This window comes from Mesorhizobium sp. WSM4844, assembly GCF_055811775.1.
Genome location: NZ_JBVVQB010000051.1, coordinates 1 through 49,000, shown reverse-complemented (window position 1 = coordinate 49,000; position 49,000 = coordinate 1). Strand labels below are relative to the sequence as shown.

At 62.4% G+C, this 49,000-nt stretch carries 44 protein-coding genes and 1 tRNA gene; 33 read left to right on the top strand and 12 right to left on the bottom strand.

Annotated elements, in window-relative coordinates:
• The first annotated feature begins 272 nt into the window (after window positions 1–272).
• The 5 genes from ligD (at window position 273) to AC0L2A_RS28555 (ending at window position 6,473) form a co-directional block, all read left to right on the top strand.
• On the top strand, window positions 273–2,759 hold the full coding sequence (ligD, locus tag AC0L2A_RS28575) for a DNA ligase D (RefSeq protein ID WP_473611633.1): 2,487 nt from the start codon (window positions 273–275) through the stop codon (window positions 2,757–2,759).
• 90 nt (window positions 2,760–2,849) lie between these two features.
• Entirely contained in the window at window positions 2,850–3,764 is a 915-nt protein-coding gene (gene ku, locus AC0L2A_RS28570; RefSeq protein WP_473611632.1) for a non-homologous end joining protein Ku, read from the top strand.
• A gap of 14 nt (window positions 3,765–3,778) precedes the next feature.
• Entirely contained in the window at window positions 3,779–4,864 is a 1,086-nt protein-coding gene (locus tag AC0L2A_RS28565; protein ID WP_473611636.1) for a tetratricopeptide repeat protein, read from the top strand.
• Window positions 4,865–5,048: 184 nt separating this feature from the next.
• A complete protein-coding gene (locus AC0L2A_RS28560; protein WP_473611630.1) occupies window positions 5,049–5,693 on the top strand; it encodes an alpha/beta hydrolase family protein in 645 nt (214 codons plus the stop codon).
• Window positions 5,694–5,702: 9 nt separating this feature from the next.
• Window positions 5,703–6,473 (top strand): exodeoxyribonuclease III, encoded by a 771-nt coding sequence (locus tag AC0L2A_RS28555; RefSeq protein WP_473611629.1) that lies wholly within the window; start codon window positions 5,703–5,705, stop codon window positions 6,471–6,473.
• A 228-nt stretch (window positions 6,474–6,701) separates the two neighbouring features.
• Here the strand turns inward: AC0L2A_RS28555 and AC0L2A_RS28550 are convergent, their stop codons facing one another.
• On the bottom strand, window positions 6,702–7,166 hold the full coding sequence (locus AC0L2A_RS28550) for a GFA family protein (RefSeq protein ID WP_473611628.1): 465 nt from the start codon (window positions 7,164–7,166) through the stop codon (window positions 6,702–6,704).
• Between the two features lie 218 nt (window positions 7,167–7,384).
• On the opposite strand from AC0L2A_RS28550, the gene AC0L2A_RS28545 reads away from it, so the two are divergent.
• The 3 genes from AC0L2A_RS28545 (at window position 7,385) to AC0L2A_RS28535 (ending at window position 12,291) form a co-directional block, all read left to right on the top strand.
• The gene (locus AC0L2A_RS28545) at window positions 7,385–8,866 is read left to right on the top strand and encodes a WD40 repeat domain-containing protein (RefSeq protein ID WP_473611626.1); all 1,482 of its coding nucleotides are present in this window, start codon (window positions 7,385–7,387) and stop codon (window positions 8,864–8,866) included.
• Window positions 8,867–8,947: 81 nt separating this feature from the next.
• Window positions 8,948–10,222 carry a tetratricopeptide repeat protein gene (locus AC0L2A_RS28540; protein WP_473611625.1) on the top strand — a complete coding sequence of 425 codons (1,275 nt, stop codon included), beginning with the start codon at window positions 8,948–8,950 and terminating at the stop codon, window positions 10,220–10,222.
• A gap of 53 nt (window positions 10,223–10,275) precedes the next feature.
• Entirely contained in the window at window positions 10,276–12,291 is a 2,016-nt protein-coding gene (locus AC0L2A_RS28535; protein ID WP_473611624.1) for an amidase, read from the top strand.
• Window positions 12,292–12,350: 59 nt separating this feature from the next.
• Here the strand turns inward: AC0L2A_RS28535 and AC0L2A_RS28530 are convergent, their stop codons facing one another.
• Window positions 12,351–12,680, bottom strand: coding sequence for a hypothetical protein (locus tag AC0L2A_RS28530; RefSeq protein WP_023799016.1), 330 nt, complete (start codon window positions 12,678–12,680; stop codon window positions 12,351–12,353).
• A gap of 175 nt (window positions 12,681–12,855) precedes the next feature.
• Between AC0L2A_RS28530 and AC0L2A_RS28525 the strand changes: the two genes are divergently transcribed.
• Complete coding sequence (locus AC0L2A_RS28525) at window positions 12,856–14,478, top strand: ABC-F family ATP-binding cassette domain-containing protein (protein WP_473611634.1); 1,623 nt, start codon at window positions 12,856–12,858, stop codon at window positions 14,476–14,478.
• Window positions 14,479–14,544: 66 nt separating this feature from the next.
• On the opposite strand, the gene AC0L2A_RS28520 is transcribed toward AC0L2A_RS28525, so the two are convergent.
• Window positions 14,545–14,976 carry an SAM-dependent methyltransferase gene (locus tag AC0L2A_RS28520; protein WP_473611622.1) on the bottom strand — a complete coding sequence of 144 codons (432 nt, stop codon included), beginning with the start codon at window positions 14,974–14,976 and terminating at the stop codon, window positions 14,545–14,547.
• A gap of 574 nt (window positions 14,977–15,550) precedes the next feature.
• On the opposite strand from AC0L2A_RS28520, the gene AC0L2A_RS28515 reads away from it, so the two are divergent.
• From AC0L2A_RS28515 to AC0L2A_RS28485, 7 genes are all read left to right on the top strand, one after another.
• A complete protein-coding gene (locus tag AC0L2A_RS28515) occupies window positions 15,551–16,855 on the top strand; it encodes a mechanosensitive ion channel family protein (RefSeq protein ID WP_473611621.1) in 1,305 nt (434 codons plus the stop codon).
• Window positions 16,856–17,147: 292 nt separating this feature from the next.
• Window positions 17,148–18,266, top strand: coding sequence for a KamA family radical SAM protein (locus AC0L2A_RS28510; protein WP_473611620.1), 1,119 nt, complete (start codon window positions 17,148–17,150; stop codon window positions 18,264–18,266).
• 871 nt (window positions 18,267–19,137) lie between these two features.
• Window positions 19,138–19,473 (top strand): BA14K family protein, encoded by a 336-nt coding sequence (locus AC0L2A_RS28505; RefSeq protein ID WP_473611618.1) that lies wholly within the window; start codon window positions 19,138–19,140, stop codon window positions 19,471–19,473.
• A gap of 125 nt (window positions 19,474–19,598) precedes the next feature.
• Window positions 19,599–19,928, top strand: coding sequence for a DUF2934 domain-containing protein (locus AC0L2A_RS28500; RefSeq protein ID WP_473510665.1), 330 nt, complete (start codon window positions 19,599–19,601; stop codon window positions 19,926–19,928).
• 3 nt (window positions 19,929–19,931) lie between these two features.
• Window positions 19,932–20,081 (top strand): hypothetical protein, encoded by a 150-nt coding sequence (locus AC0L2A_RS28495; RefSeq protein WP_473611617.1) that lies wholly within the window; start codon window positions 19,932–19,934, stop codon window positions 20,079–20,081.
• A gap of 163 nt (window positions 20,082–20,244) precedes the next feature.
• Complete coding sequence (locus AC0L2A_RS28490) at window positions 20,245–22,017, top strand: adenylate/guanylate cyclase domain-containing protein (RefSeq protein WP_473611616.1); 1,773 nt, start codon at window positions 20,245–20,247, stop codon at window positions 22,015–22,017.
• A 363-nt stretch (window positions 22,018–22,380) separates the two neighbouring features.
• Window positions 22,381–23,859, top strand: coding sequence for a protein adenylyltransferase SelO (locus AC0L2A_RS28485; protein WP_473611614.1), 1,479 nt, complete (start codon window positions 22,381–22,383; stop codon window positions 23,857–23,859).
• 311 nt (window positions 23,860–24,170) lie between these two features.
• Here AC0L2A_RS28485 and AC0L2A_RS28480 read toward each other — a convergent pair whose 3' ends face one another.
• Entirely contained in the window at window positions 24,171–25,052 is an 882-nt protein-coding gene (locus tag AC0L2A_RS28480) for an AraC family transcriptional regulator (RefSeq protein ID WP_287222778.1), read from the bottom strand.
• A gap of 201 nt (window positions 25,053–25,253) precedes the next feature.
• Between AC0L2A_RS28480 and AC0L2A_RS28475 the strand changes: the two genes are divergently transcribed.
• Window positions 25,254–26,009 carry an SDR family NAD(P)-dependent oxidoreductase gene (locus AC0L2A_RS28475; protein ID WP_473611613.1) on the top strand — a complete coding sequence of 252 codons (756 nt, stop codon included), beginning with the start codon at window positions 25,254–25,256 and terminating at the stop codon, window positions 26,007–26,009.
• A gap of 277 nt (window positions 26,010–26,286) precedes the next feature.
• On the opposite strand, the gene AC0L2A_RS28470 is transcribed toward AC0L2A_RS28475, so the two are convergent.
• Entirely contained in the window at window positions 26,287–27,873 is a 1,587-nt protein-coding gene (locus AC0L2A_RS28470) for an adenylate/guanylate cyclase domain-containing protein (RefSeq protein WP_473611612.1), read from the bottom strand.
• 1,233 nt (window positions 27,874–29,106) lie between these two features.
• On the opposite strand from AC0L2A_RS28470, the gene AC0L2A_RS28465 reads away from it, so the two are divergent.
• Genes AC0L2A_RS28465 through AC0L2A_RS28450 form a run of 4 tightly spaced genes read left to right on the top strand, consistent with a single transcriptional unit; the run spans window position 29,107 to window position 34,606 of the window.
• Window positions 29,107–29,865, top strand: a complete 759-nt coding sequence (locus AC0L2A_RS28465; RefSeq protein WP_091598958.1) for a Tll0287-like domain-containing protein — start codon at window positions 29,107–29,109, stop codon at window positions 29,863–29,865.
• On the top strand, window positions 29,862–32,594 hold the full coding sequence (locus AC0L2A_RS28460; protein ID WP_473611610.1) for a hybrid sensor histidine kinase/response regulator: 2,733 nt from the start codon (window positions 29,862–29,864) through the stop codon (window positions 32,592–32,594). Before AC0L2A_RS28465 ends, AC0L2A_RS28460 begins: the two co-directional genes overlap by 4 nt.
• Before the next feature lie 49 nt (window positions 32,595–32,643).
• Window positions 32,644–33,015, top strand: coding sequence for a response regulator (locus tag AC0L2A_RS28455; protein WP_031255744.1), 372 nt, complete (start codon window positions 32,644–32,646; stop codon window positions 33,013–33,015).
• 25 nt (window positions 33,016–33,040) lie between these two features.
• Window positions 33,041–34,606: an adenylate/guanylate cyclase domain-containing protein gene (locus tag AC0L2A_RS28450; RefSeq protein ID WP_091598961.1), complete on the top strand. Its 1,566-nt coding sequence runs from the start codon at window positions 33,041–33,043 to the stop codon at window positions 34,604–34,606.
• Between the two features lie 530 nt (window positions 34,607–35,136).
• Here AC0L2A_RS28450 and AC0L2A_RS28445 read toward each other — a convergent pair.
• Window positions 35,137–35,316: a hypothetical protein gene (locus tag AC0L2A_RS28445; RefSeq protein ID WP_473611609.1), complete on the bottom strand. Its 180-nt coding sequence runs from the start codon at window positions 35,314–35,316 to the stop codon at window positions 35,137–35,139.
• Between the two features lie 143 nt (window positions 35,317–35,459).
• Here AC0L2A_RS28445 and AC0L2A_RS28440 point away from each other — a divergent pair, with 143 nt between their 5' ends.
• Together AC0L2A_RS28440 and AC0L2A_RS28435 are read left to right on the top strand one after the other, a co-directional pair.
• Window positions 35,460–35,720 (top strand): hypothetical protein, encoded by a 261-nt coding sequence (locus AC0L2A_RS28440; protein WP_287223933.1) that lies wholly within the window; start codon window positions 35,460–35,462, stop codon window positions 35,718–35,720.
• A gap of 3 nt (window positions 35,721–35,723) precedes the next feature.
• The gene (locus AC0L2A_RS28435; RefSeq protein WP_023803860.1) at window positions 35,724–35,984 is read left to right on the top strand and encodes a hypothetical protein; all 261 of its coding nucleotides are present in this window, start codon (window positions 35,724–35,726) and stop codon (window positions 35,982–35,984) included.
• Here AC0L2A_RS28435 and AC0L2A_RS28430 read toward each other — a convergent pair.
• Window positions 35,981–36,694, bottom strand: coding sequence for an SOS response-associated peptidase (locus tag AC0L2A_RS28430; protein ID WP_473611607.1), 714 nt, complete (start codon window positions 36,692–36,694; stop codon window positions 35,981–35,983). The two genes, AC0L2A_RS28435 and AC0L2A_RS28430, sit on opposite strands and share 4 nt — an antisense overlap.
• Window positions 36,695–36,969: 275 nt before the next feature.
• On the opposite strand from AC0L2A_RS28430, the gene AC0L2A_RS28425 reads away from it, so the two are divergent.
• From AC0L2A_RS28425 to AC0L2A_RS28405, 5 genes are all read left to right on the top strand, one after another.
• A complete protein-coding gene (locus AC0L2A_RS28425; RefSeq protein ID WP_023803858.1) occupies window positions 36,970–37,407 on the top strand; it encodes a hypothetical protein in 438 nt (145 codons plus the stop codon).
• A gap of 165 nt (window positions 37,408–37,572) precedes the next feature.
• Entirely contained in the window at window positions 37,573–38,358 is a 786-nt protein-coding gene (minC, locus tag AC0L2A_RS28420; protein ID WP_473611606.1) for a septum site-determining protein MinC, read from the top strand.
• 101 nt (window positions 38,359–38,459) lie between these two features.
• Window positions 38,460–39,275 carry a septum site-determining protein MinD gene (minD, locus tag AC0L2A_RS28415; RefSeq protein WP_023803856.1) on the top strand — a complete coding sequence of 272 codons (816 nt, stop codon included), beginning with the start codon at window positions 38,460–38,462 and terminating at the stop codon, window positions 39,273–39,275.
• Window positions 39,272–39,544 carry a cell division topological specificity factor MinE gene (gene minE / locus AC0L2A_RS28410; RefSeq protein ID WP_023803855.1) on the top strand — a complete coding sequence of 91 codons (273 nt, stop codon included), beginning with the start codon at window positions 39,272–39,274 and terminating at the stop codon, window positions 39,542–39,544. Before minD ends, minE begins: the two co-directional genes overlap by 4 nt.
• 263 nt (window positions 39,545–39,807) lie before the next feature.
• The gene (locus AC0L2A_RS28405) at window positions 39,808–40,071 is read left to right on the top strand and encodes an exopolysaccharide production repressor protein (RefSeq protein WP_473611605.1); all 264 of its coding nucleotides are present in this window, start codon (window positions 39,808–39,810) and stop codon (window positions 40,069–40,071) included.
• A gap of 182 nt (window positions 40,072–40,253) precedes the next feature.
• On the opposite strand, the gene yghU is transcribed toward AC0L2A_RS28405, so the two are convergent.
• A complete protein-coding gene (gene yghU / locus AC0L2A_RS28400; RefSeq protein WP_473517254.1) occupies window positions 40,254–41,120 on the bottom strand; it encodes a glutathione-dependent disulfide-bond oxidoreductase in 867 nt (288 codons plus the stop codon).
• Window positions 41,121–41,346: 226 nt separating this feature from the next.
• Here yghU and AC0L2A_RS28395 point away from each other — a divergent pair, with 226 nt between their 5' ends.
• The 3 genes from AC0L2A_RS28395 to AC0L2A_RS28385 all read left to right on the top strand — a co-directional run bounded on the left by AC0L2A_RS28395 (window position 41,347) and on the right by AC0L2A_RS28385 (window position 45,357).
• Window positions 41,347–42,249: a S1C family serine protease gene (locus AC0L2A_RS28395; RefSeq protein WP_091598989.1), complete on the top strand. Its 903-nt coding sequence runs from the start codon at window positions 41,347–41,349 to the stop codon at window positions 42,247–42,249.
• A gap of 197 nt (window positions 42,250–42,446) precedes the next feature.
• Window positions 42,447–43,046 carry a YdeI/OmpD-associated family protein gene (locus tag AC0L2A_RS28390; RefSeq protein ID WP_473611603.1) on the top strand — a complete coding sequence of 200 codons (600 nt, stop codon included), beginning with the start codon at window positions 42,447–42,449 and terminating at the stop codon, window positions 43,044–43,046.
• Between the two features lie 163 nt (window positions 43,047–43,209).
• Entirely contained in the window at window positions 43,210–45,357 is a 2,148-nt protein-coding gene (locus tag AC0L2A_RS28385; RefSeq protein ID WP_473611602.1) for an EAL domain-containing protein, read from the top strand.
• Between the two features lie 69 nt (window positions 45,358–45,426).
• On the opposite strand, the gene AC0L2A_RS28380 is transcribed toward AC0L2A_RS28385, so the two are convergent.
• From AC0L2A_RS28380 to AC0L2A_RS28370, 3 genes are all read right to left on the bottom strand, one after another.
• Window positions 45,427–45,756 carry a GYD domain-containing protein gene (locus AC0L2A_RS28380; RefSeq protein ID WP_027155386.1) on the bottom strand — a complete coding sequence of 110 codons (330 nt, stop codon included), beginning with the start codon at window positions 45,754–45,756 and terminating at the stop codon, window positions 45,427–45,429.
• A gap of 165 nt (window positions 45,757–45,921) precedes the next feature.
• Window positions 45,922–46,104: a DUF3606 domain-containing protein gene (locus AC0L2A_RS28375; protein ID WP_027155385.1), complete on the bottom strand. Its 183-nt coding sequence runs from the start codon at window positions 46,102–46,104 to the stop codon at window positions 45,922–45,924.
• A 116-nt stretch (window positions 46,105–46,220) separates the two neighbouring features.
• Window positions 46,221–46,294: transfer RNA gene (locus tag AC0L2A_RS28370), tRNA-Gln, on the bottom strand.
• Between the two features lie 191 nt (window positions 46,295–46,485).
• Here AC0L2A_RS28370 and AC0L2A_RS28365 point away from each other — a divergent pair.
• Window positions 46,486–46,872, top strand: a complete 387-nt coding sequence (locus AC0L2A_RS28365) for an ester cyclase (RefSeq protein WP_473611601.1) — start codon at window positions 46,486–46,488, stop codon at window positions 46,870–46,872.
• Window positions 46,873–47,369: 497 nt separating this feature from the next.
• On the opposite strand, the gene AC0L2A_RS28360 is transcribed toward AC0L2A_RS28365, so the two are convergent.
• Window positions 47,370–47,855 (bottom strand): Lrp/AsnC family transcriptional regulator, encoded by a 486-nt coding sequence (locus AC0L2A_RS28360; RefSeq protein WP_473611599.1) that lies wholly within the window; start codon window positions 47,853–47,855, stop codon window positions 47,370–47,372.
• Between the two features lie 154 nt (window positions 47,856–48,009).
• Here AC0L2A_RS28360 and AC0L2A_RS28355 point away from each other — a divergent pair, with 154 nt between their 5' ends.
• Window positions 48,010–48,762: a tryptophan 2,3-dioxygenase family protein gene (locus AC0L2A_RS28355; RefSeq protein ID WP_473611598.1), complete on the top strand. Its 753-nt coding sequence runs from the start codon at window positions 48,010–48,012 to the stop codon at window positions 48,760–48,762.
• Window positions 48,763–49,000: the final 238 nt, after the last annotated feature.

Genomic DNA, 49,000 nt, shown 5'->3' with positions numbered 1-49,000 from the left:
ATCGGATGTCACGAATGCTTTCGCCAACCTCCGACGTTGCCAAGAGGGCGGCCACAGTGACACTGCCAATCTCCCCCCTTGCGGGGGAGATGTCCGGCAGGACAGAGGGGGGTGTGAAGAAACTCGACGGAGGGTGATCGGTTCTGGACCGCTGCATTCTTCGGCAGATGTCACGGCATGGAACCCAGGGCCTGCACTTCGCTTCGCGTTCGCTCCGTCCTGGTATGACGAAGGCGCGAACGCTCGCTCGTTCGCCATCACCGCCTAGCCCCATGCCAGCTCCCTCCAAACTCAAGGCCTATCGCGCCAAGCGCGAATTCCGCAAAACGCCGGAGCCCGCCGGCGGGCCGGTTGCCGCAGAAGGCAATCGCTTCGTCGTGCACAAGCATCACGCTACTGCCGACCATTACGATCTTCGCCTGCAGGTCGGCGATGTGCTGAAGAGCTGGGCGGTGCCTCGCGGCCCGTCGCTCAATCCGGCCGACAAGCGGCTGGCGGTCGAGACCGAGGACCATCCGTTTGAATATATCGACTTCGAAGGCGTCATTCCCGAGGGCGAATATGGCGGCGGGCCGATGATCGTCTGGGACACCGGCGTCTGGGCGCCGATGGACGATGTCGAAAAGAGCCTGCGCACCGGCTCCTTCAAATTTCGTCTCGCCGGCGAGAAGCTGAATGGCGGCTGGATGCTGACCAGGCTGAAACCGAAGCCCGGCGAGGATGAAGGCAAAAAGAACTGGCTGCTGTTCAAGGAGCGCGACCTCGCCGCCGATGCCAGGCTCGACATACTGGAAGCCCGGCCGGAAAGCGTCAAATCCGGCCGCCGCATCGAGGAGCTGGTGGCAATCCCGAAGCCTGCCGCAAGGCTTGCGAAACCGGTGGCATTGAAACCCGGTGCGCTGCCGGGCGCGGTCAAGGCGCCGCTGCCTTCCCGGATCGAGCCGCAGCTGGCCACGCAGGTTCCGAAGCCGCCGGGCGGCGAAGGCCCTGGCGAAAAAACGCGCGAAATCTGGCTGCACGAAATAAAATTCGACGGCTATCGCACCATGGCGCATCTGGCCGACGGAGTGGTCAAATTGATCACCCGCGCCGGCCTCGACTGGACCAGGCGCTATGGCGACCTGCCGCTCGCCTTTGCCAGGCTGCCCTGCCGCGATGCAATCATCGACGGCGAGGTCGTCGTGCTCGACGCCAGGGGCATCAGCCGCTTTGCCCTTTTGCAGGAGGCGCTGGCCGAGGGCGCCGGCAACAAGCTCCACTTCTATGCCTTCGACCTGTTGTATCTCGACGGCTGGGACCTGAGAAAAGCGCCGCTCGGTCGGCGCAAGGCGCTGCTGTCGCAATTGCTGTTAGGCCTGGGCGCCAACTCCGCCATCCAGTTCTCGGACCATGTCGAAGGCGATGGCCAGGCGCTCTACGACCAGGCCTCCGAGATGGGGCTGGAAGGCATCGTCTCCAAGCGCGCCACGGCGATCTACCAGAGCGGCCGCACCAAGACGTGGACCAAGACCAAGGCGCTGAAGACCGGCGATTTCGTCATCGCCGGCTACACCACCTCCGCTGCAGCCGAGGGGCTGGCCGCACTCGGGCTCGGCGAATTCGAGGATGGCGAGCTGCACTATCGCGGCAAGGTCGGCACCGGCTTCGACGCCGCCACCGCGAACGCGTTGCTGGCCCGGCTGCAGCCGCTGCGCGCCGGCGCGTCTGCACCCGAAGGCGTTCCACGCGAGATCATGCGCGAGATGAACTGGGTGCGGCCGCTGCTTTCGGCCCATATCCACTATGCCAACCGGACCACCGATAATGCGCTGCGCCATGCCGTGTTCCGCGGGCTGCGCGATGTCGGCCTGTCGACGCCTGTATCGGCCAAGCGCAAGCGGCTGATCGCCGAGGCCGACCTCGCCACGATCTGGGTGACCAACCCGACGCGGCGGCTGTTCGGCAGAACCGGACCGACCAAGCTCGATATCGCCGTCTACTACGCGCTGGTCGGCGACTTCATGCTGCCGCACATTTTGGGCCGCCCGGTGTCGCTGGTGCGCTGCCCGACCGGCAAGCCGCAGGACTGCTTCTTCCAGCGCCATGCCTTCACCGGCATGCCGAAATCGGTGGCGACTTTTGAGGCGACCAATTCCGAGGGCGAGACCAAATCCTACCTGTCGGTCGAGGACGCCAAGGGCTATCTGGCGCTGGCGCAGTTCGGCGTCGTCGAGTTCCACACCTGGGGCACCCATCGCACGCGGCTCGACAAACCCGACCTGATCGTCTTCGACCTCGATCCGGGCGAGGGCGTTAGCTGGCGCGAGGTGGTCGAGGCGGCGGTGCATATCCGCGCCGAACTGGAGGCGATGGGGCTGGTGCCGTTTGCCAAAACCTCGGGCGGCAAGGGCATCCACATATCAGTGCCGGTGACGCAAAAACAGAACTGGAAGAAGCTGCACCAGGCGACCAGCGCCATCTCCTCGGCATTGGCCGCCACGGCGCCCGACACCTTCACCACCACCATGGGCAAGGACAACCGCAAGCGGCGCATCTTCATCGACTTTCATCGCAACGCGCGCGGCCACACTTCGGCGGCACCCTATTCGCTGCGTGCCCGCACAAACCTGCCGGCTTCGACGCCGGTGAGCTGGTCCGATCTGGAATCCATCGACGCTCCGGAAGATTTGAATTATTCTTCGCTGCCGGACCTTCTGGCCACCTCCGGCGATCCTTGGGCCGACATGGAAGATTTCGCTAGGGATTTGCCGGTATTGTGAGGGCGATGTAGGTTTTGCGCAGCGTCGTTCGTCCTTTGGACGAAGCGCTGCGAAATGTTCGACAGTGCACGGCCGCGTAGGGAGAATTTCATGGCGCCCAGGGCAAGTTGGAAAGGTTACCTCAAGCTCAGTCTCGTCAGCTGTCCGGTCCGGCTGTATCCGGCGACGAGTGCCAGTGAGCGCATCAGCTTCAACCAGCTGCACAAGGACACCCACAACCGCATCAACATGAAGCCGGTCGATCCCGAGCTCGGGCTGGTCGAGCGCTCGGATCTGGTCAAGGGTTACGAATACGAGGACAAGCAGTACATCATCATCGACGATGCCGACCTCGAGACGGTGCGCATCGAATCCAACCACACGATGAACATCGAAGCCTTTGTCGACGAGGGCGAGGTCGACGTCATCTATCAGGACGCCCCCTACTACCTGGCGCCGGATGGCGCGATGGCGGAGGAAACCTTCGCCGTGCTGCGCGAAGCGATGCGCAAGTCCGGTAAGCTGGCGATCGCGCGGCTGGTGCTGTCCAGCCGCGAGCGCGTGGTGACGATCGGCGCGCGCGAGAACGGCATGTTCGTCTGCACCTTGAGGAACCCGAACGAAGTGCGCGGCACGGCTGAATATTTCGGCAACATCCCGGCCGGCAAGCCCGACCCGGAAATGCTGCAGCTCGCCGAAGCGCTGATCAAGCAGAAGGAAACCACCTTCGATCCGAAGAACTACGAGGACCGCTATGAGATCGCGCTGATGGCGATGATCCGCGAGAAGCTCAAGGGCCACAAGCCGATCATTGCCGCCGCGCCCGAGCGCGGCAACGTGATCAATCTGATGGATGCGCTGAAGGCCAGCCTGTCGCAATCGGCCAAGCCGCCGGCCAAGAGCAAGAGCAAGGCCGATGAAGCGGCGAAACCGGCAACGAAATCCGCCAGGGGCGGCGCCGGCGCGGCCAAGGAAAATCCGCTCAAGGCCAATCTGCTCAAGGCCGTCGGCAAGAGCAAAGGGTGACAGCGCCCACCGGTATGATTTCCGGCAGCGTCTTCGGCGCCATCGGCGCGCTGGCGGCGTTCCCGCTGAGGCTGGCGGCGCGTGAAGTCGAGCGCCGGCAGGGCCAGTTGCGGCGCGGCGTCAACAGGCGCACCAGCCATGTCGTGTTCGGCCGCAAACTTCTGGCCAAGGCCGGGGATGCCGAGATCGAGCGCCGCGTCGCCGCCGAGCGCGCGACCGGCCGCAAGCTGATCAGCGAAAACGGTTTTTTGCGCTTGCTCGGGCTGATCAAGGCGCCGGAGGCTTCGGCGCTGCCCAGGCAGTCGCTCGTTGACCAGTCGCGGCTTGCCGCCGCCGACCTCGACCTGTTGTCGCTTTTCGATGCCTTCGAGCATGATTGCGAACCCTATTCGTTTCGCGACCTGATCCTGGCCCGCAAATATGCCGGGCTGATTGCCGGCGGCGCCTCGTGGGGGGCGATCGCGCGCTCGGTGCACCGCTGCGGTCCGATCGCCTCGCTGACTGCCAAGTCGCTGAATGTCGGCTCGCAGCATGGGCGCGCCGATCAGATCTACCTCGAAGGCGGCCAGAGCGAACTCGACGGCCAGTTGCTGTTCGATTTGGGCTCGCCGGATGACGACACGCTGGAAGAACTGTTCGCCGACGCTGAAGCGGCGGAACAGGCTGAAGATCACGAGCAGGCGGCGGCACTCTACCAGCGCTGCCTGGCCATCGACCCGGGCGATGCGATCGCCGCCTTCAACCGCGCCAACTGCCTGCGCGCCGCCGGACGCGCGGCCGAGGCGGCGCACGACTATGCCCGCGCCATCAAGTGCGACCCCGGCTTTGTCGAGGCCTGGTTCAATCTGGCCGGGCTGATGAGCGATGAGGGCCGCGAGGCCCCGGCGCGGCGGCACCTGCAGAAGGCGATAGCGCTCGACCAAAACTATGCCGACGCGGTGTTCAACCTGGCAAGGCTGGAGTTCGACGCCGGCAACCTCGCCGAGGCGCGGCGGAACTGGGCGCGCTATCTCGAGCTCGACGCCAGCTCCGAATGGGCGCGGATGGCGGCCAAGGGTATTCAGTTCATCGATTTGCAGCTGGCGCGGATGTCGGGGTGAGGCGATGGCGCTCCCTTCTCTCCTTGTGGGAGAAGGTGGATCGGCGCGTTTGCGCCGAGACGGATGAGGGGTGCTGGAAGAAATGAGGCGTTGGCGCTCCGTCCAACACCCCTCATCCGACCGAGCTTCGCTCGGCCACCTTCTCCCACAAGGGGAGAAGGGGTCGTCAACGTTGGAGTTCCCCATGACCACCTTCCTCATCGACGGCCCAGAAACCGCTCCCATCACCATCCTGCTCGCCCATGGCGCCGGCGCGCCGATGGATTCTGCCTCGATGACCGCCACGGCAAAAGCGCTGGCCGAAGCCGGGTTCCGCGTTGCGCGCTTTGAATTCCACTACATGGCGGCCCGCCGCTACGGCCACCGCAAGCCGCCGCCGCGCGCCGAGACGGTGAACCCGGAATACATCAAGGCGATCGCCGACCTCAGGGCGAAGGGCGTGAACGGGTCGCTCATCATCGGCGGCAAGTCGATGGGCGGCCGCGTCGCTTCGATGATCGCCGACGAGATGTTTTCGAAGGACGAGATTTCAGGGCTGCTTTGCCTCGGCTATCCCTTCCATCCGCCGGGGAAACCGACGCAGCTTCGGACAAAACACCTCGCCGGTCTCAAGACGCCGACATTGATTTTTCAGGGCACACGCGACGAATTCGGGACCAGGGACGAGGTCGCGACCTACGATCTTTCCGACGCCATCGAGATGCGGTGGCTGGAAGACGGCGACCACGATTTGAAGCCGCGCAAGAGCATCTCCGGTTTTTCGGCCGCCGATCATCTGAAGACACTCGCCGATGCGGTGAAGGCGTGGACCGAGCGCATCGTGCGCTGAAGCAGGCCGATGAAGATCGCCACCTTCAACGTCAACAACATCAACGGCCGGCTGCAGAACCTGCTCGCCTGGCTGACTGTCGCCAACCCCGACATCGTCTGCCTGCAGGAGCTGAAAGCCAGGCAGACGCAGTTTCCGCGCACAGCACTCGCCGCGGCCGGCTATGGTGCGGTTTGGGTGGGACAGCCGACCTGGAACGGCGTTGCCATACTGGCGCGGGGTTCAGAACCCGTTCTGACCCGCGAGGCGCTGCCCGGCGACGACAGCGACAACCAGGCCCGCTACATCGAGGCGGCGGTCAGCGGCATCGTCGTCGCCTGCCTCTATGCGCCGAACGGCAACCCGCAACCCGGCCCGAAATTCACCTACAAGCTGGCGTGGCACGAGCGCCTGAACGCGCATGCGGAAGAACTGTTCGACACCGGCCTGCCGGTGGTGCTGGCCGGCGACTACAACGTCGTGCCCGAGCCGCGCGACATCTATCCGACCCGCTCCTATGACGACAATGCGCTGGTGCAGCCGGAGAGCCGGGAATCCTTCGCAGCGCTGCTCGACCAGGGCTGGACCGACGCGCTGCGCAAAAAACACCCGAAGGAGACGCTCTACACATTCTGGGATTATCGCCGCAACCGCTGGCAGCGCGACGCCGGCCTGCGGCTCGACCATATCTTGCTGTCCAAGAAACTGACGCGCCGGCTGGCCGGGGCAGGCATCGACCGCGACGTCCGCGGCGAGCCCGGCGCCAGCGACCACGCGCCGGTTTGGGTGGAGTTGCGGTGAGGGGGAGAGCCAATCTCCCCCTTGTGGGCAAGGCAATCGCATTTGGATTCTTGCGAAGGTGGACCCCCACCCTAACCCTCCCCACAAGGGGGAGGGAACGCTGCCGCGCGCTTTTTAACTTCCCCTTTGGCGCCGAAAGGCAGGCAATTTGCCGAGTTCGGCGCCAACGAAGTCTCCCTCCCCCTTGTGGGGAGGGTTAGGGGTGGGGGTCCATCGTAGAGCGAAACCTTAGCCTGGTCGCGCGCCTTCGCGGGCGAAGGCCTCGATCAAAGGTGTGTACCCCTCAAGGTCGGGTTGGGTGGCGAAGCTGTGGCTGGCGGCGGTCGTGGCCCAGGGCAGCCTTTCCGACGTGAAGACCTCGACGAAGGGCACGTACCAATTGTGCTCGTCGAGCATGGTAGCGCGAACATTGACGAAGAAGTCCAGGCCGTGCGGATGGGTGAACATCCAGTTCTTGCAGTGCGGGCAGTAGAGCTGCCGGTGCGGGCCGTGCATGCCGCCGACCACCGGCTCGCCTTGCGTAACGGTGAAGCCGCTGCTTGGCACCGCCATAGTCAGGGAATAAGCACTCGCGCTCAGCTTCTGACAGCCGGTGCAATGACAGGCCATGGTCAGCAAGGGCGGCGCACTTATGCGAAAGCGTATCCCGCCGCACAGGCAGCCGCCGTCCCAGGGTAGTTTCCAATCATCCATCACTTGGCCTCGGTGCTGAGTTCCCTGGCAGGCGATTCTAGCGCGCGACCGGGCAACATTGCGGCGACCAAGAGTGTCGCCAGGCCATATCGAGCGCTTTGGCGCCGGCGCGCGTTTTGCGCTCGCTGTTTCGCTCTTCGGAATTGACCGGGCATCGACAAGCCCGGCGCCGACCTGCATCATTGCGGACGAAGCGACAGCGGCGCGAGGGGAGCCCGATGAACAGGTTTGTCGACAGGCTGCTGGCAATGCTGCTGCTGGCGATCGGCATGCTCTGCTTCACACGCGTGTATTTCGCGCTGGGCGGCGGGGGTGTCGGCGACGCTTTCGCGTCGGTGCGCCTGGCTTTCTTCGCGACAGCGGGTGTTGTCTCAGCTCTTGCAGCCCTGCTGTTCTGGTCCGGCCTGTTGCCGGGCCGATCGACGCTCGCTCCGAAGACGCCTCTGTTCGGCAGGGGCGCCGAACTGCAACCCGGCGGACGACCACGCCTGCGGCGGCTCCTTGCCGTCGTTCCGTTCCTCGCCGTGCTCGCTCTGGTGGCCGACCAACTCAGCCCGTGGTCGCGGCAGCCACAGGACGCCGGCAAAAGCCTGATCGCCGAGCAAACCGTGCCGAGCGCGCCGGAAGGCCAAGAGGTCACCAGCGCACCGGCCCCGGAACCGGAAGCGGCTCCTGCCTCGCCATCCGAGGTCGCGCTGGCCCCACCTGTCTCACCGCCGGAGCCTGCTCCAGCCCCGGCTGCGCCACCGCAGACCGTCGCGCCGCTGCCTCAGGCTCCGCCGCCGCAGCCGACGCAGCCCGATGGCCACCGCCAGCCCGTCATCTGGCTGGCGGTGGCGTCCGACGGTCACTCAATCATGAGCGCCAGTACCGACCGCACGATCAAGCTCTGGGATATCGACGGCAAGCGCCTGATCCGCACCCTTGGCATCCACAAGGACATGGCGCGTACCGCGCTTTTCCTGCCCGATGGGGCGCGGGCGCTGACGGCGGGCGACGATGGCGAGATCGTGCTGCGCCAGCTCTCCGATGGCGCGGTGCTGCACGTCTTCTCGTCAGGCCAGAACGGCGGCGTCAACAAGCTGGCGATCAGCCCCGATGGCAAACGTGCCGTCAGCGGGCACGACACCGGCAGGGTCATCGTCTGGGATATCGAGAAAGGCTCGGTGCTGCATGTGATGCCAGGGCACGACTGGTCGATCAGCGGGGTCGCCGTCTCGCCCGACGGCACACGCGCGATCAGCGGCAGTATCGAGGGCACGCTAAAACTATGGGACATCGGCGCTGGCAAGCAGCTGCGCAGCTGGCACGGGCATGAGCGCGGCCCCTATGGCGTGGTGTTCATGGCCGACGGGCGCCATCTTATCACCGGCAGCGGCGATTATACGATCAAGGTCTGGGATCTCGACACAGGCCGCGAAGTCCGCCGCCTCGAGGGCCATTCGGGCACGGTCTATGCGCTGGCGCTGTCGACCGACACCAAGCGGCTGCTGTCCGGCTCGCTCGACGGCACGGCACGGCTGTGGGATATGGAAACCGGCAGCGAGACCGCGCTGTTCGACAGCCGGTCCGGACCGGTCTACGCGGTGGCGTTCGCCGCCGACGGCACGGTGCTGACCGGCGGCTACGACCGCACCATCCGGGACTGGCCGGTCGATGGCGGTGAAGGCGTGGTGCTTTTCGCCGGTGCTCCGGATTGATTAGACTTTCAAGGTGCGGATATTTCGGGAAGAGGCGGCGTGCGCTAATGATTACCGCTATCGACAAATGGATTGGCGAACATGAGCAGTGAAGATTGGCCGCTTGAGGCGAACACAACTGTGTCCGTTTTGCCCGTGCCACATCGCCGAAGACTCTTTCCCATCGTCTTGCTTGTGTTGGCTGCTGTCGTGCTGTTTTGGCCAGCTCGCAATTATTACGCTCAGTGGTCGGCCATCCAGAAGGCGCAAGCGGCATTCCTCGCCAAGGACTACGCCGAGGCATTCCGCCAGTGGAAGATAGTGGCCGACGCCGGCAACCCCGTTGCGCAGAACAATATTGGCCTGATGTATTGGTCAGGCCAGGGCGTTGCGCAGAATGACGCACTGGCAGTGAACTTGTGGCGCCAGTCCGCAGAGGCAGGAAACCTAGATGGTGCGTCCGGCCTCAGCCAAGCTTATTATGATGGAAGAGGTGTCGGAAAGGACGATCGGTTGGCCTTAATGTGGGCGCGGAAGGCTGCAGACAATGGGCACGCAAATGGTCAACACTTCCTTGGCGTTCTCTATTCAGAAGGTCGAGCGGTGGCGAAGGACGACCGCCAGGCGTTCGAATGGTGGATGAAAGCCGCGGCCAGCGACCTCGCCGATGCGCAATATGCCGTCGGAACTGCATATGCGTTGGGAAAAGGCGTGGGCAAGGATGAAGCACAGGCATTTTCCTGGTTCAGTAAGGCGGCCGATCAGGGATATCCCAACGCTCAATTCGCTGTTGGCCAAGCCTATTCACAGGGTTGGGGGGTACAACATGATCATGGTCTGGCTGCGGTCTGGTGGCGTAAAGCGTCCGAACAGGCCAACCCCCAGGCACAAGCCGCGCTTGGCTATGCGTACTCAATCGGCAATGGTGTTCCCCAAAGCGATGCGGACGCGGCGTCCTGGTGGCTCAAGGCGGCCAATCAGGGAGACGTCAGTTCGCAACTGAACCTGGGGGGCGCCTATTCGAAAGGCGCCGGTGTTAGCCAAAGCAAGGCGGACGCGGTTTCGTGGTGGCTCAAGGCCGCAAAGCAGGGAGATACCCAGGCCCAGCTCCTCGTGGCATACGCCTATGCCAATGGTGAAGGCATCGCCAGAGACCACAAATCTGCTGAGTTCTGGTGGCTGGCTGCCGCGAAAACGGGAAATGTCGATGCCGAAGCCAGTCTTGGGATGCTGTATTATCGCGGTATCGATGGACAGCCGAATTACAAAGAAGCCGCTAAATGGTTGCTCAAGGCTTCTTCCCATCGCCATCCCGGTGTCCAGATTTATCTGGATATGATGAAGGAGGAAGGTCTGTTGGACACCAAGACATTGTAGGTAAAGATCATATTTGAAACTGTTGCGGATAACAGACGTTTGGCTTTCCCAAAGTGACCAGTCTCCACATCGTCGAAGCGTCGATCGCACAGCTGCGGCAGGCGCTGGAGGCCGGCACTGTCACCAGCGTCGAACTGGTCAGCGCCTGCCTGCGCCGGATTGCGCATTACGATCGCCATGGCATCGCCCTCAACGCCGTTCCGGTGCTCAATCCCAAAATGTTCGAGGAGGCGGCCGCGTCCGACTGGCGCCGCAGGAAAGGTGCTGCGCTCGGGCCGCTGGACGGCATCCCCTATACCGCCAAGGACAGCTACAAGGTATCAGGCCTCACAGTGGCCGCCGCCTCGCCGGCCTTCGAGCATCTCGTCGCCAACGAGGACGCCTTTACCATCGGGCGGCTGCGGGCCGGCGGCGCGGTGCTGATCGGGCTGACCAACATGCCGCCGATGGCCAATGGCGGCATGCAGCGCGGCGTCTACGGCCGGGCGGAAAGCCCCTACAATGCCGATTACCTGACCGCCGCCTTCGCGTCGGGCTCGTCGAATGGTTCCGGCACCGCGACCGCCGCCAGCTTCGCCGCCTTCGGGCTTGGCGAGGAGACATGGTCGTCGGGCCGCGCGCCGGCGTCGAACAACGCGCTGGTCGCCTACACGCCGTCGCGCGGCGTCATTTCGGTACGCGGCAACTGGCCGCTGGTGCCGACGATGGACGTGGTGGTGCCCCACACGCGCAGCGTGCCCGACATGCTCGAACTGCTCGACGTGATCGTCGCCGACGACCCGGACACAAGCGGCGATTTCTGGCGCGCGCAGCCCTGGGTGGCGCTGCCGAAGAGCTCGGACGTACGGCCGCCACGCTACACCGGCCTCGAGCTGGAGGGAGCGCTGCGAGGCATGCGGCTCGGCGTGCCCCGCATGTATATCGGCCGCGATACGGAGGCCGAAATTGCGATCCAGACCCGCGCCTCGGTGCTGGAACTGTGGCAGCAGGCGGCGGCCGATCTGCGGCGGCTCGGCGCTGATGTGGTCGAGGTCGATTTTCCTGTCGTCTCCAACTACGAGCGCGACCGGCCGGGCACAAAAAACATGGTCGATCGCGGGCTGATTCCCAAAGGATTCGCCGAGCGCGAGATCTGGGACCTGTGCGTCTTCGCCTGGGACGATTTCCTGCGCGCCAATGCCGACCCTACCATCCCCGATCTCGCGTCGGTCGACGGCGCAAAAATCTTTCCGCAGCCGCCGGGCACGCTGCCGGACCGTTATGAGGACAGTTTTGATGTGGCGGAATATGTCGAGCGGGCCAAGCGCGGCGTCACGCCATTCCTGGCCATTCCCGAGCTGCAGGCCGGCGTGAAAGGCCTGGAGGCGACGCGGCGCATCGATTTCGAGGATTGGCTCGACGCGCAACGGCTCGACGCAGTGGTGTTTCCCGCCGTCGCCGATGTCGGGCCGGCCGATGCGGATGTCAACGAGGCCTCCGCAGTGCTGGCCTGGCGCAACGGCACCTGGGTCGCCAACGGCAATCTGGTGCCGCGCCATCTCGGTATTCCGACCGTCACCGTGCCGATGGGCGCGATGGCCGATATCGGCATGCCGGTCGGCCTAACCTTCGCCGGCAAGGCCTATGACGACACCCGGCTGCTGCGGGTGGCCGGCGACTTCGAGCGTTTTGGCCAGCGCCGCAGCCGCCCGCCGCGCACGCCGGAACTTCCCGACGATGTTTTTTTCGCCCGGCCTTCCGCCCGCCGGCCCGGCGAGGCGCCGCCGCTCACCGTCGCGCTTGCCGCCGAGACGCGCCATGCCGGTGATCAGGATGAGATAACCATCATGCTCGACATCGATGGCGAGGCCGGGACCGAAACCCATGTGAAAGTGCATGTCAACGGCGAGCCTGTCACCATGCAGCAGACCGGGGCGCGCCTGACCCGGCGCGCGGTGGTGCCGGCCAACGAGCATGAGAGAATCCACAGCGTCTGGCGTGGCTCGTACGGCTCGATCGTCACCGCTATCGTGCGTCTTGAAGACGGACGCGCCGCAGGCGCCTACATGGTGACCGGCGGGATCGGCTGACCGTCGCGCTTCGCCTTGTGCTACGGCGCGCCGTCTGCAAACGGCATTTTCAATGCGCGTCAATCCGGCTTGCAGGGGTCGGCTTTTGCAGCTGCTGTCTTCTCGCCCTCCTGCTGCGCCTCGACATCCTGCTGCGAGGTGGCAAGGTTTTTATCGCCGCCGGCTTCCTGGTTGGCAAGCGGCATGGTGTTGCCGGTCTTGTTGGCCGGGCCGCCCTTTACCCTGTTACCGGTATTCGCGTCGGTTTCGAGGGGCGCGCGCGTTGCGTCTTTTGCGACGCCTGATTGAGCTTCGATCGATGCGGTCGTGTCGTGGCAGGTAGCGCTTGCCGTGCCGGCCGTCAGCCCGATCATTGAGGTGGCGAGCAAAATAGCGGTTAGGGTCTTCATCTCGTCCTCCTTCGCTGTTTGAGGTCATCTTTCTAAACTGCCGGCACAATCTGAGGTTCCGCCAATTCAGTTCGAACTTCGAATGTGGCGTCCTATTCCCGTGATTTGCGGGCTTCCGCAGGCGCCGCCTATCGCGTATTGGCGCGGGGAAATCCCTTGGGCGCGCGTGAAAAGCATGATTCGACTGGAAAGCATTAGCAAGCAGAACGGCCGGCAGATCGTCTTCATCGAGGCCTCCGCCTCCCTGCAGAAGGGCGAGAAGGTCGGGCTGGTCGGCCCCAACGGCGCCGGCAAGACGACGCTGTTTCGCATGATCAACGGCGAGGAGCAGCCCGACGAGGGCCAGGTCTCCGTCGATCGCGGCGTCACCATCGGCTATTTCAGCCAGGATGTCGGCGACATGGCGGGCCGCAGCGCGGTTGCCGAAGTGATGGACGGCGCCGGGCCGGTGAGCGAAGTGGCGGCCGAGATGGGCGAACTAGAAGCCGCCATGGGCGATCCCGATCGCGCCGACGAGATGGACGCCATCATCGTCCGCTACGGCGACCTGCAGGCGCGTTTCGAGGAACTCGACGGCTATGCGCTGGATGGCCGCGCCCGTGAGGTGCTGGACGGCCTCGGCTTCAGCCAGGAGATGATGGACGGCGACGTCGGAAAACTTTCCGGCGGCTGGAAGATGCGCGTGGCGCTGGCCAGGATCCTGCTGATGCGGCCCGACGCCATGCTGCTCGACGAGCCGAGCAACCATCTCGATCTGGAAAGCCTGATCTGGCTGGAACAGTTCCTGAAGAATTATGACGGCGCGCTGCTGATGACCTCGCACGACCGCGAGTTCATGAACCGCATCGTCGACAAGGTGGTGGAGATCGATGGCGGCTCGCTGACCGCTTACTCCGGCAACTATGAATTTTACCAGCAGCAGCGTGCTATCGCCGACCGGCAGCAGCAGGCGCAGTTCGAGCGCCAGCAGGCGATGCTGGCCAAGGAGACCGCCTTCATCGAGCGCTTCAAGGCACGGGCGTCACACGCCGCCCAGGTGCAGAGCCGGGTGAAGAAGCTGGAGAAGATCGACCGCGTCGAGCCGCCAAAACGCCGCCAGAAAGTGTCGTTCGACTTCCAGCCGGCGCCGCGCTGCGGTGAGGACGTGGTGACGCTGAAGAACGTCCACAAGGGCTATGGCAGCCGCTCGATCTATCAGGGGCTGGATTTCCAGGTGCGCCGCCGCGAGCGCTGGTGCGTGATGGGCATCAACGGCGCCGGCAAGTCGACGCTGCTGAAGCTGGTCGCCGGCACTTCCGCGCCGGACAATGGCACGGTGGCGCGCGGGCCCAGCGTCAAGATGGGCTATTTCGCCCAGCACGCCATGGAAGTGCTGGAGGGCGAACGCACCGTGTTCCAGACGCTGGAGGATGCCTTTCCGCAGGCAGGCCAGGCGCCGTTGCGCGCGCTGGCCGGCTGCTTCGGCTTTTCCGGCGACGAGATCGAAAAGAAATGCCGGGTGCTGTCGGGCGGCGAGAAGGCGCGGCTGGTGATGGCGCTGATGCTGTTCGACCCGCCCAACCTGCTGGTGCTGGACGAGCCGACCAACCACCTCGACATCGCCACCAAGGAAATGCTGATCACGGCACTTTCGCAATATGAGGGCACCATGCTGTTCGTCTCGCATGATCGGCATTTTCTGGCGGCGCTTTCGAACCGGGTGCTGGAACTGACGCCCGAGGGGATTCATACCTACGGCGGCGGCTATACCGAGTATGTCGAGCGAACGGGGCAGGAGGCGCCTGGGCTGCGGAGCTGAGGCGCAGACCGGCGTTGCCGCTCACCATGACCCAAACGCTCGATTCCGGAAGGAAGCACGGGCTGCTCAGCCGTGTATCACAATTTCGCGCAGCGGATCGCCGCCGTCGATGAACAGTCGGCCTTGCGCCGTCAACGCCGCCTTGAGCCGTTGCAGGGCGATTTTCCCTGCCTCGGGATGACGTCCGTCCAACGCGCCGACGCGCACCGCAACGGCAATGTCGAAATGCCTCTCGTCCGCCTCCAACTGGAAATCCTCGATGGCGACCTGACGCAGGCTCAGCCGGCCCGCTGCAATCTCGGCGCGCGAGGCGGCCCTGGCCTGCGTGATGGCCTTGGCCGAGCGGTCGATCGCCAGCACGTGGCCGTCGCCAATCCGGCGCGCGATCTCGCGCGCCGCAGCACCCGGTCCGCAGCCGATCTCCAGCACCCGCATGCCCTGCCGCAAAGGCAGCGCATCGACGATCGCCAAAAGCCGTGGCGACAAGTCGTTCGCCATTCCGCTTCTCCAGCCTTTCCGTGAGCCGAGATTAGCGACCATGGCTGGCGACGGGAAGGCCGACACCTGAGGGGATCGCGGACGTCGTCGATGTGTTCACCGCCGGTTATTGAGGAGGGGCGCCCCTTGATCGATATCGAAGAGGCCGACAATCGGTCGACTTCTCAACTGCGCGACAGGAACAGCAGGGATACTTAAAGAGAGAATAAGGGCCGAGCGGCCCGGCGTCGTTGGCCTGAGGGGGGCGGGACTGGCGCCGAGCCTAACCGGTTGGGGGGTAGATCACCGGCCACCTGCATACATACGCTAAATCTAATTTAAGAGCAAGCTAATGTAACAGTGATTCAATGTTGCGCGTTGGCGATTTTCCAGCGGTTGTTTCCAGTCAGTTGTTGTTTCTGGCGGCCGCTGCCTGGCCGCGTGCGTCACTCTTATGGCGGCGGCTATACCTGACATGTTGAGCCCACCGGCCAAGAGGCGCCGGGGGCGCGGGGTGAAGCGCAGAGCGCCGGCTTGACCCTGCACCAGGCCGGCGACATTGTGCTGGTCGCCAGTCCATAACGGTCGTGTGGGAATGGATTTTCGCAACGCCATCGATGAATCGCTGGCCTGGGCCAGCCGATGGTTCGACTACGCCGTCACGCCGTGGTTCTTCTATCAGGCTGCCATCATCGTCGTGCTCTTCCTCGTCGCGAAGCTCGCAGCGCAGCGCATCGAACCGCTCGTGGAGAACCGAGCACGCCAGATCAAGGGGCATCCCGGACTGTTGAGGGTCGTCGTTGCCCTGTTGCGGCGCACCGACTGGATCCTGTTCACGGTCTTCCTGCTTGCCGCGCTCGTTCTCATGCGCGCCGTCACCTGGCCGAGCCGGACCCATTTCATCTATATCGCGCTCTCGCTATCGCTTGCGTGGCTGTTTGCGTCGGTGCTGTCGCGCATCGTCCGCAATCGCTTTGTCGCGCGGGCTCTCGCCTGGCTGACCTGGATCTATGCGGCCCTCGTCATCCTGGGCATCGATGACGACGCCGCGACTTTCCTGGAAGGCCTCGCAATACCTTTGGGCGCGGTGCGCCTTTCGGCGCTCATGGTGCTGAAAGCGGCGCTGCTGCTGATCGCCACGGTTTGGCTTGCGGTGGTCGTCGGCAAGTATATCGACGAGCGCGTCCGCATCTCCGAAGAGCTGACGCCCTCGATCCGCGTCCTCGTCGGCAAGGTCGCAAAGGTCGGCCTTGTGCTGGTGGCGGGTGCCATCGCCCTGTCTTCCGTCGGTCTCGACCTGACGGCCCTGACGATATTTTCCGGCGCCGTCGGCGTCGGCCTGGCTTTCGGGCTGCAAAAGGTGGTTTCGAATTTCGTCTCCGGCATGATCATCCTGCTCGACAAGTCGATCAAGCCGGGCGACACCATTTCGCTCGAAGGCACTTTCGGCTGGGTGCGCGAATTGCGGGCGCGGTTTGTCTCGGTGGTGACGCGCGACGGCCGCGAATACCTGATCCCGAACGAGGACTTCATCACCCAAAGGGTCATCAACTGGTCGTTCAGCGACAACCTCGTGCGGCTCGACGTGAATTTCGGGGTCTCTTACGACGCCGACCCGCATAAGGTCAGTGAACTGGCGATCAAGGCCGCCATGAGCGTCGGCCGGGTCGAAGCGGACCGGCGGCCGGTTTGCTGGCTCACCGACTTCGGCGAATCCTCGCTCAATTTCGTCCTGCGCTTCTGGATCCACGACCCTCAGCAAGGCCTGACCAACGTGCGTGGCAGGGTGCTGCTGGCGCTGTGGGACACTTTTAGGGAAAACGGCATAGACATCCCATATCCGCATCGCGAGATCATCATGAAGCCGGATGGGCGTGCTGAGAAACCAGGCGGGCGCTGAAGCTGCCAATCTCCCCCCTTGTGGGGGAGATGTCCGGCAGGACAGAGGGGGGCGCTGTCCCGCCGACTTCTCTCACCGATCCGCTCTCACGCGCATTCGCTTAGAACGTCCTTTGCGCGTTCAGAACGAACAATGTTGGCGATCCTTCGCGCCCCCCTCTGCCCTGCCGGGCATCTCCCCCACGAGGGGGGAGATTGGCAGCTTCGGCGCCGCGCGCGTTCGCGAGTGCACCCGGCAAGGGTTCGCACCTCGGCTCCAATGCTGTATCCAGCCCGAATTCAAGGAGCTTTTGATGACCTCACACCTCGACACCCCCGACGCCGGCATGGCGGCCGACGACGACAACACGTGGCAGGGCGATGTTCGCGCCGGCGTGCGGCAGGTGCGCGATCTCGACTCCCTGCCGCTGTCGCCAGCCGAGCGCGCGGCGGCTCAAGCCGCGGCCACGCGCCACAAGGTTCGCATCCCAAAAGCCTATCTCGACCTGATCGACTGGAGCGACCCCGCCGATCCGATCCGGGCGCAGGTCATCCCGTCGCCCGAAGAACTGGCTGAGCAGGAAGGCGAGCTCGACGATCCAATCGCCGACCACGCCTTCAGCCCGGTGCCGCGATTGACGCATCGCCATGCCGACCGGGTTCTCTTGTTCCCGACCTATCAGTGCGCGGTCTATTGCCGGTTCTGCTTTCGCAAGGAGTCGCTGACCTCGATCGGCCGCGGTTTTTCGCGCGAGGCGCTGGAGCCGGCCTTCGCCTATATCGAGGCCCACCCCGAAATCCGCGAGGTGATCCTGACCGGCGGCGATCCGCTGTCGCTGCCGGACAAGGTGCTGGCAGAAATCCGCGCCCGCATCGAGGCGGTTGCTCATGTGCGGCTGTTGCGCATCCACACACGCGTGCCCGTAGCGCTGCCCTCGCGCGTCACGTCAGGGCTGGTTCGCTCGCTGCAGGGCCGGCTGATGGTCACAGTCGTCACCCATTTCAACCACGCGCGGGAGATCACCCCGGCCACCGAAGAAGCCTGCCGCGCGTTGCGGCAAGGCGGCTTCGTGCTGCTCAACCAGAGCGTCCTGCTGAAAGGCGTCAACGACACAGTCGAGGTGCTGGAGGAACTGTGCCGCGAGCTGATGTACCGCCTCGGCATAAAACCCTATTACCTGCACCACGGCGACCTCGCGCGCGGCATGGCGCACCGGCGCACCACGATTGCCGAGGGACGGGCGCTGGTCAGCGCCTTGCGGGCGCGCCTGTCGGGCATCTGCAACCCCGTCTACGTGCTGGACCTGCCCGACGGGGGCGGCAAAGTGCCGCTCGGCCCGTGCCATGTCGAGGCGCAGGACGGCGACAAGTGGCGGATTCGCGGGCAGGATGGCGAGCTGAGGACCTATACGGAGCTCGTCGGCGATCCTTGAAAGCTGGGTTCCTCGCCCCGCAAGCGGGGGAGAGGTGGCCGCCCACGGGTCTTGCCTTTGGCAAGCCCGAGGACAGGCTCCGCGGCCGGAGAGGGGGCCTTTCGAAACACGGAAACCCCTCCCTGGATGAAGGCCTTATGGCGCAAGCCTGCGCAAATTCCCCCTCTCCGTCTCGGCTTCGCCGAGCCACCTCTCCCGCACGTTCGTGGGGGCGAGGAACCCAGGTTCTGCGAGAGGAGCCAGCCTCGGCGACATCCGCAACATTCACCACAAAACCGTGTCCGCCCCGGGTCGACTGCGCCCCCGCACACGAGCCGCGCCTGTCCGAGTTGCCTGGCACGCCGCGCTTGGTTGGAACCGGATCCAATGCCTCGCATTTTAACAGATGACGGGGGCAAAGGAGCGCAAGGTGAAAGCTTTATCGGCGGTACTTGGCGGCTTCGTGCTGACGCTGGCGGTTTTCGCCAGCGGATTGGCCTTCGCCCTGTGGATTCTCTCCGCCGAACCGGTGCAGCCGGTCGCTCCGACTTCTAGCGTTGCCGAACTGTGGCCGAGGGAGCCGCGGAAGGTGAACCCCGCTTCGCAGCATTTTGAGCGCCTTCCCGCCCGCTCGGTCCCAGCGGTCGCAGCGGTCCCAGAGGTCGCAGCGGTCCCAGCGGTCCCAGAGGTCCCAGCGGTCCCAGCGGTCCCAGAGGTCCCAGCGGTCCCAGCGGTCCCAGAGGTAGCAGAGGCCCCATTTGATGAGGCCCCAGTTGATGAGGCCCCAGTTGATCGCGCCGCGAAACCTGCCGATGCCGCATCTTCGTCGCCCGACACCACCGCTACCGCCTCCATCAAGCCGACAACGCCGGCAACGGACGAGCAGCAGGCGATGCCCGCCGCCCATGTGGAATGGTGCGCCAGCCGCTACCGCTCCTACAGACCAAGCGACGACCACTACACATCCTACAGCGGCGAGCAGCGTCCCTGCATCTCGCCCTATCTCGATGCCGGTGCGGCCGACCGCGCCGCTCCCGACGATGGCGCCAGCTATGTCGAGGCGACCGACATGTCGCCAATGGATGACGACGTTGCGTCGGATGAAAGCGGCGGCGCCTGGCTTCCGCCCGACCACGTGGAATATTGCTTCAGCCGCTACCGCTCCTACCGGCCGGAAGACAACACCTACCAGCCCTATTCCGGCGGCCCGCGCCGGCAGTGCGAGTAGGTGGGTGCAGAGCGGCGAACTGGCGGCCGCAGTGCATGGCGCCTGTGCGACCGCCGATCACGCAGATTTCTTGGATCGTTCGTGTTGGCGCGGCGTTCATCCGAATACCCACAGGAGGAATCAGCATGAGCGACGACCGGGAAGACAAGATTCGTGAGCGCGCATACCAGATCTGGGAACGCGAAGGCGGGATCCACGGCGATCCCGAGCGGCACTGGCACCGGGCCGAGGCCGAGATCGACAGGGAGGCAGCCCTGCCGCTGACGGCAGGCGATGCCCTGCCGGAAACCCGCGAGGTCGCGAACTCCGACGTCTTGACGGTGGAGGCCCTGGCGGTGCGCACCGGCATATCGGGCGAACAGGCGCAGGAACTGATCGACAGGCTGGGCAACGACCGGGCGGCGATCGAACAAGCCGCGCGCAACCTCAAGGGGAAGCAGCGGCTCGGGGAGTGACAGATGATCAGAAAACTCAAAGACGGAAAATACCGCCTCTATTCGCGCAAGAAGGACGAAAAGACCGGCAGGCGCCGCAATCTCGGGACGTTTGACAGCCGCGAGGCTGCGCAGAAGCACGAACGCGAGGTGCAGTATTTCAAGAGGCATTGAGGGGGCGTTGATGGCCGTGCCTTGCCAGGCAGCCGCGCCGGATGACCCCTTACTTCGGCGTAGGGTGTAGAATTCTAGCGAGTGGAGGATACCGCTCTGGGGACAGCGAACTTTCATGTTTCCCTGCCTCTTCGTGTTATTGTGGATACGAGGAGATTGGCCCGTGAGCGAGAGCCGCAAGCTAGCCGCGATCCTTGCCGCTGATGTGGTCGGGTACAGCCGGCTGGCGAGCACGGATGAAGATCGTACGTTGGCCCGGTTGCGGGCACTTCGAAGCGACCTGATCGACCCGACCATCGCCGTGTACAACGGTCGTATGGTCAAGCGCACAGGCGATGGTGCGTTGGTTGAATTCCGCAGTGTGGTAGACGCCGTGCGCTGCGCCATAGAAGTGCAGAATGGCATGGTCGAGCGCAACGCCGGCGTGCCCGAGGACCGCCGCATCGAATTTCGGATTGGGATACATTTGGGCGACGTGGTCGAAGAAAGCGACGGCGACCTGATGGGCGACGGCGTCAACATCGCCTCGCGTCTGGAGGGTGTCGCGGCCCCGGGCACCATCTGCCTGTCCGAAGACGCCTATCGGCAAGTCAAGACGAGACTAGACGTTTCGGTCAGTGATCTCGGCGACACCCAGCTCAAGAATATTGCCGAACCGATCCGGGTTTATTCACTCCGAGTCGGCACCGCGGCTCACGCAAAGGCGCCTGTGACCCACGAACTTTCGGAAGCTCTGCTTTCCACAGCGGCACCGCCTCAGTTATCGATCGCCGTGCTGCCCTTCGCCAACATGAGCGGTGATGCCGAGCAGGAATATTTCGCCGACGGAATCTCCGAAGACATCATTACAGCTCTCTCAAAGCTGTCGCAGCTGTTTGTGATCGCTCGCAATTCGTCCTTCACTTTCAAGGGCAGGAACGTGAACGTTCAGGAGGTCGGCCGGAACCTCGGCGTGCATTACGTGCTGGAGGGCAGCGTTCGCAAATCCGGCAACAGGGTACGTATCACCGCGCAGCTTATTGACGCGACCACAGGCGGACATCTGTGGGCGGAGCGCTTCGATCGCAACCTGACCGATATCTTTGCCGTACAGGACGACGTTACGCAGCAAATTGTCGACGCGCTGGCGCTCAACCTGACAAAGGGCGACCAGCAGCGGCTCGCGACCGAGCAAACCGGCAACCTGGACGCGTATGACTGCTTTCTTCATGGCCGAGAGCAGCTATGGCGGTTCACGAAAGCGGAAAACATCAAGGGCCGGGAGCTGTTGCAGCGCGCCGTCGAATTCGACCCGAAATTCGCTCCCGCCTACGCGTTCCTCGCGTTCGCAAACATACTGGACTACGCAAACCAGTGGAGCTCGTCGTGGTCGAACGCAATGGCACAAGCGGAAATGTTCGCGGCACGGGCAGTGGCGCTCGACGATCGATATCCTTACGCACATTGGGCGCTGGGCATCGTCGAGTTGTATTCGCGACGGCATGAGGCGGCCATCCGCTCGGCGAAACGCTTGATCGCTCTTGCGCCAAATCTTGCCGAGGGGCACGAAAATTTCGGTTATGCACTGTATTATTCCGGCAAGCCTGAAGACGCACTCCGGTGTTTCGACAAGGCAATGGCCTTGAACCCGTATTATCCGGACGTGTACCTTCACTTCCAGGCGCAAGCGATGTTCCAGTTGCGCAGGTACGAAGAGGCAATTGGGATCCTGCGGCGGCGACTTGTTCGTAACCCTTCCACCGACGTCTCACGCGTGCTCCTGGCGGCGAGCTACGGCCATCTGGGTCGGTTCGAAGAAGCCCGTCGCGAGTGGCAGGAAGTGTTTCGCGTCAACCCCCAATATTCTCTGGAACATCGCCGCAAAGTGTTGCCCTATAAGGATCCCAACGATTTCGAGCTAATCGTGGATGGCCTTCGCAAAGCCGGCCTCGTATGAGCGCCTGACCGGGCGAGGTCCGGTATTGAACCTTCTGCAGCCACTGCTTCGAAGGAACAGCACGACCGCTGTGTGGCGCGTTGAGGACTGGAGCGGGGCCGTTAGCAGTCAGGCGGCTTAAGGCTACCGATTCGCGAAGACCAGACGTTCGCTGGTGCGAGAAGCGTCGTAGCCGTTCCGCTCGAAGAGGCTACTTGCCCGAAGGCACCGATACATCCATTTCTGGCACGTAGCTGGAAATGAAGTTCGAGCATCGCCACATCAGTATACGGACCGGCAGTCTGATGGAACTATTGTCATTGATAACAATCTTTGCGACCGACGAAGCGTCTCGCTACTGCCGTTGATGTTTGAGGAGTGTGAATGACGGTACGCTTTGCATTTGACAACAGCTATGCTCGGCTGCCGAGCTCGTTTTATGCGCGTGTTTCCCCGACCCCGGTCTCCGCACCGCACCTCCTCAAGCTTAACCAGGAGCTGGCCGTCCAGCTCGGGCTCAACCCGGTAGAACTCGCCACGCAGGCGGGTGTTGAGATTCTTGCCGGCAAACGGATTCCCGAAGGTGCCGAGCCGATCGCTACCGCCTATGCCGGACACCAGTTCGGTCAGTTCGTGCCGCAGCTCGGCGACGGAAGGGCAATCCTGCTAGGCGAGATCGTCGATCAGGAAGGAGTGCGCCGGGATATCCAGCTAAAGGGCTCCGGCCGAACACCGTTTTCCCGCGGCGGCGACGGGCGGGCGGCGCTTGGCCCCGTTCTGCGCGAGTACATTGTCAGCGAGGCCATGGCGGCTCTTGGCATTCCGACCACTCGGGCGCTTGCTGCGGTTATGACGGGTGATGAGGTTATACGAGAAACCTACCTGCCAGGCGCAGTGCTGACACGGGTCGCATCCAGCCACATGCGGATCGGAACCTTCGAATTCTTCGCGGCGCGCGGGGACGTGGGTGCGGTGAGGGCTCTCGCTGATCACGCGATCGCCCGGCACTACCCGGATGCCGCGGGCGCTGCTCGCCCCTACCTGGCACTGCTGGAGAGTGTGATTGCGCGCCAAGCGAACCTCGTAGCGCAGTGGCTCCTCGTCGGCTTCATTCACGGGGTTATGAACACCGACAACATGTCTATCGCCGGCGAGACGATTGACTATGGCCCCTGCGCTTTTCTGGACATCTACAATCCCAACACCGTATTCAGCTCGATCGACCAGTTAGGTCGCTACGCTTATGCCAATCAGCCTGCGATCGCCCAGTGGAACCTGACGCGGCTGGCGGAGTGTCTGCTGCCCCTCCTGGCTGAGGATCAGGACAAATCCGTGGAGCAGGCCCAAGAGGCGCTTTCTGCCTTCGCAGCACGGTTCAGCGACGCGTATAATAGTGGCTTGCGTCGCAAGTTGGGACTTTTGTCGGAGCGGGAGGGCGATCTTGCGCTGACGCATGATCTTCTCGATCGGATGGTCGCTGGCAAGGCGGACTTCACCCTGACTTTCCGACGCCTGAGCGAGGCCGCTATTGGACCCGAAAGCGACGTCGCGGTGCGCAGCCTCTTCGAAGACCCTGCCCCATATGACGACTGGGCCAAGCGCTGGCGCAAACGGCTCGGGCAAGAGCCGCAGGAAGGTTCAGTGCGCCGAGCTTCCATGCAGCGCGTAAATCCGGCCGTTATCCCGCGCAACCACCGCGTTGAGGCGGTCATCGAGGCCGCCGTGGAGAAACAGGAGTTCGGACCGTTCGAGGACCTTCTGACCGTGCTCGGCAAGCCATACGAAGTCCAGCCAGGCTTCGCGAGCTATGCCGAGCCACCACCGCGCGATGGCCGCGTCTATAAGACCTTTTGTGGGACCTGAACCTGAGGTTCGTTGCGAAGAGATGCGTTGGATGACGAAAAAGAGCGCTCGATCGCGCGAGCGACATTCCGGCTAGCATTCCAAGCTTTGCGCTCCGGCATCGCAGGATCGTGCTGGAAATGTCCATCCTGCTTCTCCTTCGGCGCACCATTGGCCGGAAGGGAAGCGAAAGGGGACTAGTCGGCAGCGGGGCGACTGCGGACTGTCAGTTTTCGGCCATCGAGGTGCAGAAGCGGACGTACGCAGCGCTCAAAGGGTGGTCTGGATGTGACCCACAGCGGACGCTCGCTTTCTTCTGAAGCAGAGTCAGACTACGCAGCCATCTGTGCCCGCCGTATGTCGCGGGCCGGTGGTTTGCCGAACAGACGGCCATATTCGCGGGTGAACTGAGGCACGCTCTCATAGCCCACCGCGTATGCCGCCGAACGCACGCTCGTGCCATCGGCCAGCATCTGGCGCCGAGCCTCGATCAGGCGCAACTGCTTCTGAAATTGCAAGGGAGACAGCGTGGTGGTCTGGCGGAAATGCTGGTGGAAGGACGAGGTGCTCATCCCCGCGGCCTCGGCCAGTTCCTCGATGCGGATCGGCCGTGCATAGCTTTCGCGGATCATGGCGACCGCACGGGCGATGCGTTGTGCATGGCCATCGGCCCCGCCGAGGCTGCGGAGGGCCGATCCGTGCCGTCCCGCCAGAAGCCAGAAATGAATCTCGCGCAGCAACGGCCCTTGTAGGACCGGGAGGGCAAAGGGACGGTCCAGAAGCCGCATCAGACGCAGCGCCACATCGGCGACATCTGCGTCGGTCGGCTCCACTCGGACAGGCTTGCGCGGATCGCCCGGTACCGCCGCTATCTCCACCGCGAGTTCCCGCATAAGGACGGGGTCGAGTTCCAGCACCAGCGAATAGTAGGGCGCGCCGAGGGTTGCCTGCGTGATCTGGCTGACCGTGGGCACATCGGCCGAGATCAGCAGCGAGTCGCCCGGACCGAATTCCAATGTCTCGGCCCCTATCGTGACCCGCTTGGCACCTTGTAACAGCATGGCCACCAGCGGCCGATTGACAGCCACCTGCAATTCGCCGGGCTGCGTGGCGCGGATCGCGGTCAGGCCGGGAATAGGCGTCGATGCTGCCCCGAAACGGTCGGCATGAGTGTCGGCAAAGCTGCGCACGAGGTCGAGAAGCGTTCGGCTCATATGAGCAAGATGAAGGGTGGTGGCGCTTCAGGCAAGACCTGAAGAAGGATCAGGCAAGAAATCAGAACACTCTGGCAAATCCTGTGTGGCAGGCCGATCCAGATTTGCAGGAACAGGCAAGACTACGCGAGGAATCGGCAACAACTGGAGACGCTCTTGCCGCATGTTGTTCCCATCACTTCGGATGAAAGGACTTCCCGCATGACCAAGATCGCACTCGTCACCGGCGCCAACCGCGGCCTCGGCCGCAACATCGCTGTCAGCATCGCGCGGCATGGTCGCGACGTGATCGTCACCTATCGCGGCAACGCATCTCAGGCCAGCGAGGTTGTGGCCGAGATCGAAGCCCTGGGCCGTAAGGCGGTTGCTCTGCAGCTCGATCTCGGCGTGGTCGCCAGCTTCGAGGCCTTTGCCGAGACCCTGCGCGCGGCGCTGAAAGAGACCTGGGGCCGCGACAGCTTCGATTACCTGATCAACAATGCCGGCCACGGCGAATTCGCCATGATCGGCGATACGACCGAGGCGCAGTTCGACGGTCTGTTCGACGTCCATGTGAAGGGCATCTTCTTCCTCGTGCAGGCGCTTCTGCCGCTCATCGCAGATGGCGGGCGGACCGTGAACTTTTCTTCGGGCCTGACCCGCGTGTCCTATCCGGGCTTCTCGGCCTATGCGGCCGCCAAGGGGGCGGTCGAAATCTTGACCGTCTATATGGCGAAAGAGTTGGGTGCACGCGGGATCACAGTGAACACGGTCGCGCCCGGAGCGATCGAGACTGATTTCGGTGGCGGGCTGGTGCGCGACAATGCCGAAGTCAACGCGCAATTCGCAGGGATGACCGCGCTTGGCCGCGTAGGGCTGCCCGACGACATCGGCCCTATGGTGGCAAGCCTTCTGGGCGAGGATAACCGTTGGGTTACGGCACAGCGGATCGAGGTTTCGGGTGGTCAGGCGATCTGATCAGTCGGACCTCCGACAACTAAAGCGCGCGGCTGTATGGCCGCGCGCAAGCCTCCTTTGGCCGTCGACTGAAGCTGAACGGCCGGAATATCCGCAAGCACGATTTCCAGGATAGCCTCCGGCAACGTCTGCTATTGGGCAACAGTAGAGATCACCTCAACGGCCGACATTAGGCGCGAAGCGGTCATCCATGGCTCCACTACGGGAGTCTGCTTCGGGTCGAGGGTGCGTTTCCGAAACGGCTCAGGTCGGGCAAACCGGACGTTCAAGGACCCTGCTAAAAAGTAGCGGGCTTGCTTCGGGCGGTTAAGGCCAGGAGCGCCTCCGAGAGACGTTTCTTTGCCCGTTCGACCCCGTTCTCGTCGATCGCTTCGACATCGACGAACAGGTCGAGGCCAGTCGCGTGCTCGCTGATGACCTGAGGGCGCTGTGCCAGTTCACCAAGGAGGCCCTCGACTTCATAGGGGACAACCTCCCGACTGATCCCCTTCATGGCGATCGGCGCCAACGGACGCGCTCGGACAAGGTCGCGCACGAGCGCATAGGTCTCATAGCTAAGGCAGATGCCGCCAGGTTCGGCAATCGATTGCAGGCGGGCCGCCAAGTTCGCTTCGGCCCCGATTATCGTGTAGTCCATGCGATCATCGGAGCCGAAGTTGCCGACATTGCAATAGCCCGTGTTGATGCCCATGCGAGCTCGGAACGGCTGCTCAATTCCTCGATCACGCCACAACCTGTTCAGCTGCTCTAGCCGGCGCTGCATGTCGACAGCCATGCGCAAGCAAGCCCTCGCGTCCTCCTCGACACCCTTTGTCTCGGGGTCTCCGAAGAACACAAGAAGTGCGTCGCCGATGAACTTGTCGACAGTAGCCTCGTGCTTGAGCGCGATCATTGACATCTCGGTGAAGTACTCGTTGAGGAGTACCGTCAGGTCCTCAGGCTGGAGCCGTTCCGCGATCGCGGTGAAATCCTTGATATCTGAGAAAAAGATTGTGAGCTTCTTGCGCTCGGTCGCGATAATCACATCCTTTTGGCCGCTGAAGATGCTTTTATAAATTTGAGGCGAGAGATATTTGGCGATCTTCAATGAAATTGCGGCCAGAAAGTCGTTTGCCTCTGCGAGTTCCGTGTTCATGCCGTGAACCAAGGCGGACTGCCGACGCTGCAGGAAAATGAACGTCAGACCCGCCGCAGCTGCGAAGCCGAAATACAGAAGCAGATACTTGAAAGAGAGGACGTTGGCCCCGATCGGCTGGGCGACCGATATCTCCTGGATACCTCGGACATCCCCTACCTTCCAGTCTGTCTTGGGGCTGTCCGGGTGCGAGTTATGGCAGTTGACGCAGACTTGTCCCATTACTACGGGAGCCGCCGCGCGAACGTGCCGGTCAAGCAACGAACCCGAGGCTTCGATGATGGGCTCACTTGGATTGGCGCGAAAGGCAGAGATTGCGTTGCGCTCGAATGTGTCTAGCCGGTGGGGCTCGCGGCCTTTGAAAGGTAGGTCCGAGACGAAGCGATATTTGACGGACCCGTCGTGAGCGCTGATGCGCTTGCCGAGTTCGATTGAGAGGGTTGCTGGGATAGGGATCGCACCTGGCACGTCCCTGTAATTGTGCGTCGCGGTCACGGCGCCGTCTGCTTTCAGGACCCGTCCCACGACGTCGCTGCCGTAGAATCCGCGCATGTCGTCGATGATCCGGCTGATTTCGCTGGCTTGCGTGCGCAGCATGCGTTCCGACAGATCTCGGAGGTCGAGCCAGGCTGCGACGGGCAGACCTATAAGGCCGACGACCACTGCCGCAACCAGGAGCGGTCCCATGGTGCGTTGCTCACGCGCAATCTGTTCACCCAATCCCGCCATTGTCCAGGTTACCGCCCACCCGTAATCCAATACCTGAACTATACCTTCATTCGCGGCTCGCTACCAGCGCCAGTGGCTCGGTGAGAACACGATGGGGCCGGGAGCGGACTTGCGGCTTCGAGGCCTGGAATGTCAGAAGCGGACATTCAGGCGCCCCCCATGCATCGACGTGAACTGACCCGTTAACGACCTTCCTGACATCGCGCTTCAACGTCCGCACAGGGGGAGAATGCTGTCATTGTTGCGCAGTCGTGGAGCGACGAGCCACTGAATCACGATCTGCGAGCAGGTAACGATCGGCCAGCGCCGTGATCACTCGGAATCAGTTCGACTCGCCGCCGCGGGGACAATGAGACCTTGGCATGCGACATGGCAGATACTGTGGGCTGGACAAATCATGGGCCGGCCGCATTCCGCCCCGACCCGGAACTCGGATTGGGAGGCTTTGACAAAGCGCACGTGATTTCGTCGCGTGAGATACCAATGTCGTTAAGAATGTCATCCGGTGACCGGCTCAACCCGTCCGTTATCATCCACATAGCTTTTCGCTCGGCGCGAAGGCGGAACCATCCGCGAATGTAGCCAATGGTGCCATTATGAAAACTTGTCCACATCGAAGTCATCTTAATCATCTGCTCGAACACACGGCACGGAACGGCACTGGCGGTATTCACCGCGAGAAGGACCGGTTACGTCGCATCTGACTCGTCTCAATTCCGAACTTATCGGTCTCGTTCGGCTGGGCGCACCGCGGCGGCAGCGACTGCAACCGCGCCGGCGAGGGTTGAAATGCTGATTGTTTTTCGTAACATAGTTCTGTTTCCTTTCAGCGATGATGGTTCATCAGCGATCAAGATGACATGCATAGGTTGTGCCGGCCGACAACATAAGGCCAGAACCATCATCTTCTTCTACAAACAATTGCTATGCTAAGTTTACGGTGCGTGAGGTTGCGCTCGAACACAACGAGTATATATTTCAAAGCTAATTTTCTAGCTTTAGCAAGCTATATTTTAACGGCAAGCTTGACAAATCCACCGCTAACCTCCCGATGCTCCACCCAGGTGGTCAAGAGACGTTCGGCAAAAACGGGTTTGCGGGCCAGGGCCGCTTCGGAGCGGGCGGCGGATGCTTCGTTCCTTCTCTCACCGCTTGCGCATGGGCGTTTGTCGCTACGCTATCGGCCCGCGTCGTGCTATACTTTTTGTTTGGCTTCCTTCGACGGGAACGGAGATGTTCGACCTGTCAACCTTGACGCGGAGAAGCATTGGCGTTGCTCTTGTCGGTTGCGCGTTCCTCGCGCCGGCTGCCATGGGAGCGGTTACTGAAGATGTCGCGATGGGAATCCGCCTTGCGGAATTGCTTCGCGCGGGGCGAAGCGTTGTCTCCAACTATCAGACACTAATCAACGATCCCGCACTTGGCGACAAGCACCTCGACAGCGAGCGTTTTGCGAGCGAGGCCATCGCCGTTTACTCAAAAAACACCGGCCAGGACCCGTTTTCCGGCGAATTGACCAAACGCGACCGGCGTCTGCTTGAGGCCCAGATTGGGGCTATGCGGGAGGTGGTGGACGAGCAGCAAGATGACATCAACCGCTCTGGGATCGGGTTCAAGGGCTTCGTGCCGGCCGTTTTCGCGCGCCTGTTGAATGAGAAATTCGCCGCCAAGGTTGGCAACGAAGCTCTGGTGCGCGTGACTGCGCCCGAACAACTCGTGCGCAACCGCAAATCTCTTCCGGACGCTTGGGAAGCCAGCGTCATCGTAAGCGTCTTTTCAGATCCGAAGAGAGCAAAAGGCGAAGCCTACACGGACGTGACCGAGGTGGAGGGACGCCCGGCATTTCGAATGCTCCTGCCCGAATACTATACGGAGTCGTGTCTTTCCTGCCACGGCGAGCCGAAGGGCGAGATCGACATAACTGGATATCCCAAGGAGGGCGGAAAAGCCGGCGATCTGGGGGGCGCAATCAGCATCGTCTTGTTCAAATGAGCGTCCTGGAACAGACACCCCACGAGGTGGAAGCCATACCGGTGCCGTCGAAATCCCTGGGACGTCGCCTTGCCAGTCTGCCGATCGCGGCCCGCGTAGCTGCACTGACAGCGGCCGGCCTTATCAGTCTCATCGTATCTTCCATCCTTCTCACGCAGGCGCTTTATCGCAGTGCCGACCGCACCGCAGACACTAAGGCATTGTTCGATCTCGCGGCGACTGCGGCTGCGGCGCACGTGACCTTTGGCGAATTGCGATACTGGCTCACCGATTTGTCGGTCAGCTTGCTAATGAACTCCCAGCGGAATGCCGAGCAGGCGCGTGAGCGACTGCTGGACCAACTGGACGGCCTTTCGAAATTATCCCCCGATGCAGTGAGGGAAATCCGTGTCGAGATCGATGACTACGTCAAAAGGGCACTAGAGGCGGCGGACAGCTATACCCAGGATAACCGCATCATTGGAAACGCTCTCCTGGCCGAGGCGCGAACCCACAGCACAAATGTCGATGCCGCCCTTAACAAACTTGTCGAGCAAGTGAGCGCCGAGGCAGAAGCCGCTCGCAACGAGGCTGTAAGGCTAGCCCAGAAAACCGCGACTACCGCTGCCATTCTGGTGGTCATCGTGCTATTGATTGGGTCGCTTCTTACAATCCTTGTCCTTCGCTCGATCATTGGCCCGTTACGGCGGCTGAACCGGGTCATCGGCGAACTGACGCAAGGACGCTACGATATTGAAATACCGATTGAGGGAGGCGACGAACTCGGCGCAATGTCGCGGACGCTTCGACTTTTTCGCGCGGGCGCGATTGAAAAGAAACGACTGGAAGACGAGGCGGAGCAGCAACGACGGACGATCGCAGCGGCGCTTGAGGCCATTTCTGACGGATTTGTCCTATTCGATCCGCAGGACAGGGTCATCCTGGCCAACAGCAAATTTTGCGAATTCTTCCCTGACCATGCGCGAGCTTCTCTTCCTGGGCAAAGCTTCCAAGAAATCTTGGAGCAACGCCTGGCAGGCGGGCAAGTCGACCTTGCGGGCGCGTCGCCAGAGGAGTGGATTGCCCAGCGGTTACGCATCCACAAGGACCCGGCGGGCTTCGTCGGCGAGGATCGCTTTGGCGACAGATGGGTTCGCGTAAGCAGGCGAAAAACGCCTGACGGCGGCGCGGTCGCCGTTTACACCGACATCACGGAATTGAAACTGAGACAAGACGAACTCGAGCGCGCCAAGAGCCGTGCTGAATCGACGAATGAAGCCAAGAGCCGCTTCGTCGCATCCGTCAGCCACGAACTGCGTACGCCGCTGAACGCGATTATTGGCTACAGCGAGATGCTGATCGAAGATGCGAGCGACCAGCACATGGTGGAATTCGTTCCGGAACTGAAGAAGATCGCCGCGGCTGGTCGCCATCTCCTGGGGCTCATCAACGACATCCTCGACTTGTCGAAGATCGAGGCGAACAAGATGGAAATTTTCTTGGAAACGTTCGACGTCGCCGATTTGATGCGCGACGTCCAGGCCACAGTCGCGCCTCTGATGGCGAAAAACCGAAACGGTTTCGTACTGGACCTCGAGGACGACCTCGGGAAAATGCATTCGGACCAGACGAAGTTGCGTCAGAACCTGTTTAACCTGCTCAGCAACGCCGCCAAGTTTACCGAAGGGGGTCGAGTAACACTCGCGGTGCGTCGCGACAGGCGACCAAACGGCGATTGGCTGATATTCAAAGTGTCCGACACCGGGATCGGAATGACGTCGGAGCAGCAGGAACGGCTCTTCGACGCTTTTACGCAGGCGGACGCATCCACCACTCGCAACTATGGCGGAACGGGGCTTGGCCTCAGTATAACCCGGAGTTTTAGCCGAATGATCGGAGGCGTTGTAAAGGTCGAGAGCGAACTCGGAAAAGGCTCGACCTTCACAATGGAGATTCCAGCCGAGTTCAAAAAAGAATTTAGCGAGCAACACCCCTCCGAAGCTGGGCCGTTGCCGCCACGAGACAAGGCGGTTCTGATCATAGATGATGAACCAGCCGCCCGAACCGTCATCGCCAGCGCCTTGGCGGAGGCGGGACTGGCATCGTTCGAAGCAGCAAGCGGCGAGGAAGGAATAGCCGCTGCTCGAGCGCATCGCCCCGCGGCGATCATTCTCGACATCATCATGCCGCATCAGGACGGCTGGTCAGTGCTGCGATCTCTGAAGAACGATAGGGAGCTTTGCGAGATTCCTGTGATCCTTGCGACGATACTTGCAGATCGCGAACTCGGCCTCTCACTCGGGGCGGTTGAATACCTGACGAAGCCGATCGACACCGAGAAGCTGATTCAAACAATTGAGGCTTGCGGCGGTGGCAACCGCGATGTGCTTGTAATTGATGACGACCAAGCCTCCCGCGATTTCCTTCGGCGTATCCTGATCAAGAAGGATTGGCGGGTTCACGAGGCAAGCGACGGCGTGCGCGGCCTTGGCCTGATGAAACGGTTGTTGCCGCGCCTGGTGGTGCTTGATCTGCTGATGCCCGAAATGGACGGATTTCAGACATTGAGTGAGATGCAGCAGACGCCCGAACTGCAGAACATTCCGGTGGTCGTAGTTACCTCGAAAGATCTGTCGATGAACGAGCTCGAATGGCTCCGCGATAGGGCGGTTGCCGTTGTGACCAAGGGCGCGAACAGCAGGTCTCAATTGGTCAAGGCGCTCGAACGCCAGATTTCCGCGGCCGAGTAGGCTGGCCCGGCATCTCAGTTCGTTGACCCATCGTTAGAAGGGGCCGAAGATGACGAGAATCCTTCTGGTGGAAGACAACGAAATGAATCGCGACATGCTCTCGCGGCGGTTGTCGCGGCGTGGGTTCGAAGTGCTTATTGCAGAAAACGGACAATCCGGCGTGGAACTAACCATTTCGGAAAGACCGGATCTGATCCTTATGGATATGAGCCTGCCCGTGATGGACGGATGGGAGGCGACACGGCGGATCAAGGCTGATCCGGCCACCTCCGGGATTCCTATAATCGCGCTTTCTGCACATGCTATGACCAGCGATCGGGAATTGGCGCTTGAGGCCGGCTGCGATGACTACGACAGCAAGCCGGTGGACCTGCCGAGGCTCGTCCAAAAAATCGAACAATTGCTTGCCGCAAATCCGTGAGCCGCCGAGTCGGCGGATTGGAGACATGACTGCCAAGAATGAGTTCCAACGCCACGCAATAGCCGCCCATCTGGCGCAGACGCTTGCTGGACCAGCACGGGCAATCTCGGGATTTCAGGAACTGCTGCTAGAACAGGTGCAGAACCACAGTCTGGTGCACATCACTCCAGATCTTGAGAGGGTCGGCGCCGCTGCCCGGCAATTGAACAGCCTCATCGACAGCTTGATCCATGGCAAAGCCGACTATCCGGACCATGCAGGGCGCGAGATCGAGGCGAAACTGCGCCACGATTTGCGAACACCACTCAACGCGATTATCGGCTACTCCGAAATGATCCTTGAAGAAGCCGAAGAATTGCACGAACACGCATTGGACGAAGATGTCAGGGTGATGCTCGCGGCTGCGGCCGAACTGTTGGCGCATGTCGATGCAATTGCCGGCCTATCGCGCGCCAGCGACAACGAAGGGCTGTGGACGACGGATCAGGCAGAGATCGATGCAGCAGGGCTCGAAAGGGCGCTGGGCAAGACGGAGCGCGATGCATTCTCAGGACGCAACGGTAGAATACTTGTCGTCGACGACATCGGCAGTAACCGCGATCTTCTCTCGCGCCGCTTGCTGCACGACGGTCATCAGGTAGTCACTGCCGAGTCAGGCCTGTCCGCGCTGACCCGCCTTGCGGAATATGAATTCGACCTTGTTCTGTTGGACATACTGATGCCGGACATGAACGGCATCGAGGTGCTCTCGCGATTGAAAGCTGAGCGCCGGTGGCGGCATATCCCGGTCATTATGATATCGGGGCTGAACGAAGTCGACGCCGTGGTCCGCTGCATCGAGGCGGGAGCCGACGACTACTTGCTTAAACCTTTCAATCCGGTCCTGCTGCGCGCCCGGATCAACTCCAGTCTGGAGAAGAAGCGTTGGCGCGACCGCGAGCACCAGTATCTTCAGCGGATCGAGGCGGAAAAGCGGCGGGCCGACTCGCTTCTTCATGCCGTCCTGCCCGGTCAAATCGTTGCGCGGCTGCAAGGGGGCGAGGAGATCATTGCGGATAGGTTCGAGGAAGTGACCATCCTTTTTGCCGATATTGTCGGTTTCTCGCCTATCGCAGCGAAATTGCCGGCATCCGACCTTATCAAGCGCCTCGACCGGATGTTCAGCATGTTCGACGCGCTGGCGGAGAAGCATTCCGTGGAGAAGATCAAGACTATTGGGGACGCGTATATGGCCGCTTGTGGTCTTCCGGAGCCGGTGGCCGATCACGCCGACAGGACCGTGGCGCTGGGAAAATCCATGCTGGACTCGTTGAGGCTCTTGGCGTCGGGCAGCGATAGTTTTCGTGTCCGAATCGGCGTACACACTGGACCGGTGATCGCCGGTCTGATCGGCCGACATCGGTTCGTCTATGATGTCTGGGGCGAAACCGTGAACATCGCAAGCCGACTCGAGTCCCAGGGCGTAGCCGACCGCATGCAAATCTCGGAGGCAACCAGACGCGCTCTGCACGCCTCTTGGGAGCTAGAACCGCGCTGCACTGTGGAACTGAGAGGCGTCGGCAAGATGGAGACCTATCTCGTTCGACACTGATGTCTGATTTCCTCAAAGCGACGCGTAAGCGAGTAGCTTACGGCACCGGCGTTGAGAGGCTATTACTACCATAGCATTCGCGAATCGAAGAGCAGATTAACCAGCGTCCGTATCATCATCAGCATGACTGGGTTAGGCTCGGCGGACTTGGCTACCGCCACCCGTCCCATCCATATCGAATTTAGGTCATGGGTTGCTGGCGAGCCTGGAGGCCTATGTCGAGACGGGCTTTCTGTGCTTCCGCCGCATCTCCAAGCGGAAGTTCATCCATCTGTGATGGTAGAGAATAACGCCAGAGGTATCGCGACACGGGTGCTGATCTGCCGTGGCACCATACGTCCGGAACGTGTCCGAGACGCGACCTCCATAGCGATGGCCGCGCAAGTCCGATTATGGCGCAACCAGGACCAATAGCTTCGCGCTGCCGATATCCGCTTTCGAGTAACAGGGAAATTGCTTCGAATGACCAAGATAGGCGCTAAGCCGACCTTCGAACGGCACGATTGAACACGCGTCCTGCTACGTCATCTCTAAGCGCTTACCGCGTCGCCCGGCGCCGTCCCTCCACGGCGGCAAAGCCGCTCCTGCAGATGCCCATTGAGCACGATCATTTCCTTGAGTGCCTTCACCGCGTCGCCCTTGTGCTGTGCAATGAATTTTTCTGCAACTACCTGAAGGGCGGCTTCCTGGCGGCTGTCCAGCGCCACCATGTGGTCCAGGCGATGCCTCCAACAGTTTCTGTTCAAATTGAACAAAACGGGAACAAAATTGTCAAGTGTGAATTGACTCCGCGAGGAATACCTTCCTATTTGACAGAGGTGGGGCGGTTGCTCACAAACTGGGGAGAGCCGCGATGGGCAGACGAAAAAGCCGGTTCGACAGGCTGTCGGCGAGGCATGCGGAGGCGATCATCAGCGACGCTCTCAGCCTGCGCAGGACGGTGCTTTCGTCGCAACTGCATCTGAAGGCGCATGGCGAGCTGTTTTGGCAGCTTTGCGGGCTTGTCGAGAAACTGCATGAGGTGATGGCCAGCGTAGCGGAAAAGGAGCCCGATTTCCGGATGCCGGATCTTGGCCTGCTTCCGCTTCCCGAGGACTATTTGACTCGGAATTGAGCCATGGCCGGGCCGATGGACAGCGTTGGACGTGCCGCGAAGGCCAACATGCTGCTGATCGTCGAGTGCGGCCACTGCTACCATGTCGGACGTTTTCGGGCCAACGACGTGGCCAAGGTGGTCGGCTGGAACAAGCCGCTGGAGACCATCCGATTCAGATGCAAGCGGTGCAACCGAACGGACACGACGGTGAAGACCCAGTTCGTCGACCAGGACCATCCGCCAAAAGGCTACATCTGGGTGCTGCAAAAATTCAAGCTTTAGAACAGCGAACCCTGTACCGGCGCCTGTGGCGCCTGCGGCGGAAATTTTATCTGCGTCGCGGGCTTATCGACGATCACCAGCGCGTCGTCCGCTGCCGTGCGTTGCAGGTGCCTGGCTTGCGACCACGGCGCGCTCAGCCAGGTCTCGGTTTCCTCCTGCGTGGTCAGGATCACGGGCATCGCCTTCTCGTGGATCGGCGCGATCAGCGCGTTTGGCCTTGTGGTCAGAAAGCCGTAGAGCTCGAAGTCGCCGGGACCGTCCTTGACCTTGCGCACGCCTTGCCAGCGCGTCCACAGGCCGGCGAAGAAGAACAGCGGCCGCGCCTCGTTCAGCGCGAACCAGTAGTTTTTCTGGATACCGGTATCCGGATCCTTGTCGCCCGGCGTTGGGCTCGGTTCGGCAAAACTGGTGAGCGGCACCACGCAGCGGTTTTCGACGCCGAGATATTGCTGCCAGTGGCCATATTGCGGGTTGCGGATGTTGGTGGTGCCGTAGTCGGCCTTGCCCTTCACGCGCTCGATCGGCGCCGGCATGCCCCACAGCAGGTTGGCCAGCTCGCGCGTCCCGTCAGGCGCGTTGCGCACCACCGGGCCGGGCTGGTTGGGATAGATGTCGATGGAGGGCTCGAGATTGCCGAGATTGTCGCGCAGGGCGCGGGTCCACTGGCGGATCGCCTCCTGGCTGGTGGTGATGTTGTAGAGGTTGCACATGTCGAGCCCCAGGGATGTTCAGGCATCTTGTGTGAAAGGGCAGGTAATTTCCAGCGCTGTCCGGCTGGCTGCTGACACGCTACCCCAGCCCACAGCGCCGCGATCACCGCCGTCATTCCGGCGATCGACCGCGGCAGGAGGATACCGTCGTGCGCAGCGGCGAACCGCGGGCTCCGCCTACGCAACGCACACCGCTCGCGCGCGTTCTACCCATTAGGAGGAGCATGGCGATGTGACAGCTGGTCTCATGCGCTCACAATTGGAGGCAAACCACCATGTCCAAGTTCAAAGATGCCCTTGACCGCGGCAAGGAAGCTCGCCGTGAGCAAGAGGAGAAGGTCGGCAATGAGAAGGCCGAGGGGGTGGACTTCGGCGCGCAAGCAAGGGCCTGGCTAAACGACGTCGTGGTTGCGTCGCTGGAAACGGCCAGGGCTGACGTAGCAGGCGAGGTGGCCGTCGAGATGGACACCGCGCCACGCCGCCAAGCCAAAGCATCAACACCATCTATTCGGTTCAGAATCTACAGGAAGCGGGGAACGGAAAAGGAGGTGGTCGGAAGAACGTTCACGGTCAACGTTCAGCTGAGTGGACAAGTGTCGGTCTCTTCGCCGGGGATGGTGGCAAGAGAAGTGGGAAACATCGGGGATAGGGCTGACGAGCGGTTCTCTAGCTTGCTGGCGGAACTGATCGAGGACGCAGCGAAGGGCACTTAGCCAGCAAGGTGTCGAGGAGGGGCCGGCGATTTCCAGCGTTGTCTGCGGCTGCTGACACGCCGAGCCTGTCAGTAACAGCTTTCCGGACGCCGCAAACAGCCCTCCGTTAACCTTTCGTTAACCATGGCTGGCTAGCGTTTACCTATCAGTAAGGAATCGCTGTCCGTGACCTTCGCCGCCCCCGTCGAGACCAAATCCATTCGCTTTCGCGCCCGCTCCTTCGTCGCCTTCACGCTCACCCCGGAGACGCCGCTTTCGGAGTGGCTGGAAAGCCTCGACCGCTGGATCGGCAATTCTCCCGGCTATTTTGCCGGCCGCCCGGTGGTGCTCAACCTCAACACGTTGAAGCCCGCGGTCAGCCAGATCGAAGCGCTGGTTGCCGAGCTTGGCCTGCGCGGCATCCGCATCTATGCCATCGAGCTCGAAGGCAACACGGTGCTTGAGCCCAGTCTGCCGCCTTTGCTGATCGGCGCCAAAGAGGCCACAGCCGGGCTGCTCATGCAGGCCGACCAAAAGGCTGCCGGCGGGCCGGAAGAGGCGGGCAGGGCGGAAGAAGGCAGGGCGGAACCGGGCAAGCAGTCAGAAGACAGGCAACCAGAAGACAGGCTGCCGGACGCGCCGGCCACGCTGATGGTCAAGACGCCGATCCGCTCGGGCCAGTCGATCTTCCACGCGCATGGCGATGTCATCGTGCTGGGCTCCGTTGCCTCCGGTTCCGAGATCGTCGCCGCCGGCTCGATCCATGTCTACGGCACGCTGCGCGGGCGGGCGTCGGCCGGTGTGCTCGGCCATTCGGCGGCGCGCATCTTCTGCCGCAAAAACGAGGCCGAACTGCTGTCGGTCGACGGCTGGTATTGCACCGCCGAGGAGATGGAGCCGGCCTTGCGTGGAAAAGCGGTGCAGGCGTTTCTGGAAAAGGACACGCTGCGCATCGCGCCGTTCAGCCAATGAAGGTACCGAAAGTACGCAGCGGTTTCGAAATAGGAACAAAGACTTAAGCGCATCGCATAAATCAAACGCTTAACAATACGAACAACAATAAGGAGGCATAGATGGGCAAAGTTGTGGTGGTCACCTCGGGCAAGGGGGGCGTCGGCAAGACGACCTCGACGGCCGCCCTTGGCGCCGCCGTCGCGAGAACCGGCAAGAGGGTGGCGCTGGTCGACTTCGACGTGGGTTTGAGGAATCTCGACCTGATCATGGGCGCCGAGCGGCGGGTGGTGTTCGACCTGGTCAACGTCATCCAGGGAACGGCCAAGCTGTCGCAGGCGCTGATCCGCGACAAGCGGGTCGAGACACTGTTCCTGCTGCCGGCCTCGCAGACGCGCGACAAGGATGCGCTGACCGAGGAGGGCGTCGGCGAGGTGATCGAAAAGCTGAGCTCGGTGTTCGACTACGTCTTCTGCGACAGCCCGGCCGGCATCGAGCGCGGCGCGCAGCTTGCCATGCGCTTTGCCGACGAGGCGGTCATCGTCACCAACCCGGAAGTCAGCTCGGTGCGCGATTCCGATCGCATCATCGGCCTGCTCGACGCCAGGACCGTCAAGGCCGAGCGGGGCGAGCAGATCGCCAAGCATGTGCTGGTGACGCGGTACGATGCGGCGCGCGCGGCGCGCGGCGAAATGCTCTCGATCGACGATGTGCTGGAAATCCTGTCGACGCCGCTGCTGGGCATCATTCCCGAGAGCCAGGACGTGCTCAAGGCCTCCAACCTCGGGTCGCCGGTGACACTCAGCGATCCGACCAACTCCGCCGCCCGCGCCTATATCGAGGCGGCCAAACGGCTCGAGGGCGAGGACCTGCCGGTCGTCGTGCCGTTCGAGCGCAAGGGCTTTCTCGATCGGCTTTTTGGAAGGAGGGCAGCATGAGCCTGTTAGACCTCTTCAAGCGGCGCGGCAGCGCGCCGGTGGCGCGCGAGCGGCTGCAGGTGCTGCTCGCCTATGAGCGCCGCAACCGCAGCCAGCCCGATCTCGTCTCGGTGCTGCGCGAGGAGATCATGGCCGTCATCGCCAGGCATGTGCAGATCGACCAGGATTATCTGCAGGTCTCGATGGATCGCGGCGAGACGATGTCGACGCTGGAGATCGACATCCAGATCCCCAACAAGAGCGCTAGGCCGCTGGCCATGTCGGCCTGAGCGTTGCGCCTGTAGTGGTTTTTGACGCCGGCGGGACAGCGCCCCCCTCTGGCCTGCCCTCTTTGCCCCCACTTGGCATCTCCCCCTCAAGGGGGGAGATTGGCAGCTTCGGCGCACCGCTCGCCTCTGCATCAACGATGCCCACGCTTCCCATCCATTTGCCACTTGCGCAACCAACAAAAGGGTGAAAACGTTGGTCCGGGGTAAATGGGCAAGGGTGGTCGTCGCGGCTGTTAGACGCTCCGGGGCGGCCTTGAAAAGCGATGAATTTTCCACAGTTCCTGGTGGGGATGACCGCCGCGGCATTCATCGTGGCGCTCTCGATTTATTTGGCAACGGGTTCAATCTGGAAGGCGCTCGGCTGGACGGTCCTCACCTTGATCGTTCTGCAGCTTGGATATTTTTTGTCCGTCGTCCGGCTGATCTATAGGGCTGAACGAAAGACACACAGTGACCGCGACCCGCGAGTACTGGACCGTCGAGACTGCATGCGGTTTCGAGATTCAGGTCGGCCACCACAAATATAAACATGCCTAGACCATGATGTTCATCAGATAGACAGTATGGTCTAAACCGCTTGAAAGCGGACATGTTCGGTTCTGGGAATGTGCCTTGGACGTTCCGTTACTTTAGTCAACCAGTATATATCTCCGGGTGCATATGCCCGATACTGCGCAGCGCGTCATCCGCTCCAGCTCCGTCGCTCTGCTCACTCCGCCGCCAGTTTGTCCTGCGTCCTGGTGTCGAAATCGCTGGCGTCGTGGCGCTCGTGCAATTGCATCGCCGGCTCGCCGAAGGCGCGGTTGACCATGCGGCCGCGCTGCACCGCCGGCCGCGCGTCGATCGCGTCGGCCCAGCGCTGCACGTGCTTGTATTCCTGCACCGACAGGAACGCGCCGGCGTCGTTGTACATGCGGCCCTTGGCCAGCCCGCCATACCAGGGCCACACGGCGATGTCGGCAATCGTGTAGGCGTCGCCGCCGAGATATTCGCTTACCGCCAGGCGCCGGTCGAGCACGTCCATCTGGCGCTTCACCTCCATGGCGAAGCGGTCGATGGCATATTCGAATTTTTCCGGTGCGTAGGCGTAGAAATGGCCGAAGCCGCCGCCGAGATAGGGCGCCGAGCCCATCTGCCAGAACAGCCACGACAGGGTTTCTGCGCGCGCCGGCTGCTCGATCGGCAGGAACTCGCCGAATTTCTCGGCCAGATGCAGCAGGATCGAGCCGGATTCGAAGACGCGGATCGGCTTTGGCCCGCTGCGGTCCATCAGCGCCGGGATCTTGGAATTGGGATTGACCTCGACGAAGCCGCTGCCGAACTGGTCGCCGTCGTTGATCCTGATCAGCCAGGCGTCATATTCGGCGCCTTTGTGGCCGCGCGCCAACAACTCCTCCAGCATGATCGTCACCTTCACGCCGTTTGGTGTCGCCTGCGAGTAAAGCTGCAGCGGATGCTTGCCGACCGGCAGCTGCTTGTCATGCGTCGGGCCGGCGATCGGCCGGTTGATGCTGGCGAAGGCGCCGCCATTTTCCTTGTTCCAGATCCATACTTTCGGCGGTGTGTATTGGTTCATTTCGGAGGCCTTTGATGTGAGCGGAGAGGGTCTTGGGGAGGATCAGCTTGCATAGATACAGGTAGTGCGGGCTGACGGAAGTTCAACTTGTGTTGAACTATTGTCGATGTCGGCAGCGCAAGCCTGCGCGATTGCATCCAGCCCTTGCGCCTCGTCACATGCGCCATAGCTATAGAAGATGCCGGCCCTCTGAACGGTCGTCGTGAATATGGCCAGGATTGAGAGCATGACCATCGATACGATTTTGCGGTCCATCGTGACGGTGCGCGCGTCGATCCCGGATGATGCCTTCACCGCGAATGCGCTGGGCACCAGCCGGGAAGGCAGCGGCGTGGTCATTCGCGACAACGGCCTGGTGCTCACCATCGGCTATCTCATCACCGAGGCGGAAGAAGTCTGGCTGACCGACCACAGCGGGCGCGTGATTCCCGCGCACGCGCTCGCCTACGACCAGGAAACGGGCTTCGGCCTGGTGCAGGCGCTGGCCCCGCTCTCCCTGCCCGCAGTGGCTTTCGGCGACGCGGCCAGGGCGATGGCCGGCGACCCGGTGGTGCTCGCCGACGGCATCGGCCAGGCGGTCAGCGCGTACATCGTCACCAAGCAGGAATTCGCCGGCTATTGGGAATATCTGCTGGACGAGGCGATCTTCACCGCGCCGGCTCATCCGTCATGGGGAGGTGCGGCCCTCATCGGGCAGGACGGCAGACTGCTCGGCATCGGTTCTCTGCGCCTGCAGATGAGCCGCGCCGGCGAGATCGCCGACATCAACATGGTGGTGCCGATCGACCTGCTGCCGCCCATTCTCGACGATCTGCTGACACGCGGCCAGGTCGCCAAGCCACCGCGCCCGTGGCTCGGCGCCTTCTCCGCCGAAAGCAATGGCGAGGTCGTGGTGATGAGCGTCGCCGAAGGCAGCCCGGCCGCCGAAGCCGGCCTGCGCCAGGGCGACATCATCTCGGATGTGCGCGACGGCGAAGTCGACGGGCTCGCCGATTTCTACCGCAAGTTGTGGCAGAACCCGGCGGGGGCGGAGATCCCGTTGCGGGTTGTGCGCGACGGCCGCGAAACCTGGCTGCGCGTCAAGTCGGCCGACCGCAACAGCTTTCTCAAGAAACCGCAGCTGCAGTGAAGCGCTTTCCTTCTCCCCTTGTGGGAGAAGGTGGATCGGCGCGCAGCGCCGAGCCGGAAGAGGGGTGTTGGACGGAATGCGGCGATGCCAAGCTGGAGCACCCCTCATCCGACCGAGCTTCGCTCGGCCACCTTCTCCCACAAGGGGAGAAGGAGGCAGGGAGAACCGATGACGACCACAGAAAGGCAGACCCGCTGATGGCGCCGGTCGAGGTCGACCCCACCAAGGTCCGCGAATTCAGCGATGCCGAGAGCTTCTACACCTGGCTCGGCGAGCATCACGACACCGAGACAGAAATCTGGATCAAGATCCACAAGGTCGGTTCGGGACTGCCTTCGATCACGCCCAAGGAGGCCATCGACGTCGTGCTGTGCTGGGGCTGGATCGATGCCGTGCGCAAGGGGCTCGACGACAAGAGCTATTTGCAGCGCTACACACCGCGCGGCAGGAAGAGCATCTGGAGCCAGATCAACGTCGACAACGTCGCCCGGCTGATCGAGGCGGGCCGGATGACCGAGCATGGGCTCAAACAGGTCGATGCGGCGAAGGCCGACGGGCGCTGGGCGCGCGCCTATGCAAGCGGCAAGGACATGAAAATCCCCGCGGATCTGCGGGCCGCAATAGACGCCGAGCCCGAGGCAAAGGCGATGCTGGCAAGGCTCAGCGCGCAGAACCGCTTCGCGCTCGCCTTCCGCATCCACAACATGAAGACCGAGGCTGGCCGCAAGAAGAAGATCGCCGCCTTCGTCGAGATGCTGACGCGCGGTGAGACGATCTACCCGCAAGGGAAGAGGTGAGGGCTGGCGCCGTCGCGGCTGTGGCTGCCACTGCGGCAAAGTTCGCGCCTCGTGGGTGTCAGGGTGAGAGAAATTGGCCGTCCACCCCGGCCGCTGCGCAGTAACGGATTCTTCTTTGCTTTTGCCGCACAATGGCCGCGACGAGGCAGGCGAAGTCCAGAGCATGGCCGAAAAGAAAAATCGCGACGGAGAGTTCTGGGAGCTGGCGCTCGAACGCGCGCATCTTGGCGTCTGGGATTGGGATCTCAGGAGCGGCGACTGTTTCTACTCGGCGATGTGGTTGCAGATGCTCGGCTATGGCGAGGGTGAGCTTGCCGAGACGAGCGATCTTTGGTTGCAGCTGACGCATCCCGACGATCGCGAGCGGGCGGTGGCCAGCGGCGAACGCCACATTGCCGGCCTGACCGATTCGATCGAGACCGAGCTCAGGCTGAAGCACAAATCCGGTCACTGGGTATGGGTTCTCGATCGCGGCGGAGTGGTCGAACGCGACGCCGAAGGCCGGCCGGTCAGACTGATGGGCGTCCAGACCGACATCACCAAGCAGAAGCAGGCGGAAGCAGAGCTTGAACAGGTCAACGTCCGCTTTCGCCTGGCATTGGCGGCCAGCGGCACCGGCATCTGGCATCACGATATCGGTGCACGCAAAAGCTACTGGGACCAGCGCACGCGGGAGATCTACGGGCTTGTCGCCGACACCGACGAAGTGTCGCAAGACCTCTGGCACAGCTATCTGCATCCGGACGACCGGGCCGACGCCGAGCGGGCCCATTTGGCGCCGCTGCAAACCCAAAAGGTCGTCGCCGTGCAATACCGCATCATCAAGCGGGACGGCGAAATCCGACATCTCGAATCGCTGATACGGTTTGCCGACGCCCAGTCATCGGGCCAGATCCTGGGCACGGTGCGCGACATCACCGAGGCGAAGCAACGCGAGCAGGAACTTGCCCATGCGGCCCGCCATGACGCGCTGACCGGCCTTCTGAACCGCGCCGCTTTCGACCGGCTGCTGGCCGAGCACATCGCAACGGCGCGCCGGCTCGCGGTGTTCTACGTCGATCTCGATTACTTCAAGGCACTGAACGACTTCGCCGGCCACGCCGCCGGCGACCTTGCCCTGAAGAGCGTCGCCGAGCGCATTCTGGGCTGTCTGCCGCCGTCGGTGCACGCCGCGCGCCTCGGCGGCGACGAGTTCGCGCTGCTGGTGCCTGATTGCGACGCAGCGCAAGCCGAGCGTCTCGCCGGCGCCGTACTCGCGGCGGTTCGCGATGCCGACCTCGGCTCGACGGCGGCGTCGCGCAAGCTCGCGGCCAGCATCGGCATCGCCTTTGTCGCCGATGCGAATACCGCAGTGGCCGACGCGCTCGCCTGCGCCGACGACGCCTGCTATGCGGCCAAGGCCGCCGGGCGCAATCGCTTCGCGGTGTTCTCGCCCGAGACGACATCCGGTTCCAGCGGCCTCAATGCGGCGCGGCTGGCGGCCGACACCGTCGACGCCATGGCGGACGGAAGGCTGAAACTGTTCGGCCAGGAAATCCACCAGCTCGGAAAACCCTGGCAAGAAAGCCGCCATGTCGAGGTCCTGGCGCGGCTCGCCGGGCGCAACGGGCGGCTGATCCCGCCGGGCGAGTTCATCCCGGCGGCGGAGCGGTTCGGCGTCGCCTCGCGGCTCGACCGCTGGATCATCAGGACGGCGCTGTCGCTTCATGGTCCGGCGCTGAAGTCAGGGGCGCTCACGCTCGGCTTCAACCTGTCGGCGCAGACGCTGAGCGACCCGCAGCTTTGGGATTTCGTCGACGCCATCATCGCCGAGACCGGGGCGCCGCATTCCGGCATCGGCTTCGAGATCACCGAAACCGCCGCAGTCACCAATTTCGCAGCTGCCGAGCAGTTCGTCGGCAAGGCGCGCGAGCGGCGCTGCCGCGTCAGCCTCGACGATTTCGGGGCGGGCATGAGCTCGTTCGAATATCTCAGGCGCTTTCCCGTCGACACGATCAAGATCGACGGTTCGTTCATCGAGCATATTGCCGATAGCCGCTTCGACCGCGAAATCGTCTCGGCGATATCCGGCATCGCCAGGAGCCTCGGCTGCTCCGTGGTGGCGGAGAAGATCGAAGCGCAGGATGCGCTCGACATCCTCGCGGATATGGGCATTGACTTCGGCCAGGGATTTCTGCTGCACCGGCCGGAGCCGCTGCAAGCGATCGTGGCGCGGGCGTGCGCGACCCGGGCGAGCGCGACACAAGCGAGCGTGGCACGGGCGAGCAAGACACGGGCGAGCGCGCCGGCACCAGCCGGACGGCGAGCCTAGCCCGGATCTCTCCGGGCTAGCCGGGCGAAAAGTCCGCGAAACCGGTCCGGCGCCGTGATGCGCGACTGGTCAGGACTTTCCTGGCGGGCGATAGCGGACCGACTTCGCCTTGCCAAGCGCTTGCATCGTCTCTTCGACGCTCAGGAGAACGGTGGTCTCGTACGAACTGAGCGCTCCTCCCGCACCAATGGCAAGCATGACCGATGCCATCGAAACGTTGTCGGGCGCTTCCCACAGGTTCCAGCCATCGTGCTCTCCGAAGCCGTACCAGAACCCGTGCAGCTTTCCGCCTACCGATTCGATGTAGGTGCGGGCTGCCTCGCGTCTATCCTCGGGGTTTTCGATCAGCCGCGCCCAGGTCTCGGGCGTATAGCTGAATCGTGAGAGATACATGGGCATGGTTCGCCTCCAGGGCCGCCGATCCCCCAGCGGCTCGGCGTCGAGGGGATCGAGGGAGGGGCTGGCGCCGAGCCTGACCGGCTTGGTTGGTTCACCGGCTGACAAAATATGCGCTCAGGCTAATATAATCGCAACACCTATCCTGCAGGCCGCCGCCGATGCGGGTCAGGCGTTGCGGCTCGCCATATGCGCGTCAAGCTTCTTTCTCGAAGGCCCGTACCGCTTGATGATGGTCGCGGCCTCGCTCGGCGGTATGCCATATTTTTTCGCAAACGCCGCTACGTCGTAAGGCTCCTCGCCGGCGGCCGGTTTGCGGTCCTGCTTGCTCCTGGATTTGTCGTCGGCCATGTCGTCCTCCATCATATCTGGTGGTTATAGGGTTCCTTGGTCGGCCCGACCATCCATGCCAGTTTGGAAAAGGGGAGGCACGCCGGTCTGACCGGTTGCCCCGACCGGTGAGCTGCTGGTTCCCGCTCATGGGCTCGAACCACGATTCACGCCTTCAAAGGGCGCTGTCCTACCATTAGACGAAGCGGGAAAGTGACGCTGTCTAGCACTTTCTCATCGGCGCATGAAGCTGCTTCATGCCGTGATCTGCTTGAGCGTCTGACGCGCGCCGCGCGAGAGCCTCTGCCCCGCCGATGGAGGACACCGGGCAGCTTTTCAAATAAACAGGGAGCATGAGGCACGCCCTTTCAGCAGGGCCTTGTAGAGACGGGAGCAATCGCCGTGACCAGAACCGACCTCTGTGACATCTACCGAGACTACATTGCCTGCCTGAACAAGCAGGACTGGCCGAAGCTGGGGCAGTTCGTTGATGATGAGGTGATCCACAACGGCCGGCGGCTCGGTCTATCAGGCTATCGCAAAATGCTGGAGAGAGACTTTGCTGAAATTCCGGACCTTTATTTCAACGTCCAGATGCTGATTTCCGATCCGCCCTACATAGCGAGCCGGCTAGGGTTCGACTGCGCGCCGAAAGAAAGCTTCCTCGGCCTCCCTGTAAATGGGAGGAGAGTTTCCTTTGCCGAGAATGTTATCTATGAATTTGGGGACAAAAAGATTGTAGAAGTATGGTCTGTCATAGACAAGGCTGCCATCGAAGCTCAGCTTTAGCGCAGGAATGCTCGGCCGTCGTTCCACATTCCGATATGAACCACGGTATGAACACTGGCAGCTGCCTGTCCCCGCCTGTCAAGGACCCGGCCTTGACGCCTGAACACGCTGCCCCAGTTTACGCGGCGGAGTTTTTAGAAATGCGATACGACTGGCAGGGGCGCAAATTCCTGGAACGGCATTTCGGCATTGTTATCGCAATTGGCCTGGCTGCAGGGCTGTCGGTGCTGGTCGCGCTGGGCTACACGCCTTAGAGACTGTTTGGAAACTCTACTCTGGCGGCCATCTGATGGCGTTTTCTGCGCTTACCTACAGCGCCGCGCGTCCTTTGGACGCGCAAAAGGACGCTGTAGCACTTTTGGTTTGCGCATGATCCTTTCCGAAAATCTTCCGATTTTCGGGTTCATGCGCGGGCTCACGGACCAAAACGTCCGCTGCGCTCCGGTTCTCGAAACCACCACCATGTGACTCGCCAGAGCGAATTTCAAAACAGTCTCTTAAGCCTCGGATTTAGCGTTCTTCTGGGCATGCCCCACGGCATTGGCGAAAGAAATGTCATCCTTGATCTCGCGCATCGCCATCGAGGTGATCGTGCGGCGCACGCCGGGCAGGCGGCTGAGCTCGACGCGCAGCATCCTGTCCAGCGCCATCATGTCGACGGTCACGATCTGCAGGAGATAGTCGGCCTCGCCTGTGGTGGCGTGGCAGCGCCGGATCAGCGGATGCGCCTGGACGGCGGCCTCGAAGGCTTCGGAGAGTTCGAAATCGATCGACACCTGGATGAAAGCTTCGATGCCGAAGCCGAGCTTGGCCGGGTCGATCCGCGTCGAGTAGCCGCGGATGATGCCGGCGTCCTCCAGCGCCTTGACCCGCTTCCAGCACGGCGTCTTGCTTAAGCCGACCTCGTCGGCGAGCACTGCGAAGGAGGTGCGCGCATCGCGTTCCAGCGCCGCGACGATCTTCCGGTCGACGGCATCCAGCATCACACGTTCTCCAAACCTTCGCGATGGACGAACATTCGTCCTCCATTTTCTGGCATTTGGATAACACAAAGGAACAATGTTCAAGTGAAAAGCGACTAAACTGCGGGCTCGGACCGAACAACCGCCCTGAGGACCGGGCAACGGAGCAGCTGCCATGCACAAGCCGGATTATTACGCCCGTATCGAAGCGCCCGAGATGCGCGACTATGGCGTCTATCTCAGCTGCGACAAGCTACTCGCCTGCCAGAAGCCGCTGGCCGAGATGGTCAATGCCGACGAGCTGCAGTTCCAGATCGTCCACCAGGTCGAGGAGCTGTGGATGAAGCTCATCGCCTACACGCTGGTCGATGTCGTCGACTTCCTCGAGCAGCAGAACACCCATCGCATCGTCACGCTGATGGGGCGGGTGCATCGGCTGATGCGGATGATGACGGCGCAGCTCGACCTGCTCGAAACCATGTCGCCCAAGGAATACCAGGAGATTCGGCTGCAACTCGGCAATGGCAGCGGCCAGGAATCGCCGGGCTTCAAGCTCTTGCTGCGCATGCCGCCGGACCTGTGGCGGGCGTTCAAGGCGTCCTATCTCGATGGTCGCGGGCTCTCGGTCGAGGATGTCTACGATGTCAGCTATGACCACGGCGACAGCTATGTCGTCGCCGAGTCGCTGATCGAATTCGACGAGCTGTTCCAGAAATTCCGCGCCAATCATCTTTATCTCATCCACCGCTCGATCGGGCTCGGCTCGAAATCGCTCAAGGGCCGGCCGGTCGAACTGCTGCAGGCCGGCGCCCTGCATCGCTTCTTCCCGGAGCTGTGGGACATACGCTGCGACATGACCGACCGCTGGAGCTGCCAGTATGGGACTGTGCGGGTGCCGATCAGCCACCCGGAGGCGAAGGCAGGGTAAGGCCCGCGATCCCTTCTCCCCTTGTGTGGGAGAAGGTGGATCGGCGCGCAGCGCCGAGCCGGATGAGGGTGTTGGACGGAATGCGGCGATGCCAAGCTGGAGCACCCCTCATCCGACCGCGGAGCCTGTCCTCGGGCTTGCCGGAGGCAAGACCCGTGGGCGGCCACCTTCTCCCACAAGGAGGGCTTTGCACGGGGGCCGAAGTTTGACGCAGATGGCGCATGGGGCGTTTTTTGAA

Bases quoted from the DNA above. Each gene is read 5' to 3' on its own strand.
- ligD (WP_473611633.1), top strand. From the start codon at position 273: ATGCCAGCTCCCTCCAAACTCAAGGCCTATCGCGCCAAGCGCGAATTC.
- ku (WP_473611632.1), top strand. From the start codon at position 2,850: ATGGCGCCCAGGGCAAGTTGGAAAGGTTACCTCAAGCTCAGTCTCGTC.
- AC0L2A_RS28565 (WP_473611636.1), top strand. From the start codon at position 3,779: ATGATTTCCGGCAGCGTCTTCGGCGCCATCGGCGCGCTGGCGGCGTTC.
- AC0L2A_RS28560 (WP_473611630.1), top strand. From the start codon at position 5,049: ATGACCACCTTCCTCATCGACGGCCCAGAAACCGCTCCCATCACCATC.
- AC0L2A_RS28555 (WP_473611629.1), top strand. From the start codon at position 5,703: ATGAAGATCGCCACCTTCAACGTCAACAACATCAACGGCCGGCTGCAG.
- AC0L2A_RS28550 (WP_473611628.1), bottom strand. From the start codon at position 7,166: ATGGATGATTGGAAACTACCCTGGGACGGCGGCTGCCTGTGCGGCGGG.
- AC0L2A_RS28545 (WP_473611626.1), top strand. From the start codon at position 7,385: ATGAACAGGTTTGTCGACAGGCTGCTGGCAATGCTGCTGCTGGCGATC.
- AC0L2A_RS28540 (WP_473611625.1), top strand. From the start codon at position 8,948: ATGAGCAGTGAAGATTGGCCGCTTGAGGCGAACACAACTGTGTCCGTT.
- AC0L2A_RS28530 (WP_023799016.1), bottom strand. From the start codon at position 12,680: ATGAAGACCCTAACCGCTATTTTGCTCGCCACCTCAATGATCGGGCTG.
- AC0L2A_RS28525 (WP_473611634.1), top strand. From the start codon at position 12,856: ATGATTCGACTGGAAAGCATTAGCAAGCAGAACGGCCGGCAGATCGTC.
- AC0L2A_RS28520 (WP_473611622.1), bottom strand. From the start codon at position 14,976: ATGGCGAACGACTTGTCGCCACGGCTTTTGGCGATCGTCGATGCGCTG.
- AC0L2A_RS28515 (WP_473611621.1), top strand. From the start codon at position 15,551: ATGGATTTTCGCAACGCCATCGATGAATCGCTGGCCTGGGCCAGCCGA.
- AC0L2A_RS28510 (WP_473611620.1), top strand. From the start codon at position 17,148: ATGACCTCACACCTCGACACCCCCGACGCCGGCATGGCGGCCGACGAC.
- AC0L2A_RS28505 (WP_473611618.1), top strand. From the start codon at position 19,138: ATGCCCGCCGCCCATGTGGAATGGTGCGCCAGCCGCTACCGCTCCTAC.
- AC0L2A_RS28500 (WP_473510665.1), top strand. From the start codon at position 19,599: ATGAGCGACGACCGGGAAGACAAGATTCGTGAGCGCGCATACCAGATC.
- AC0L2A_RS28495 (WP_473611617.1), top strand. From the start codon at position 19,932: ATGATCAGAAAACTCAAAGACGGAAAATACCGCCTCTATTCGCGCAAG.
- AC0L2A_RS28485 (WP_473611614.1), top strand. From the start codon at position 22,381: ATGACGGTACGCTTTGCATTTGACAACAGCTATGCTCGGCTGCCGAGC.
- AC0L2A_RS28480 (WP_287222778.1), bottom strand. From the start codon at position 25,052: ATGAGCCGAACGCTTCTCGACCTCGTGCGCAGCTTTGCCGACACTCAT.
- AC0L2A_RS28475 (WP_473611613.1), top strand. From the start codon at position 25,254: ATGACCAAGATCGCACTCGTCACCGGCGCCAACCGCGGCCTCGGCCGC.
- AC0L2A_RS28470 (WP_473611612.1), bottom strand. From the start codon at position 27,873: ATGGCGGGATTGGGTGAACAGATTGCGCGTGAGCAACGCACCATGGGA.
- AC0L2A_RS28465 (WP_091598958.1), top strand. From the start codon at position 29,107: ATGTTCGACCTGTCAACCTTGACGCGGAGAAGCATTGGCGTTGCTCTT.
- AC0L2A_RS28460 (WP_473611610.1), top strand. From the start codon at position 29,862: ATGAGCGTCCTGGAACAGACACCCCACGAGGTGGAAGCCATACCGGTG.
- AC0L2A_RS28455 (WP_031255744.1), top strand. From the start codon at position 32,644: ATGACGAGAATCCTTCTGGTGGAAGACAACGAAATGAATCGCGACATG.
- AC0L2A_RS28450 (WP_091598961.1), top strand. From the start codon at position 33,041: ATGACTGCCAAGAATGAGTTCCAACGCCACGCAATAGCCGCCCATCTG.
- AC0L2A_RS28445 (WP_473611609.1), bottom strand. From the start codon at position 35,316: ATGGTGGCGCTGGACAGCCGCCAGGAAGCCGCCCTTCAGGTAGTTGCA.
- AC0L2A_RS28440 (WP_287223933.1), top strand. From the start codon at position 35,460: ATGGGCAGACGAAAAAGCCGGTTCGACAGGCTGTCGGCGAGGCATGCG.
- AC0L2A_RS28435 (WP_023803860.1), top strand. From the start codon at position 35,724: ATGGCCGGGCCGATGGACAGCGTTGGACGTGCCGCGAAGGCCAACATG.
- AC0L2A_RS28430 (WP_473611607.1), bottom strand. From the start codon at position 36,694: ATGTGCAACCTCTACAACATCACCACCAGCCAGGAGGCGATCCGCCAG.
- AC0L2A_RS28425 (WP_023803858.1), top strand. From the start codon at position 36,970: ATGTCCAAGTTCAAAGATGCCCTTGACCGCGGCAAGGAAGCTCGCCGT.
- minD (WP_023803856.1), top strand. From the start codon at position 38,460: ATGGGCAAAGTTGTGGTGGTCACCTCGGGCAAGGGGGGCGTCGGCAAG.
- minE (WP_023803855.1), top strand. From the start codon at position 39,272: ATGAGCCTGTTAGACCTCTTCAAGCGGCGCGGCAGCGCGCCGGTGGCG.
- AC0L2A_RS28405 (WP_473611605.1), top strand. From the start codon at position 39,808: ATGAATTTTCCACAGTTCCTGGTGGGGATGACCGCCGCGGCATTCATC.
- yghU (WP_473517254.1), bottom strand. From the start codon at position 41,120: ATGAACCAATACACACCGCCGAAAGTATGGATCTGGAACAAGGAAAAT.
- AC0L2A_RS28395 (WP_091598989.1), top strand. From the start codon at position 41,347: ATGACCATCGATACGATTTTGCGGTCCATCGTGACGGTGCGCGCGTCG.
- AC0L2A_RS28390 (WP_473611603.1), top strand. From the start codon at position 42,447: ATGGCGCCGGTCGAGGTCGACCCCACCAAGGTCCGCGAATTCAGCGAT.
- AC0L2A_RS28385 (WP_473611602.1), top strand. From the start codon at position 43,210: ATGGCCGAAAAGAAAAATCGCGACGGAGAGTTCTGGGAGCTGGCGCTC.
- AC0L2A_RS28380 (WP_027155386.1), bottom strand. From the start codon at position 45,756: ATGCCCATGTATCTCTCACGATTCAGCTATACGCCCGAGACCTGGGCG.
- AC0L2A_RS28375 (WP_027155385.1), bottom strand. From the start codon at position 46,104: ATGGCCGACGACAAATCCAGGAGCAAGCAGGACCGCAAACCGGCCGCC.
- AC0L2A_RS28360 (WP_473611599.1), bottom strand. From the start codon at position 47,855: ATGCTGGATGCCGTCGACCGGAAGATCGTCGCGGCGCTGGAACGCGAT.
- AC0L2A_RS28355 (WP_473611598.1), top strand. From the start codon at position 48,010: ATGCACAAGCCGGATTATTACGCCCGTATCGAAGCGCCCGAGATGCGC.